The organism is Blautia sp. HCP3S3_H10_2, from assembly GCF_052122375.1.
GTDB lineage: Bacteria > Bacillota > Clostridia > Lachnospirales > Lachnospiraceae > Blautia_A.
In genome coordinates this window covers 57,672-115,342 of record NZ_JBQKCL010000012.1, presented here as the reverse complement: position 1 = coordinate 115,342, position 57,671 = coordinate 57,672, and the positions used below count along the sequence as shown (strand labels likewise).

Annotated in this window: 45 protein-coding genes, 3 pseudogenes and 1 riboswitch (1 of these 49 only partly in view); of the genes and pseudogenes, 6 read left to right on the top strand and 42 right to left on the bottom strand. The window is 43.4% G+C overall.

The features are described from left to right. Window positions 1-93: 93 nt before the first annotated feature. Window positions 94-540 (bottom strand): annotated as a pseudogene (locus ACTQWB_RS13675) (sugar transferase). Between the two features lie 412 nt (window positions 541-952). After that, a riboswitch (glycine riboswitch) is annotated at window positions 953-1,060 on the top strand. Between the two features lie 2 nt (window positions 1,061-1,062). On the opposite strand from ACTQWB_RS13675, the gene ACTQWB_RS13670 reads away from it, so the two are divergent. Beyond that, window positions 1,063-2,472 carry an alanine/glycine:cation symporter family protein gene (locus ACTQWB_RS13670; RefSeq protein WP_441502118.1) on the top strand — a complete coding sequence of 470 codons (1,410 nt, stop codon included), beginning with the start codon at window positions 1,063-1,065 and terminating at the stop codon, window positions 2,470-2,472. A gap of 251 nt (window positions 2,473-2,723) precedes the next feature. On the opposite strand, the gene phoU is transcribed toward ACTQWB_RS13670, so the two are convergent. The 8 genes from phoU to ACTQWB_RS13630 form a co-directional block, all read right to left on the bottom strand. Beyond that, window positions 2,724-3,404: a phosphate signaling complex protein PhoU gene (gene phoU, locus ACTQWB_RS13665; protein ID WP_441502117.1), complete on the bottom strand. Its 681-nt coding sequence runs from the start codon at window positions 3,402-3,404 to the stop codon at window positions 2,724-2,726. A 1-nt stretch (window position 3,405) separates the two neighbouring features. Beyond that, entirely contained in the window at window positions 3,406-4,155 is a 750-nt protein-coding gene (gene pstB, locus ACTQWB_RS13660) for a phosphate ABC transporter ATP-binding protein PstB (protein ID WP_441502116.1), read from the bottom strand. Between the two features lie 188 nt (window positions 4,156-4,343). Further along, complete coding sequence (pstA, locus tag ACTQWB_RS13655) at window positions 4,344-5,201, bottom strand: phosphate ABC transporter permease PstA (RefSeq protein WP_441502115.1); 858 nt, start codon at window positions 5,199-5,201, stop codon at window positions 4,344-4,346. Beyond that, entirely contained in the window at window positions 5,194-6,048 is an 855-nt protein-coding gene (pstC, locus tag ACTQWB_RS13650; protein WP_441502114.1) for a phosphate ABC transporter permease subunit PstC, read from the bottom strand. Before pstC ends, pstA begins: the two co-directional genes overlap by 8 nt. A 176-nt stretch (window positions 6,049-6,224) precedes the next feature. Then, complete coding sequence (locus tag ACTQWB_RS13645) at window positions 6,225-7,085, bottom strand: substrate-binding domain-containing protein (protein WP_441502113.1); 861 nt, start codon at window positions 7,083-7,085, stop codon at window positions 6,225-6,227. Between the two features lie 182 nt (window positions 7,086-7,267). Next, a complete protein-coding gene (locus ACTQWB_RS13640; protein WP_441502112.1) occupies window positions 7,268-7,645 on the bottom strand; it encodes a hypothetical protein in 378 nt (125 codons plus the stop codon). Continuing rightward, window positions 7,627-8,220: a UbiX family flavin prenyltransferase gene (locus ACTQWB_RS13635; protein ID WP_441502111.1), complete on the bottom strand. Its 594-nt coding sequence runs from the start codon at window positions 8,218-8,220 to the stop codon at window positions 7,627-7,629. Before ACTQWB_RS13635 ends, ACTQWB_RS13640 begins: the two co-directional genes overlap by 19 nt. Before the next feature lie 108 nt (window positions 8,221-8,328). Next, window positions 8,329-9,579 (bottom strand): UbiD family decarboxylase, encoded by a 1,251-nt coding sequence (locus ACTQWB_RS13630; protein WP_441502127.1) that lies wholly within the window; start codon window positions 9,577-9,579, stop codon window positions 8,329-8,331. A gap of 451 nt (window positions 9,580-10,030) precedes the next feature. Here ACTQWB_RS13630 and ACTQWB_RS13625 point away from each other — a divergent pair, with 451 nt between their 5' ends. After that, window positions 10,031-10,711, top strand: a complete 681-nt coding sequence (locus ACTQWB_RS13625) for a GTP pyrophosphokinase (RefSeq protein ID WP_441502126.1) — start codon at window positions 10,031-10,033, stop codon at window positions 10,709-10,711. Window positions 10,712-10,872: 161 nt separating this feature from the next. On the opposite strand, the gene ACTQWB_RS13620 is transcribed toward ACTQWB_RS13625, so the two are convergent. The 20 genes from ACTQWB_RS13620 to ACTQWB_RS13525 all read right to left on the bottom strand — a co-directional run bounded on the left by ACTQWB_RS13620 (window position 10,873) and on the right by ACTQWB_RS13525 (window position 37,958). Then, window positions 10,873-11,202, bottom strand: coding sequence for a hypothetical protein (locus tag ACTQWB_RS13620; RefSeq protein ID WP_441502110.1), 330 nt, complete (start codon window positions 11,200-11,202; stop codon window positions 10,873-10,875). A 728-nt stretch (window positions 11,203-11,930) separates the two neighbouring features. Beyond that, on the bottom strand, window positions 11,931-12,938 hold the full coding sequence (locus ACTQWB_RS13615) for an ABC transporter ATP-binding protein (RefSeq protein ID WP_441502109.1): 1,008 nt from the start codon (window positions 12,936-12,938) through the stop codon (window positions 11,931-11,933). Beyond that, window positions 12,931-14,127 carry an ABC transporter ATP-binding protein gene (locus tag ACTQWB_RS13610; RefSeq protein WP_441502108.1) on the bottom strand — a complete coding sequence of 399 codons (1,197 nt, stop codon included), beginning with the start codon at window positions 14,125-14,127 and terminating at the stop codon, window positions 12,931-12,933. Before ACTQWB_RS13610 ends, ACTQWB_RS13615 begins: the two co-directional genes overlap by 8 nt. Before the next feature lie 8 nt (window positions 14,128-14,135). After that, complete coding sequence (locus tag ACTQWB_RS13605; RefSeq protein ID WP_441502107.1) at window positions 14,136-15,878, bottom strand: ABC transporter permease; 1,743 nt, start codon at window positions 15,876-15,878, stop codon at window positions 14,136-14,138. Between the two features lie 10 nt (window positions 15,879-15,888). Continuing rightward, window positions 15,889-16,875 carry an ABC transporter permease gene (locus ACTQWB_RS13600; RefSeq protein WP_441502106.1) on the bottom strand — a complete coding sequence of 329 codons (987 nt, stop codon included), beginning with the start codon at window positions 16,873-16,875 and terminating at the stop codon, window positions 15,889-15,891. A 215-nt stretch (window positions 16,876-17,090) separates the two neighbouring features. Further along, entirely contained in the window at window positions 17,091-19,391 is a 2,301-nt protein-coding gene (locus ACTQWB_RS13595; protein WP_441502105.1) for an ABC transporter substrate-binding protein, read from the bottom strand. Between the two features lie 298 nt (window positions 19,392-19,689). Beyond that, window positions 19,690-20,262, bottom strand: a complete 573-nt coding sequence (locus tag ACTQWB_RS13590; RefSeq protein WP_441502104.1) for a hypothetical protein — start codon at window positions 20,260-20,262, stop codon at window positions 19,690-19,692. Window positions 20,263-20,281: 19 nt separating this feature from the next. Next, complete coding sequence (locus ACTQWB_RS13585; RefSeq protein ID WP_441502103.1) at window positions 20,282-21,958, bottom strand: M3 family oligoendopeptidase; 1,677 nt, start codon at window positions 21,956-21,958, stop codon at window positions 20,282-20,284. 210 nt (window positions 21,959-22,168) lie between these two features. Beyond that, window positions 22,169-23,485 carry a trigger factor gene (locus tag ACTQWB_RS13580; protein ID WP_441502102.1) on the bottom strand — a complete coding sequence of 439 codons (1,317 nt, stop codon included), beginning with the start codon at window positions 23,483-23,485 and terminating at the stop codon, window positions 22,169-22,171. A 171-nt stretch (window positions 23,486-23,656) separates the two neighbouring features. Then, entirely contained in the window at window positions 23,657-24,649 is a 993-nt protein-coding gene (locus ACTQWB_RS13575; protein ID WP_441502101.1) for an ABC transporter permease, read from the bottom strand. After that, the gene (locus tag ACTQWB_RS13570) at window positions 24,650-25,747 is read right to left on the bottom strand and encodes an ABC transporter permease (RefSeq protein ID WP_441502100.1); all 1,098 of its coding nucleotides are present in this window, start codon (window positions 25,745-25,747) and stop codon (window positions 24,650-24,652) included. It abuts the gene before it with no gap. Beyond that, window positions 25,748-27,280: an ABC transporter ATP-binding protein gene (locus ACTQWB_RS13565; protein ID WP_441502099.1), complete on the bottom strand. Its 1,533-nt coding sequence runs from the start codon at window positions 27,278-27,280 to the stop codon at window positions 25,748-25,750. It lies immediately after the preceding gene. A 160-nt stretch (window positions 27,281-27,440) separates the two neighbouring features. Continuing rightward, the gene (locus ACTQWB_RS13560; RefSeq protein ID WP_441502098.1) at window positions 27,441-28,745 is read right to left on the bottom strand and encodes a BMP family ABC transporter substrate-binding protein; all 1,305 of its coding nucleotides are present in this window, start codon (window positions 28,743-28,745) and stop codon (window positions 27,441-27,443) included. Between the two features lie 261 nt (window positions 28,746-29,006). Continuing rightward, window positions 29,007-29,990, bottom strand: a complete 984-nt coding sequence (locus ACTQWB_RS13555; protein WP_441502097.1) for an AraC family transcriptional regulator — start codon at window positions 29,988-29,990, stop codon at window positions 29,007-29,009. A 147-nt stretch (window positions 29,991-30,137) separates the two neighbouring features. After that, window positions 30,138-32,165 (bottom strand): beta-galactosidase, encoded by a 2,028-nt coding sequence (locus ACTQWB_RS13550; RefSeq protein ID WP_441502096.1) that lies wholly within the window; start codon window positions 32,163-32,165, stop codon window positions 30,138-30,140. 34 nt (window positions 32,166-32,199) lie between these two features. Beyond that, window positions 32,200-32,970: a TraX family protein gene (locus ACTQWB_RS13545; RefSeq protein ID WP_441502095.1), complete on the bottom strand. Its 771-nt coding sequence runs from the start codon at window positions 32,968-32,970 to the stop codon at window positions 32,200-32,202. Between the two features lie 6 nt (window positions 32,971-32,976). After that, window positions 32,977-33,831, bottom strand: coding sequence for a sugar ABC transporter permease (locus ACTQWB_RS13540; RefSeq protein WP_294664995.1), 855 nt, complete (start codon window positions 33,829-33,831; stop codon window positions 32,977-32,979). Then, window positions 33,831-35,288 carry a carbohydrate ABC transporter permease gene (locus ACTQWB_RS13535; protein WP_441502094.1) on the bottom strand — a complete coding sequence of 486 codons (1,458 nt, stop codon included), beginning with the start codon at window positions 35,286-35,288 and terminating at the stop codon, window positions 33,831-33,833. Before ACTQWB_RS13535 ends, ACTQWB_RS13540 begins: the two co-directional genes overlap by 1 nt. A 127-nt stretch (window positions 35,289-35,415) precedes the next feature. After that, on the bottom strand, window positions 35,416-36,681 hold the full coding sequence (locus tag ACTQWB_RS13530) for an extracellular solute-binding protein (RefSeq protein WP_441502093.1): 1,266 nt from the start codon (window positions 36,679-36,681) through the stop codon (window positions 35,416-35,418). A 272-nt stretch (window positions 36,682-36,953) separates the two neighbouring features. Then, a complete protein-coding gene (locus ACTQWB_RS13525) occupies window positions 36,954-37,958 on the bottom strand; it encodes a LacI family DNA-binding transcriptional regulator (RefSeq protein ID WP_441502092.1) in 1,005 nt (334 codons plus the stop codon). A gap of 220 nt (window positions 37,959-38,178) precedes the next feature. On the opposite strand from ACTQWB_RS13525, the gene ACTQWB_RS13520 reads away from it, so the two are divergent. Continuing rightward, complete coding sequence (locus ACTQWB_RS13520; protein WP_441502091.1) at window positions 38,179-38,559, top strand: DUF3783 domain-containing protein; 381 nt, start codon at window positions 38,179-38,181, stop codon at window positions 38,557-38,559. Between the two features lie 88 nt (window positions 38,560-38,647). On the opposite strand, the gene ACTQWB_RS13515 is transcribed toward ACTQWB_RS13520, so the two are convergent. From ACTQWB_RS13515 to ACTQWB_RS13500, 4 genes are all read right to left on the bottom strand, one after another. Then, window positions 38,648-39,670 (bottom strand): substrate-binding domain-containing protein, encoded by a 1,023-nt coding sequence (locus ACTQWB_RS13515; RefSeq protein WP_441502090.1) that lies wholly within the window; start codon window positions 39,668-39,670, stop codon window positions 38,648-38,650. A gap of 110 nt (window positions 39,671-39,780) precedes the next feature. Beyond that, complete coding sequence (locus ACTQWB_RS13510) at window positions 39,781-40,785, bottom strand: ABC transporter permease (RefSeq protein ID WP_441502089.1); 1,005 nt, start codon at window positions 40,783-40,785, stop codon at window positions 39,781-39,783. A 2-nt stretch (window positions 40,786-40,787) separates the two neighbouring features. Further along, entirely contained in the window at window positions 40,788-41,783 is a 996-nt protein-coding gene (locus tag ACTQWB_RS13505; RefSeq protein ID WP_441502088.1) for an ABC transporter permease, read from the bottom strand. Next, window positions 41,783-43,294, bottom strand: a complete 1,512-nt coding sequence (locus ACTQWB_RS13500; RefSeq protein ID WP_441502087.1) for a sugar ABC transporter ATP-binding protein — start codon at window positions 43,292-43,294, stop codon at window positions 41,783-41,785. Before ACTQWB_RS13500 ends, ACTQWB_RS13505 begins: the two co-directional genes overlap by 1 nt. A gap of 304 nt (window positions 43,295-43,598) precedes the next feature. On the opposite strand from ACTQWB_RS13500, the gene ACTQWB_RS13495 reads away from it, so the two are divergent. Next, entirely contained in the window at window positions 43,599-45,146 is a 1,548-nt protein-coding gene (locus tag ACTQWB_RS13495) for a response regulator transcription factor (RefSeq protein WP_441502086.1), read from the top strand. A 96-nt stretch (window positions 45,147-45,242) separates the two neighbouring features. Further along, window positions 45,243-47,096 carry a sensor histidine kinase gene (locus ACTQWB_RS13490; protein ID WP_441502085.1) on the top strand — a complete coding sequence of 618 codons (1,854 nt, stop codon included), beginning with the start codon at window positions 45,243-45,245 and terminating at the stop codon, window positions 47,094-47,096. 133 nt (window positions 47,097-47,229) lie between these two features. Here the strand turns inward: ACTQWB_RS13490 and ACTQWB_RS13485 are convergent, their stop codons facing one another. The 7 genes and pseudogenes from ACTQWB_RS13485 to ACTQWB_RS13455 all read right to left on the bottom strand — a co-directional run. Continuing rightward, on the bottom strand, window positions 47,230-48,648 hold the full coding sequence (locus ACTQWB_RS13485; RefSeq protein ID WP_441502084.1) for an arabinose isomerase: 1,419 nt from the start codon (window positions 48,646-48,648) through the stop codon (window positions 47,230-47,232). Between the two features lie 191 nt (window positions 48,649-48,839). Next, window positions 48,840-50,243, bottom strand: coding sequence for a rhamnulokinase (gene rhaB, locus ACTQWB_RS13480; RefSeq protein WP_441502083.1), 1,404 nt, complete (start codon window positions 50,241-50,243; stop codon window positions 48,840-48,842). Window positions 50,244-50,652: 409 nt separating this feature from the next. Beyond that, the gene (locus ACTQWB_RS13475) at window positions 50,653-51,765 is read right to left on the bottom strand and encodes a substrate-binding domain-containing protein (protein WP_441502082.1); all 1,113 of its coding nucleotides are present in this window, start codon (window positions 51,763-51,765) and stop codon (window positions 50,653-50,655) included. Window positions 51,766-51,944: 179 nt separating this feature from the next. Further along, window positions 51,945-52,922 carry an ABC transporter permease gene (locus ACTQWB_RS13470; protein WP_441502081.1) on the bottom strand — a complete coding sequence of 326 codons (978 nt, stop codon included), beginning with the start codon at window positions 52,920-52,922 and terminating at the stop codon, window positions 51,945-51,947. Window positions 52,923-52,932: 10 nt separating this feature from the next. Further along, complete coding sequence (locus ACTQWB_RS13465) at window positions 52,933-54,444, bottom strand: sugar ABC transporter ATP-binding protein (protein WP_441502080.1); 1,512 nt, start codon at window positions 54,442-54,444, stop codon at window positions 52,933-52,935. A gap of 20 nt (window positions 54,445-54,464) precedes the next feature. Further along, entirely contained in the window at window positions 54,465-55,442 is a 978-nt protein-coding gene (locus ACTQWB_RS13460; RefSeq protein ID WP_441502079.1) for an ABC transporter permease, read from the bottom strand. A 262-nt stretch (window positions 55,443-55,704) separates the two neighbouring features. After that, window positions 55,705-55,782 (bottom strand): annotated as a pseudogene (locus ACTQWB_RS13455) (DUF6783 domain-containing protein); the annotation flags it as partial. On the opposite strand from ACTQWB_RS13455, the gene ACTQWB_RS13450 reads away from it, so the two are divergent. Further along, the gene (locus ACTQWB_RS13450; protein WP_441502125.1) at window positions 55,765-55,881 is read left to right on the top strand and encodes a hypothetical protein; all 117 of its coding nucleotides are present in this window, start codon (window positions 55,765-55,767) and stop codon (window positions 55,879-55,881) included. The pseudogene ACTQWB_RS13455 and the gene ACTQWB_RS13450 overlap by 18 nt on opposite strands. 33 nt (window positions 55,882-55,914) lie before the next feature. On the opposite strand, the pseudogene ACTQWB_RS13445 reads toward ACTQWB_RS13450, so the two are convergent. Beyond that, window positions 55,915-56,760: pseudogene (locus ACTQWB_RS13445) on the bottom strand (substrate-binding domain-containing protein); the annotation flags it as partial. A gap of 10 nt (window positions 56,761-56,770) precedes the next feature. Further along, a protein-coding gene (locus ACTQWB_RS13440) for a sensor histidine kinase (protein ID WP_441502078.1) crosses the window boundary here: on the bottom strand, window positions 56,771-57,671 show its 3' portion. Its footprint extends 899 nt past the window's final position; the window shows 901 of its 1,800 coding nt (coding positions 900-1,800); its start codon lies off the right edge, out of view — the gene reads right to left on this strand; the stop codon is at window positions 56,771-56,773.

Sequence of the window (57,671 nt, the reverse complement as noted above, 5' to 3'; positions counted from 1 at the left end):
ACCTTTTTTCTTTCTTCTTAAGTATACACAAAAAAAAGGAATGTCTCAACCGTAAACTGCATCTTCCCATAAACATTCTTTAGGTTTTCATTATCAGATAAAACCAAGCATCCATTCCTCAAAACTAATTTCATTCCGATGTGGTGCTATCTGCCAATAACAACTTAATCCAGGAGTGACATATAAACGCTGTCGCTCATATTCTCCATATTTTTCAACTTCCCTAGGCAATGCTGGTCGCGGTCCCACAATGCTCATATCACCTTTTAATACATTCCACAACTGAGGTAACTCGTCTATGCTGGTTTTCCTAATGAATCTGCCAACTCTTGTGATTCTAGGATCATCTTTTATTTAAAAAACCGGTCCGTCCATTTCATTCTTTCCAATTAATTCCTCCAATTTTTCTTCCGCATTCGGGCACATTGAACGAAATTTGTAAAATTTAAATATTTTCCCATTTCTTCCAACGCGTTCTTGCGAAAAAAAAGGCCCCGCTGAGGGATCATCCAAAACTATTGCTCCTGCAACAATAAACATTAATGGTGACAATACCACAAGAGCTATAGATGAAAAAATAATATCTTGAACTCTCCTTACGCACCAATAGCCTCTATGATTTTTTAGATTTTCCTTACGGTCAACCACTACATCTTTTGTAATCGCAAATTGTTCAACTTCCATACTCTTCTCCTTCGTGTTTTATAGCCCATTTTGTTCTTTTTCATAATTATAACATTTACTCATAATAATACAATTAAAATTTAGAGTAATTTTGACATGTTTAATTGGTACAAAATGCCAAATACTAAATTTTTTTCTTTTCAGAATAAAATCTTTTTTCTGAAAATATATTGAAATTTCTCATAAATTGTGCTACTCTTTCTTTCAGTGTATTTCTACACAATACGAATGACCGTCATGCTCGCACATTTTATTTGTAGGCAGCGCCTTTCGTAACTCAGGAGAGTCTCTTCAAAAAAATAAATGGAAGAGCGCCGAAGGTGTACGCAGCATTTTATGCTGTTAATCTCTCAGGCAAAAGGATGGAGGAAAGAAAACATGTTTACACAAATCAACAACTTTATCACCTGGTTTGACGGAGTCGTTTGGGGACTTCCGCTAATCATTCTGATCCTGATCACAGGACTTCTTTTAACCGTTCGGTTAGGCTTTTTACAGGTAAGACATCTTGGAAAAGCATTAAAATTCATGGTACGAAATGAAGAAGGCGGGGAAGGTGAAGTGACAAGTTTCGGTGCCCTTTGCACAGCTTTGTCAGCTACCATCGGAACCGGTAATATCGTCGGTGTTGCAACTGCTATCGCAGCTGGCGGACCTGGAGCCCTATTCTGGATGATCGTTGCCGCATTTTTCGGAATGGCAACCAAATACGCAGAAGGACTTCTGGCGATCAAATACCGTACTATTGACAAGGACGGACACGTTCTTGGCGGACCATTTTATTACATTGAAAACGGTATGGGAAAACAGTGGAGATGGCTTGCGAAGATTTTCGCATTCTTCGGAGCTGGCGTAGGTCTTTTCGGAATCGGTACTTTTACACAGGTAAATGGTATTGCTTCTGCAGTAAAGAACTTCTTTGACCCGGATACTGTACACACTGTTTCCCTTTTTGGAAATACATATTCCTGGGCTACCGTAATTGCCTGCCTGATCCTTACTTTATGTGTAGGACTTGTAGTACTTGGCGGCATCCAGCGTATTGCTAAGGTTTCCCAGATTGTTGTACCATTTATGGCAATTCTTTATGTAGCACTTGCACTGATCATTGTGATCACCAATATCACAGCTGTTCCTGGCGCTATCGTAACCATCGTAAAAACAGCATTCAGCGGAAGTGCCCTGGCAGGTGGTGCTATGGGAACCATGATCGTGGCTATGCAAAAAGGTATCGCGCGTGGTATTTTCTCTAACGAATCCGGTCTTGGTAGTGCTCCGATCGCAGCTGCTGCCGCACAGACAAAAGAGCCTGTTCGCCAGGGACTTGTTTCCATGACTGGTACTTTTATTGATACTATCGTAATCTGTACCATGACTGGTCTTTCCATTGTCATTACAGATACCTGGAATACAGGACTGGAAGGTGTAGCTATTACTACAGCAGCCTTCCAGAAGGGACTTCCGTTCCCTCCACAGTTCGCATCATTTGCACTTATGCTGTGTCTGGTATTCTTCGCATTCACCACGATCCTTGGATGGGATTATTACGGTGAGAGATGCCTGGAGTACCTTTTCAACCGCAACATGACCGCAGTAAAGACTTACCGCTGGTTATATATCATCTGCGTATTCTTCGGACCGTACATGACAGTTGCAGCTGTATGGAATATCGCAGATATCTTCAACGCCCTGATGGCATTTCCGAACCTGATTGCATTACTGGCATTAAGTGGTGTAGTAGTGCGGGAAACAAAGGATTTCTTTAAGAGACATAAGAATTATGAATGAGCCCGATATTATTAAGGCTTGTTTGAATATAGCTTTAGTATATAAGTAAGAATTCCTCTCCTGAAAACAACTATGATTCTTTAAATGCACAAATAAATAAGTGAATATTTTAGACCCCTCCCTTAGACAGATGCTTTTAGCCTGGCCTTGGGAGGGGTCTTCTATCTGCTATTTGCTCATACAAAAAACTGACTACACCACTTACTCAGAATGATATCTTTTCTGTGGTATAGTCAGTTATCATCAAAGCTTTACAGTGATTCCGGATTAAACAGATCACTGATGCTGTCACCGTTTCTGTGGATTCCATCTACTGTAAATTCTGCCCACTCGCCAATGTTGGTTGCATGGTCACCGATTCGCTCATAGTATTTGGAGATCATAAGAAGATCAAGCACTTCATCACTGGAATAGCCCATACGGTTCATATCCAGTGCTTTTCTTACCTGATTGAAAAGATTGTCCAGAATATCATCGCTGTCGATCACTTTTTTTGCCAGATCGCTTTTTTCCTCTACATAAGCAGTAACACTGTCGTTTACCATATGCATGGCGTGATCTGCCATCTCCTGAAGGGGAATAGCAGTTACAGGTACATGGACACTTCCTGTGTTCATAATCTCTGCAATGTCTGTAGCCTGATCACCGATACGCTCCATATCCGTAACCATCTTAAGTGCTGCAGAAATCTTACGGAGATCTGCTCCTACAGGCTGCTGTTTCAGAAGAAGCTGCATACAGAGAGCTTCGATATTATGCTCTTTGTCATCAATCTCCTTCTCAATTTTTGCGATTTCTTTTGTGGCAGCTTCTCTGACTTCCACACTTGCCAGAAGCTGACAGGTCTTCATGATTGCCTGACCGCACAGATTTCCCATCTCCAGGATCTCATCTGAAAGCCTGGAAAGCTTCGCGGTATACACGTCTCTCATATCAACCAAACCTCCCTGTAATATACTCTTCTGTTTTCTTATTCTGTGGTCTTGAAAACAGTTCTGTAGTATCGTTATATTCGATGATCTCGCCCAACAGGAAAAATGCTGTCTTATCGGAAATACGTGCTGCCTGCTGCATATTGTGGGTTACGATCACAATGGTATAACGGTCTTTTAATTCCAGAGCCAGATCCTCAATATGGGAAGTAGAAATCGGGTCAAGTGCTGAAGTCGGCTCATCCATAAGAAGTACTTCCGGTTCTACCGCAAGTGCCCTTGCAATGCAAAGTCTCTGCTGCTGTCCACCGGACATTCCAAGTGCACTCTTTTTCAGACGGTCTTTTACTTCATCCCAGATAGATGCATTCCGAAGGGCACGCTCTACGATATCATCTAGCTTTTCCTTGGAATGGATTCCATGTGTACGGGGGCCATATGCAATATTATCATAAATACTCATTGGAAATGGATTTGGTTTCTGGAAAACCATTCCCACACGTTTTCTCAACAGGTTTACATCGATATCCCCATAGATATCCTCTCCATCCAGGCGGATATCCCCTGTGATCCTGCATCCTTCCACCAGGTCGTTCATACGGTTTAAAGATTTCAGTAAAGTGGATTTTCCGCAGCCACTGGGACCGATAAAAGCGGTAATTTTTTTCTCCGGAATATCCAGATTGATATTTTTTAAGGCATGGAAACTGCCGTAATACAGATCCATGTTTTTTACATCTATTTTACCCATATTCTCCTTTTTTGAAAGCTTTGACAGCTATAAGCTTTATGCCTGCTTATCTGCCAGCTGCTTTCCTGCCTTTCTTGATGATCTGCAACTGTTTGCACCTAGTTTTTTCTATTAATAATCTCTGCAGAATATATGTAATAGCTTTCCCAAAATCATTCTGCAATCCTGACAAATACACTGTGTCTATCCTACTTCTCTCCGCCTGCTTTACTTAATCTCTTCGCACATACTCCTGAGATCCAGTTCAGTACCAGCACAAATACCAACAGAATAACCGCTGTTGCATACGCCTGATCCATATAAAGACCTTCACTGGAAAGCACATACATATGTACGGCAAGAGTTCGTCCGGAGCCCATCAGACTTTCCGGAACCTTAGCAACAGATCCTGCGGTATAGATAAGAGCTGCTGTCTCACCTACAATACGTCCTGTAGCAAGAACCACACCGGAGAGGATTCCGGGAATGGCACTTGGAAGTACCACTTTAAATACTGTACGCAGTTTTCCTGCACCCAGTCCTAAGGAAGCTTCCCTGTAAGCATCTGGCACACCGAGAAGTGCTTCTTCTGTGGTACGAATGATCAGCGGTAATATCATGATTACTAATGTCATAGAGCCAGACAGAAGGGAATATCCCCAATGAAGGGCTGTACTGAAAAACAGAAGACCAAACAGACCGAAAATAATAGACGGGATTCCCTGAAGGGTTTCTGTTGTCACGCGGATGATTTTTACCAGCTTACTTCCCTTTTTTGCATATTCTACAAGATAGATCGCAGCAAAAATACCAAATGGTACCGCGATCACCAGTGTCAGCAAGGTGATGATCAGGGTATTGATCAGTGCCGGCATAAGGGAAGCGTTGTCAGAATTATATTCCAGTGCAAACAGATCCGGTGTCAGATTGCCTACACCTTTTATCAGGATAAAACCTACCAGGAATGTCATAACTGCAACTGTGATAATCGCAGCCAGCCACACCAAAAGCCTCAGGATGGCAGAACCCGGATGATTTTTCCAGTAAGATAATTTGCTTTTACTCATCTTCGGCTCTCCTCTTCAGGGCTGATACACAAAGGTTGATAATCAGGATAAATACGAATAATACAACACCTGTTGCAATCAGTGCTTCTCTGTGAAGATCTGTTGCATAGCCCATTTCGATAACAATATTTGCAGTCATGGTACGAAGTCCTTTGAAAAGTCCCTGCGGCATCCAGGTCTGGTTACCTGCTACCATGATCACTGCCATGGTCTCACCGATGGCACGTCCGATTCCAAGAACCACACCAGCTAACACACCAGACTTTGCAGCCGGGAAAACAGTACCAAACACACTTTTTTCGTGGGTTGCACCAAGAGCAAGTGCTCCTTCATAATAGCTTGTGGGAACACTTTTTAACGCTGGTTCTGCAACACCGGTTACCGTTGGAAGAATCATGATTCCAAGAAGTACAGAAGCTGTCAGCATAGTACTTCCATCATGGCCGGTAAGCTGACGGAGCAGCGGTACGAATACCGTTAATCCAAAGAAACCATATACAACGGATGGAATGCCTGCCAGAAGGTTTACCATTGCTTTTAGTGGAGCATACAGTTTCTTCGGACAGTAAAATGCAAGGAAGATAGCAAGCAGAAGGGCGGTCGGAACTCCTACCACAATTGCGCCTGCTGTTACATAAATACTTCCAAGGATAAATGGGAAAATTCCATATAAACCATTGGATGGTTTCCATTTCATTCCAAACAGGAAATCAGGCAGGCCAATCTTCGCCATCGCCGGGATTCCGTTTGCAAAAAGGAAAATACATATTAATGCAACGGCCAGCACCGAAGTGCAGGCCGCTACAAGGAACACGATTTTCATTACCTTTTCATTAATTGATTTCATAAAGTCCGTTCCTTTTTTATTCGGGAAGTTTGATTTGTTGTGAAAGTACTTTAGGTCTTTCTTTTTTCTTTTTCGTTCGCTTTACATTATGTCTTCTCTGACATTAAAACTTAACAGCATGTTACTGTCCACATCGTGAACAGTAACAGCTTCATATTTGTAACTATTTTTCTTAATTACTTGGTCAGGTCTTCCCAAGTTGTGATATTGCCAGTATAGATGTCTTTTACCTGCTCGCTTGTGAGCTCTTCTACACCGCTGTCATTGTTTACGATAACTGCGATACCATCCTGTGCGATAACAGTTGCGGTAAGACCAGCTTCTGTCTCGCTGTCTTTCAGTTCACGGGAAGCCATACCGATGTCGCAAAGACCGTCGATTGCAGATGTCATACCTGTTGTGGAATCACTCTGCTGAACCTCGATGTCAACTTTATCGTTTACAGCTTTGTAGCCTTCTGCAAGTTTCTCCATAACTGGTGTTACAGAAGAAGAACCAGCTACTACAACTTTACCTTCTACGTCAGCACCTGCATACTCTGGTTTATCACCAACTGCGATGTATCCGTTCTCCTCGATAATTGCCTGTCCGTCAGCACTCATGATATAGTTGATGAAATCCTGTGCTGCTTCGCTTACATCATCTTTTGTTGCAATGTTGAATGGACGAACTACTTTGTAGTCACCAGACTCAATATTTTCTGCGGTAGCTTCTGCTCCGTCGATTTTTACTGCTGTTACGCTGTCATCCAGGGAGCCAAGGGAAACATATCCGATTGCGTTCTCATCCTGTGCAACTGTGCTTAACATAACGGATGTGCTGTTTGTGATCTTAGCTGCCTCTGTTGTATTGTCTACTTTATTTCCATCTGCGTCTTTTTCTTCAATTCCAAACAGTTCGATAAATGCGCCTCTTGTACCGGATCCGTCTTCTCTGGAGCAGATTGTGATATCGCCGGAAGCTGCTGCCATAACTGTTGTTCCCATTGTTGCTACTCCTAATAATGCCGCCATTGCTACTGCTAAACCTTTTTTCATGATTTATTTTCTCCTTTTCTTCGCGGTCCTTTTTGTTTTTCTCTCTCTCGCGATTACATGTGTATCTTACTGTCCGGATGTAAAATACACTATCGTAGAAAAGTAAAATAAATGTAAAAAAACAGACCTCTTTGAGATCTGTTTTTTTACATTTTGTTATTTGATTTCTATTTCAAGAATTTTCATCTAAGTTCTTCCAATAATAATTTTTCCAGCTTTTCTTTTGCAACCAATACCTCTTTTATCTGCTGCGGCGTAATGTTTTCCAAATGAAATCCTCCTGTACATACCACAGTTTTTCCACAAGCCTGACACATCCTTTCGGCAAATGTACGGCATATGCTCTCGTCTTTATGCCCGGTAAGATTCACCACAGAAGATGTGACACTTCTCTCCCCATTTCCGGAAAGAGAAAGTCTTGGCACTGCCATAACCGTACAGCCAATATGAGGTTTATCGCCGCCTTGTATGTATAACAAAATGTCTTCTCCGATTTTTGCAGCTCCGGCTTCTATATCAAAATCTGACGTGCTGATTTTTTTTACGACAGTCCATTCCATCGTTTGTACTCCTTTGCTTCTATTCCAAATGGTTCCAGAAGCTTCGCGGCAATGTGATATACCATTTCATCTATGTTCTCTGGCTTCTGGTAAAAAGTCAACATCGGCGGGATTATGTGGACACCCGGAATCATGGATAATTCATAAAGATTTCGCAAATGTATCGCACTCATGGGCGTTTCCCTTGCAGCAAGAACCAGAGGGCGTTGTTCCTTCAGGGTTACGTCTGCTGCCCTCAGAAGAAGGTTGTCTGCATATCCGCTGTGAATTCCGGCTACTGTTTTCATAGAGCAGGGAACAACCAACATCCCACAGGTTTTAAAAGAACCGCTTGCAGGCTCTGCTCCGATCTGCTCTGGTTCCAGGCTGCAGTCAGCAAGATTTTGCACCATCTCTGCAGGCAGGTTTATTTCATGCTCACAGGTGACCTTTGCACTTTTGGTCATGATCAGCCAAGACTCAAAATCCTCTTCTTCTCTGATCAGTTCCAGACATTTTAACAAAAGAGGGATTCCGCTTGCACCGGTTGCACCCACGATCAGTCTTTTTTTCTCTTTTGGAATCTTCTTAATCATTTTATTTTCTATTATTCTCATTTCCAATATTGTTTTTCGCCATTACAATTCTGATATTTTTTATCAGGAATCTTCTCAATTGTTACTTATCATTATTATTTTCTCATTCTATAACCAACGCGAAGGATCCACTTCCATAAATTCAGCCCGCATAAACCTGCCCTTTTCCTTATACGGTACTGTACAGTCAAAAATAGTTTTACATGCAATTCCATGGTCTTTTATACTTGGGGAACAGGAAGGATCGTTGGATGGATCCGGTGGATGACATCTGACACCCGGAATGGTAATAATATCTGCATCCCCCTGGAATCTGGTATTCATTGCCCACAGCACATCATTCATATCAAAGCAGTCCACATCTTCATCTACAAGAAACACATGCTTCAGCTCACTAAATGCAGAAAATGCCAGCAAAGCAGCCTGTCGCTGCCTTCCCTCATCACTTGCAGACAACTTTTTGAATTGGAGTACAGCCATATATTTTCCACCGCCAGCTGAACAACAGTATACATTTTGAAGTCTTCCTGGCATTGCCTTTTCCACCATTCCATAAATGCTTGCCTCTGTAGGAATTCCTGCCATTGACACATGCTCCTCACTGGGGGCAATACAGATCTGCATGATAGGATTCTTCCGATGTGTTACTGCCTTTACCTTGATCAGCCAGCATTCTTCACTTGCCGGTCCGGTATACCCGGGAAATTCCGGCATAGCATATCCGGTATGACTGTTCTGATCTTCTTTGACCCGCACATGAGGAATCACTTCTCCTTCAATCACATATTCCGCATTTGCAATTGCCATTTCCTTTATGGAAACGCATTTGCAAAGCTGTACCGGCTCTTTGCGGATTGCCCCGGCTACTGAAAGTTCGTCATAGCCAAGTGGTGTTGTAGGTGGCTCAAAACAGGAACCGATTTCTATAGCTGGATCCACACCAATGCTGATAGAAATAGGTAAAGTCTGATTTAATTCTTCTGCCCGTTCTGCCATTGCCCCAATATGTCTCGCACCTGGGGTAAAGAATATAGACAATTCATCTTTTCCCTGTATGCAAAGCCGGTGAATCGTCACATCATGAACGCCTGTATCCGGATGGGTTGCATAACACATTCCCAGAGTAATGTAAGGTCCCGCATCCACAGGAGTATTAGTCGGAGCCGGAATCAGTTTATACAGATCAAACTCCGGTTCATCTGCCTTATGAATCACTTCCTGGCAAGGAGCTGGCGTGAAGATTTCCACTGGCGGTATGGGTTCTGCCACGCTTTGGTACAGTATTTTTCCAAGATTCTCCGATTCACATCCAAGCAATGCCGCTACTCTTTTTCTGCTTGCTTCCCCTTTCCCATCCATTGGCACACAGGGACGAAATCTCTATTCATGAGATTTCCAGGTAAAATTTTATTCTCATGCATCCCTACACTTCCATTCATCAACTGTGCCTCCGGCTTTTCGAAGAAGCAGGTATATGCCCACACATCCTTCGCACAGTACGCCTGGAGTCTATTATCAGCGCCGTTGAGGCTGGAGAAGGCATCAGCCTTTTTGCGCAAAAAAATTTTGAATTGTTTCAGCACACCAGTATTATTTCTGTTCCGTTGAAAGAAGCACCACCTTTGATAACCGGTGCTGTTTTTCATGGTTCCAAAAGTAATGCTTCAAAAAGTGCCATTCCTTCAAACACTGACCATTTACAGCCAATAGAAATGTTGCGTCTTTCCTGCTCTTCTTATATAATATGAGAAGAATTGACAAACAAGTGAAATACCAAATGGATTTTGAAATAAAAAAGAAAGGACTTACTATGACCAAAGAAGAAAAGAAAGTCACCTGGCTGGATACTCCGGATCCCCAGCGTTTTATCAATAATGCCGCCAAATTTAACGATCTGATGATGATGTACCGCTGTGCCATCCGTGAGGTACAGACAAAGCTGGAAGTTCTGGATGATGAATTTTCCGTAGAATATAAGAGAAACCCTATTTCTTTTATTAAAACAAGGGTCAAAAAACCGGAAAGTATTTACCGGAAGCTGCAGAAGCTGGGCTATGATTTTACAGCTGAGAATATTCAGGAGCAGTTAAATGACGTGGCAGGAGTCCGTGTGGTCTGTGCATTTATTGATGATATTTACACGGTTGCAGATCTCATTGCCGTACAGGATGATATTAAAGTTATTAAAATCAAGGATTATATCAAGAATCCAAAGCCAAATGGTTATCGTAGTTATCATATGATTGTGGAGATTCCTGTATTTTTCTCTAAGGGAAAAACGCCTATGCGTGTAGAACTCCAGATTCGTACCAACGGCATGGATTTCTGGGCAACCCTGGAGCATCAGCTCCGCTATAAAAAAGGAATTGAAGATCTGCCTGGATACGAGGATATCAGTGAGGAACTGCTCCGCTCTGCTCAGGCAGTAATCGAAACAGATAATGAGATGCAGAGAATTAAGAATAAGATTGGAATGTTTCATGATATCTAAAATTTAGTCATTTTATCTTTTTAAGACCAGATTGCTTTTTTAATGACATCATTAAATAAAAAAATACAACCCTGGGAAGAATCTTAAATATCAGTCAGCGCATATTAGAAACAATATCTAATGTAATAGCTTTCTTGATATTCTTCATCAGGGTTGTATTTTTATTTCAGCCAGATAAACACGCAGAATAAAATAAACAAAAACGCTGCTCCACCAAATATCAGTCCAACGGTAAGAGATGCCTTCAAAGAGAGCCAGATCATGCTTCTTCTTTCTTCCTTTGTCATTGGCGGGTTTTGAAATGCTGCCACATTATCTGGTACCTCATTCTCCATTCCTGGCTCTGGCACTTTCACGTCAAATTCTTTTCTGCGTCTGGATAGGTCTCCCGGAAGAATCTGCCACGGGCGCCTGGAATTCCAGGGCATACCATCCACATCCATATTGGCTACTGTGTAATCCGGTAACTCTTCTTTTTTTCGTTTTCCCATGATAGAACCTCCTGTGTTGCTATTTAATGTGCTGATTCATGTTTCCCGTACGCGGTTTCGCAATGTATATTCACCGCCGTGCGGAGCAACGTTCCGGTGAGCTAAGACCTAACTGCGACTAAGCCGCTCGGGAAAGCCCTCTCGGCTAAGTCTCCGTAAGGCCTGGATCTCACCTTCACTAAACCCGCTCCTGAAATGCACGGCTACGTGAATATACATTGTGAAACCGCTGGTTATTGACAACTGCAACTGACCGGGCAAGAGTTTATTGGCAGAAATTGACTGCTCAATATAAAAATTATTGTTATTTTATATAGTAATCAATCGGCGAATAGTGGATATTTAGCTGTTTTTAGAAGTAGTAAAATAACCACTACGATGAACAACAGGAGCACAGTCCTCACGCCCCATTAATCGTGGTGGGTGTGAGTTCTCTCGTTACCAATCACCAGCGGGTTCGCAGGGTATGTTCCTAAGCAAGTCATTTCAGGCGCGTTTTTAATGGAGGCGAGATCCAGGTCTTACGGAGACTTGACGCGAAGGCTCTCCTGAGCGTCTTAGTCGCAGTTAGACCTTAGCTCACCGGAATGTTGCGCCGACTTGCGTGGAATATACCCTACGAACCCGCGTACGGGTAACGACACCCAGCACATTAAATAGCAAAATATCCAAATATTACTCCGAATTAAAAAAGCACATCAGGCCAGGGAAGTCCTGGCCTGCATTTTTTAGTCGTATAAATGGCAACGCACCTTATGTCCGTTCCCCATATCCTTCACTTCCGGAACCTGAGTCTTACAGATTTCCATGCACTTGCGGCATCTGGTATGGAATTTACATCCCTGCGGCGGATTCGCCGGGGACGGAATATTTCCCTCCAGAATAATGCGGTTTCTCTTCAGATCCGGATCTGGCATAGGAATTGCAGAAAACAATGCTTCTGTATACGGATGAAGCGGATTTGCAAAAATATCCTCTGTAGTACCAGTCTCTACAAGACCGCCCAGATACATAACACCGATGGTATCGGAAATATGCTCTACAACGGAAAGGTCATGAGAGATAAACAGATAAGTCAGATTTCTCTTCTCCTGAAGCTCCTTTAACAGGTTTATGATCTGCGCCTGCACGGAAACATCCAGTGCGGAAACCGGTTCATCACATACTACAAACTCCGGATTCAGGGCAAGCGCTCTTGCAATACAGATACGCTGTCTCTGTCCACCGGAAAACTCATGTGGATAGCGGTCCTTATGATAGGACTGAAGTCCACAGTCATCCATGATCTTTGTCACATAATCTGCATATTCAGACTTGGGAACAAGATTATGCTCTTTTACTGCCTCTCCAATGATCTCCCCAACTGGAAGTCTTGGAGACAGGGAAGAATAAGGATCCTGGAAAATGATCTGCATCTTGGTACGCATATCGCGCATTTCTTTCCTGGAAAGACCGTACACATCTTTTCCATTAAACAGAACCTGTCCGTCTGTTTTCTCGATCAGTCGTAAAATGGTACGTCCTGTGGTGGATTTACCACAGCCGGACTCTCCTACAAGCCCCATTGTGGTTCCTCTTTTTAGGGTAAAGGAAACATCATCTACTGCCTTTACAGCACCGACCTGTTTACCGAACATTCCACCCTTGATCGGGAAATATTTCTTGAGATGGGATACCTCCAGAATGTTCTCGGACTGCTGATTCTTTTTATTTTCCGCTGTCTTATTTTCACTCATGGGCTTTTCCCTCCTCTCCTGGATGAACATTTGTCAGCCATCCGGCTTCCGGACGGTCTACATAACGGTAACAGCTGACTTCATGGGTAGGACTTAATTTCACAACTCCCGGATAACTTCCCTGACACTTGTCGCAGCTCAGCTCGCAACGGTCACGGAAATAGCAGTAATCCGGCATGTCGATCGGGTTCGGAACTTTACCTGGAATGCTGTAAAGTTTGTCTACCTTCTTTCCTACAACCGGCTTGGAACGCATAAGTCCAATGGTGTATGGATGAGAAGGATGATTGAAGATTTCTCTTGCAGTTCCTTTCTCAACCACACGGCCGGCATACATAACTACTACATAATCTGCCATCTCTGCAATAACACCAAGGTCATGGGTGATCAGCATGATGGAGGAATTGATCTTATCCTTCAGGTTACGCATCAGGTCAAGGATCTGCGCCTGAATGGTAACATCAAGAGCTGTGGTAGGCTCATCTGCAATGATCAGCCTTGGATTACATGCAAGTCCAATGGCGATACATACACGCTGACGCATACCACCGGAAAGCTCATGAGGATACATTTTATAAACACCCTCACTGTTGGCAATTCCAACCAGCTCCAGCATTTCAATGGTTCTTGCCTTTACCTGCTCTTTGCTCATATCCGGATTATGAAGCATGGTGATCTCATCTACCTGCTCCCCAATACGGAATACTGGATTCAGTGCAGTCATAGGCTCCTGGAAAATCATGGAAAGTTCATTTCCACGAAGCTTCTGCATCACACTTGTAGGTGTATTTACAATATTATAAACCTTATCTCCTGTATTAAAACGGATTTCGCCTTCTACAGTCTGTCCCTGTGGACGCTGCACCAGCTGCATAAGGGAAAGGCTTGTTACAGACTTTCCACAGCCGGATTCTCCAACCACACCAACTGTTTTTCCCTGAGGAATCTCAAAGCTTACACCGTCAACAGCCTTTACTGTTCCGATGTCTGTAAAGAAATAAGTATGGACATTGTCAAATTCTACTACATTCTCCGGATTCTTCATAGTACTTAAATACTCAGACTCCGGAATATTTTTTCTGTTTCTCTTCTTCTCTATCTCATTGGTAATTCTCCGGTTCTCTTTGGAGATTCTCTTTGTTTCCTTAGCTGAGATATAGTTTGCGTTTTTCTTACCAAATAATGCCATATTCGCACCTACCGTTTCATTTTCGGGTCAAAAGCGTCACGAAGACCATCACCCACAAAGTTAAATCCAAGAACGGTCAGCAGGATCAAAAATCCGGCCGGGATCCATACGAACCAGAAGTTGGTCAGTACATATACATCATTTACCGCATTTACAATATTACCCCAGGAAGCGTATGGGAACTTAACACCGATTCCAAGGAAGCTAAGTGTTGCCTCCATCAGAATAACATCACCAAGTCCCATTGTTGCAATAACGATCAGCTGTGGAATAACATTGGGGATCAGATGACGGAAAATCCTTCTTGAAACACGGACACCGGTAGCCTCTGTAGCAACCATGAACTCCTGCTCACGAAGGGACAAAATCTGACCGCGGACCATTCTGGCAATACCCGGCCATCCTACGATACCAAGGATTGCACAAAGTGCATAAATACGGATACGCGGATCAATCTTGTAATAGTCCATAACTGAACCAATGATAATGTACAACGGCATCGCCGGAATACAGATAACTACGTCAACCACACGCATGAGAATGGTGTCTACCCATCCTCCGAAATATCCGGAAATACCACCGATCAGAATACCGATGATACCTTCGATAATGATAACAACGAAACCGATCATCAGTGAGATACGTCCACCATACATCAGTCTGGTCAGCATATCCATACCGTTTCCATCCGTTCCTACCCAGTGCTTCTTGCTAGGAGAAGCATACGTATCATTGACTGTAGTCTCTTTCTGGCTGCGGACTACATACTGTGTATTCTTAGTCTGAAGCTGATAAGTTTCCTCCTCGCCAGTCTCATTAAGAGCTGTAAAGGTGGATGCTTTCTCAGTAATTGCCTGTTCTACTGCTTCTTTAAAGGAAAGAGAAAGGAATACCCCTTTTGTCTGTGGAGATACCAGAAGTCCGGAAACAGTGGCGTAAACCTCACCATCTTTCACAATTTCCGTGGAAGTCTCTCCCTCAACGGTATTCAACTCATATTTGATTCCATCACATTCGAAGGAATCCTCTCCTGCTTCCAGTGCGTCCAGAGCTGCCTGCTGCAGATCAAAGTCAAGCTTTGCATCCTCCGCTGCCGCGCTGAAAACCATTTTGGTAGCAAACGCAACTTCACCTGAAATAGTAATCTGGTTCTCACGGCCGGCTTTTTCAATGCTGTAGGTAACGCCATCTACCTCAAAGGTATTTTCATCATTGGATACAGCCTCTTCATAGCCTTCCTTGATCGCATCTGTTACTTCTGCCTCACCAGCTGCCTTATAAGTGGATTTGCCTTTCAGGGTAAGAACTGTGGCAACAGGCTCTGCCGAATAAATCGCCCAGTATTCTTCTCCCTTCTGCTCAAGTCCATAAGTCACACCGTCTGCCTCAAAGCTTTCATCTCCCTTGTTTGTCGCAAGGATAAATTTCTGCTGTCCGGCTGCCGGAAATTCTGTTCCGTCTGCTGTTTCAAAAATATATGATTTATTATAGGTAGCTCCTGCATAATCCTTCCAGACATGATCTGTCTTACGGAATACCTGGCTCTCACTGTAAGGGCTTATCATACCGCCTACAAATGAGAAAATAAACATCGCTACCAGAATTACAAGTCCTGCCACGGCCAGCTTATTACGGAAAAAGCGCTTGGCAACAAGCATACCCGGTGAAAGGACTTTTACACGCTGCTCATCATCCAGTGCCTGGGAGGTACTGACATGATCATCTTTTTTCTTTGTTGTATCTGTACTCATGTTTTTCCTCCTAATTTACTCGTACCCTTGGATCTGCCACAGCATACAGGATATCTGCGATCAGATTGCCGGTTAATGTAAGAAATGCCAGGAATACCATATAGAACATGGTAAACGGAATATCTCCCTGGGTCAGTGCCTGATAGGATGTATAACCGATTCCCGGAATCTGGAACAGGGTCTCTGTGATCATAGCTCCACCAAACAGGTTTGGAAGTGTACTTCCAAGGATGGTAATGATCGGAATCAGAGTATTGCGGAAAGCATGATGGTAAACAACCTTTTTCTCTGGAACACCTTTGGCCCTTGCAGTACGGATGTAATCTGCGTTCAATACCTCCAGCATATTGGTTCTGGTATAACGCATCAGGGAACCTACACTGACAATGGTAAGTGTGATCACCGGAAGGATCAAGTGCTGTGCCATATCCAGTATTTTTCCAACGCTTCCGTATGACTCATGCATACGGCTTACAATACCATACAAGTCAACCCATTTCAGATTGATGGAAAAGATCCATTTCAGAATCGTGGCAAAGAAGAAAGACGGCAGGGAAATACCAATCAGTGCAAACACTGTCACCGCATAATCCACCTTGCTGTACTGCTTGGTAGCCGATATGATACCCAGAGGTATGGCGATTATGATTTCCAATAGGAACGAGGCCAGAGCCAGCACAAAGGAATACCAGATAACACTGGAAAATTTCTTGGTTACCGGCTGATGGAAGATCCAGGATTCCCCAAACTCACCGTGAAGTGCTTTTCCAAGCCATACAAAATAACCTTCCAGAACCGGTTTATCCAGTCCGTAGGAAGCATTCAGCTCAGCGACCAGCTCATCATATGGCTTGGCGCCCTGCTTCATTGACATATCACGTGCCCTTCCTTCTACATAAGAGGTAGGAAGTGCTCTTTCAATTGAATAAATGATCATGGAAACGAAGAACAGAATCATCGCTCCCAGAAGTACACGACGTACAATAAATTTCTTCATTATTTAATCTGTCCTTTCCAGTACCAGTTAAGAAGACTGACCTTTTGTTCTTACTGGCAGTGTGTCCTGCCGGCTTAAGTCCGCCTGGCCCCTTATATGAAGCATTTTACCGGGCACGGCATCCACCGTAACCCAAGGCATACTGCCAGTAAGGCAGTGAGCCCACTTCTTACGGTGGGCCCACTGCACTAACCAGTCATTCTTCTTTTATACCTTTAGTTCATCTCGATATCTTTGATATCTGCATACCAGTTATAGAATGTGGTAATGTCTTTTGTAAAGGTATCTGCTTTGATACGTTCAGGACTGTAGATAATGCAGTTCTGTCTCTGATATATCGGGATCTCAACTGCCCAGTCAAGAATGATATCCAGACACTGTTTGTAAACAGATTTTCTGTATTCCTGATCTGCAGAAGTACGTGCGTCGATAATATCCTGATCCAGTGTAGCGTCATTGATGTGGTAATAATTGCTCTTTACGCTCTCGCTGTGGTAAACCTGATACATATCAGGATCAATAGTAGCCTGCCATGCAGCTGCCCACATTTCTGCTGTACCTGCATTTAAAGCATCCCACATGATATTGGAATCTGTAACATCATTGATCTCAAGTGTAAATCCGATGGACTCAAGAGCTGCCTTCGCATCAGTAAGGATTGCAAAGCTTGGGTGATCTCCACTTCCGTCAGCACCGATAATGATCTCATAGGACATCTTAGCGCCTTCCGGAGCTGCAGTTACTTTGCCATTTTCTACTGTATAACCAGCAGCTTCCAGATAACCAAGAGCGGCCTGTGTTGCTGCTGCAAATTTCTCATCATCAGACATATCATCTGTATAAATCGGATTTCCGTCAACATCAACAGAGTAAGCAACCTGATAATCTGCGTCAGATTTCTGAGGAGCTGCCCAGGATGTATTGGAGATCGGGTAGTTGATTACAGAAGCAGCGTCTCCATAATAGGAGTCGATTGCTACATCACGGTATACGGACATAACAGTTGCGATTGCTTTTCTTAAATCCTTGGAAGCGTCAGATCCCGGATCGCCACCAACATTTATGGTATTTGCATTCATACCAATGTATCCGTATCCAAGGTTATCAATTGCGTTCACCATGATCTTATCGCCATTCAGATCATCGTTGCCGTTGATACTCTTGATCTGGTCAAATGCAGATTTACTTCCGGATGGATCGGAAAGGTCGATAGTACCCTGCTCAACACCGGCAATCTTATCTGCGTCAGAAGTCTCACGCCACTGCAGATTCTTGGTCTTCGGTGCGCCAAGATAATAATTCTCATTTGCTTCCATATAAACAGTTTTGTTCTCATATTTCACAAATTTGTACGGACCTGCGCCAAGAGGCTGGTTTGCTTTGTCACGTACAGAGGAAAGGTCTCCTCTTGTGAATCCAAACTGATTATTGTCATAATCATACAGAGAAGCATCTCCATAATAATGCATTGGCTCAACGATTACGCCAAGATTGTAGATTGTGCTTGCCTCGAAGCCATCTGTTGTGATCTCAACCTCATAATCACCAAGCTTCTTGATTCCTTCGATATTGGCAACTTCCTCGCCCTCACCAGCTGCAGTTTTCTGCTCTACCAGATATTCCTGGGCGATTGTAGCTGCATCTTCGTCGAAGTATTCCTCATCACCATATGCAGCTGCAAGAGTTGCATAATCTGTGCCATACATATCAGCAATTTCATTGATAATGGTATCCTGGTCTTTGCCCTCTACGCTGTAACCATCCTCGGTAGCATAAAGCATAGCAAAGAACTCATCACCATTTGTAACGCCATAAGCATCTGCATAATCTTCCCATGCAGACTGTGCCCACTCATACTCAGAGGTAAGAAGCGGAACGATCAGGTCGGATTTTACCTTTTCTGCTACTTCATCCGGCATCTCAGCCAGTGTATTTGCAACATCTTCGTCTGTGATGGAATCTGCTGCTGTGGAATTCAGACGGTAATTCTTCATACCTTTGATATTGGTGGAATACAGAGTTGCGTTTCCATCATAATCATTATCTGCAAAAACATAATATGTGAAAATCAGGTCGTCTGCAGTAAGAGGTTCTCCATCTGAGAAGGTTACATCATCACGAAGTTTGAAATTGTAAACAGTCTCATCCTCACCCTGTGTAACAGTTACATCGGAAAGACCATAGTAAGTATACTCTGTACCATTGTACTCATGGGTCTCACCTTCAATACCATTGTAGATAATTGCACCAGAACGGTCATTTCCGAACAGATACTCACCTACAACGTCTGCGATCTGCTGATCCGGAACTGCTTCTGCAAACAATCCTGCAAATTTCTCGGAGAAGTTGGTCTGTCCAACAACCAGCGGTGTATCGGAAGAACCTCCCTCAGTTTCTTCTGCTGCATCAGCTGTGTCTTCTGCAGCGTCTGCATCCTCAGCAAAAACAGGAACACTCACTGTTGTTGCTGTCATGACGCCTGATAATAACAGGGCCATTAACTTCTTCTTGCTCATATCATATCCTCCTTTTTATGAGATTTATTGTAACGATCCACACTGCCTGTTTTGAGTAAGCCTGCCCATTACTGTCCATATTGTTCACAGCAACTCTTGTCTCACACAAAATGTCTGGCGGAGTATTACCATTATTGCGCGGCAATCTTACATTGCCTTATTTATAACTGCTCCTCTGCCCTTCAATATTGAAGTGGAACAATTACATTTATTTTAACATGTTTTCACACTTAAGCAATAGATAACTGGCGAAATATGTCTGGAATTTTGTCCATTTTTGCCAAAAACTGAGCGATTTTCAGCTAAAAATTGTAAATTTTGCTTTAACATGCCAATTTTGTACAGCTGTAACGCTTCCCAGTATTAAAATCATCACAGCAGCTGCCAGAAATAACAGTTCGCTGTTTATGAGAAAATTCCCGGAACCTCTGACCAGAAAAATCAGGTCTGTCACACTGGCAATCAGTGCAAGTATCACAACTGCCATGCTGCATCTTGCCGGACGGCGGATTCCCTTCTCATACTCAGCACGTGTCATATGCCCGGCATGCTCCTGTGGAACTATGACCTGGGATCTGACTCCCCTGCCCTCCTGCCTTCTGCAAAAGGACACAAGGGATACACCACCCATAATACCGTAGGCGGCTGGGAAAACTATCACCATATAGGGAAGCAGAATCCAGAAAATCCTGCTGCCTGCATTGTTCACCATAAGACTGGCAAAATAGACCAGAAGTGCCACCGTCATAAGCACTGTATTGAGAATTCCATGCTTTTTCAGTTCTTCCTGTGACAGTCCTGTACCATACCATTTCCCGGTATATTCGAATTGTTTCCCGCTCTGGCGGTAATCATTCCCATATTTTTTCACTTATCTGCCTCTTTATCAATTAATCCAGCTTCTTATCAAGCTCATCTACAATTTTCTGGATACAGCCATCCTCAAATGGAACGGTAAGTCCCACCTGCTTCAGCATGGAAGGATAAAAATCACTTGCGGAAAGCTCACAAAGCTTCATATAATCAGCCCATGCTCCATCATGGTCTTTCTCCATACGGATCTTGAACTGGAATGCACAAAGCTGTGCAAGTACATAGTCAATATAATAGAAAGGCAGCTCAAAAATATGATGCTGTCTCTGCCAGTATCCACCATCTTCCATAAATTTACAGCCAGTAGCATCCAGATATGGACGGTACTCTTTCTCCAGCTGATTCCATGCCTCGCGGCGCTGTGCAGGTGTCATCTCCGGATTTCCATATACAATGTGCTGGAATTCATCCACCATAGTTCCATAAGGGATAAAGTCGATTGCATCCTCAAGGTGCATCTTGCGATAATCATCGCCTCTTTCCCCAAAGAAAAGCTCGATCCATGGCTCTGCGAAAAATTCCATGGACATGGAATGGATCTCGGCAGTCTCCATAGTCAGATATCTGGAGTGATCCGCAATGGGATCCTTGCCGGATACATAGCTCTGGAAAGCATGTCCGCACTCATGTGTGATAACATCTACATCACCGCTGGTGCCGTTAAAGTTTGCGAAAATAAATGGTACACCATAATCCGGAAGCTCTGTCATATAACCACCAGTAGCCTTATTCTTACGTCCAAATACATCAAACAGCTCATTTTCCATCATCATATTAAAGAAATCCCTGGTCTGGGCAGACATCTCGGTATACATCTTGCGTCCGCTCTCCAGGATCTCCTTGGGAGTACCAATCGGTGCCGGATCTCCCTGTGGGAAATAAACACCCATATCATAGTAATGAAGGGCATCCACTCCAAGACGTGCCTGACGGTTCTTATGCATCTTGGCAGCAAGCGGTACAAATACTGTCTTGATCTGCTTACGAAGGTTCTGTATCTCTTCCTTGGTGTAGGAATTACGGTTCATGCGGCAGTATCCCATATCGATAAAGTTCTCAAAGCCAAGCATTCTTGCCTGCTTGGTACGGTTCTTTACCATCAGGTCATAAATCTCGTCAATCTCAGCCTGGTTCTTCTCAAAGAATCCGGAAAAAGCATCCCATGCTCTCTTACGGGTATCGCGGTCAGCAGAACGCATATACTTGCGCATAAGAGAAAGATTCAGTTCCTCTCCTTCCCACATGATCTTCGCAGAAGCGATCAGCTTGCTGTAACGGGTGGAAAGTGCATTCTCCTCCTGCATAAGTGGTATGAGACTGTCATCAAAGCACTTCATCTCCAGCTCCATGGACTTAAACGCTACCGGTCCGATCTTCTCTTCCATGTATGCACGGTATGGAGTGGCAAAAAGGACTTTCTGATATTCATTTCCAAGAGCAGTCAGCTCAGGAAGCTTCTCATCATAGTAGGTATTCTCATCTTCGTAAAACTTATCTGTCACATCGCCATCTCTGCGGATGTGTGCAATGGTATAAAGAGTCTTCACATGATCCACCAATTTGTTAAATTCCTGATGGATCTCGAACTGCTCTTCCCCACTCTTCGCCTGGGAAGCCCGGCTGATGATCTCTTTCCCCTGCGCGATTACTGCTGGAAAATCCACACGACTGTAAGGCATTTCTGAAAATTTCATCTTGTTCCTCCTTTATTCCCTGTTACTATAAGAATACTGGACGGCCACCATGAAGGCGCCATACACAGTGACAGGTATTTATAATAAATGGGCGGGCAACCTTCCTGATTCTCTCATCTCAGAATGCTGTCCGTCCATTGTCGCGTACCAATTACTATATCATAGCTGATACAAAATGAAAAGGCATAAATTTATTAAAAAAGAGTAAATTTATTCTTCTCCTGTTCCTTCCTCGCCCTCTTCTACAATTTCCATGTCATCCAGAGTTTCACCATCTTCATAATCTTCCTCTTCAGAGTCCTCTTCTGTATATGGTGTCTCTGTCACGTTTGCTTTTTCCAGAAGGAGGTCTGTTACCTTGCTCTCATAAAGGGCATTCACCAGCGTCTCGCGGGTGTACAGTGTCTCAAAATCCTTTGCACTTTCCCCATAATAATCCGCATACTCGGTTACATAATCCACATATTCCTCTTCTGTCACTTCTATATTATTCGCCTGTGCAAAAGCGCTGATGAAAAGCCGACGGTTTACAAGGTTTTTGGCTTCTTCTTCGATATCTTCCTCTGTGACACCGAACATATCCAGTACCTCGTTCACATCCCCGCCCTCATCAACGAACATAGCGTAACCAGAAAGCGCTTCTTCCTTACAGGAATCAAACAATTCCTCCGGATATTCTCCGGTAAACTCTGTTTTTGCAAGGCATGCACTGATCAGCTCTTCTGCTTCATCATAAGTACTCTGTTCTGTATAGGACTGCTCCAGATATTCTCTTACGGAAGCTTCGTATTCTTCCTTTGTATCGTATCCGGTATAGTCTTTCACATAGTCATCATTATATTCTGGTGTATTGGAAGTAGTTACGTCCGTGACTTCAACAGAGAAATCAACGGTTTTGCCCTGCCAGTCCTCCTGCCAGGTATCATCTCCATAAGTGATGGAAAAATCAAGGGTATCACCTGTGGAAACACCAGTCAGCTTCTGGTCAAATTCCTGGCCAAATTCCTCCTGGCCAAGAGTGATAAATGTTTCATCCGGATCAGAAGCCTCTTCCCCCTCTACTGTAGCAGTAAGATTCATATACACAACGTTTCCTTCAGCAGATGGAGCATTTGTAGACTCTTCCTCACTGGCATCTGCCAGCTCTTCCTGGATTTCCTCCTGCACCATATCATCCGTAATCTCGTAAGTGTATTTGGTTACTTCCACTCCGTCATAATCCCCTAAAGTCACATAATCAGAAGCATTCTGAACCAGAAACTCTGATGGTGTGATCGGGTCAAGGCTGGCATCTGCCTCCTCAGCATCCTCGGCGTCAATTACTTCGTTATTCTCTACATCCTGTGAAAATTCCGGATCAATTTCTTCCCCATCATCCGATGCCATAGAATCATCCACCTGTTCTCCACCATCTGTGGCACTTTCAGATGCAGTATTTTCGGATGTCTCCTGTTTGGAAGAATTGTCACCACAGCCTGCAAGTACAGTCATCGCTGCCAGCGCAGCAAGAACATATCTTTTTTTCATATTTTACATTGTCCTTTCTTTTGTTCGCGTGTGTCAGTTAAAACTAATATAACATTTTTGAAATATTTTGTAAACTTTCTTTTCCAAAGACACTGTTTTTTCACAAACAAAAAATCCCCTGCCATACTGCACAAGGCAGCAATAGCAAAGGATTTTTATATAATAACTATTTTATCTCTCTTCACGGAAATAAGACAGTCCCAGGCTTTCCGGAGGCTGATTCTCTTTTTTCTTACGGAAGCTTACCACAACCAGTACTACGATAGTAACCACATAAGGAACCATCTGGATCAGGTCTGTGACATAACTTGCAACCTTGATTCCAAGAATGCTTGGAAGGAACTGGTACAGCCAATAAAGCATACCAAAAAGATAAGCTCCCCAGATTGCATTCAAAGGCTTCCAGGTGGTGAAAATTACAAGGGCAACAGCCAGCCATCCAAGTGCTTCGATCTGCTCTGTGGTAGCCCAGATTCCCTGGTTGTAATCCAGTACATAATACAGGCCGCCGATTCCGGAAAGACCTGCGCCGATACAGGTTGCCAGATATTTGTATCTGGTTACATTAATTCCGGCAGCATCTGCAGTTCCAGGATTTTCTCCAACAGCACGCAGGTTTAATCCCACTCTTGTCTTATTCAGTACATAATGCAGCACAATGGCAATGATGATTGCTGCATATACCAGGAATCCGTAGGAGAAAACAGTCTTACTTAAAATTCCAAGCTTACTTGATAAAAACGGGATCTTCTTTGAAAAAGAAGCATATGCCAGAGGTGCAGCTGTATAGCTGGCACCATTCAGGATAAATACACCAAAGAAATTGGCAACACCCATACCAAAGGTGGTAAGTGCAAGACCGGTTACATTCTGGTTCGCACGAAGCGTGATGGTCAAGAAGCTGAAGATCAGTCCTCCTAACATGGACGCTGCAATGGCAGCCACAAGCGCCAGTATCACGCATATCCAACCCTTAGGATCTGCGGAATTTTTCTCATAGAAATAGGAACTTGCAAATCCGGCAAAACCGCCAAGATACATAATTCCAGGAACACCTAAGTTCAGGTTGCCTGACTTCTCCGTTGTAATTTCACCCATGGAACCAAACATGATAATCGTTCCAAATGGAATTGCTCTGATGATCCACGCAATCAGATTACTCATTTAGTGCACCTCCTTTTTGGAACCACGGAAAATCATCTTATAATTGATGAAAAATTCACTTCCAAGGATAAAGAACAGAATCACACCTTCAATAATACTTGCCGCATAATCGTTCAGGCTGTATGCAGAAGCGATCTCTGCTGCGCCCTTTGAAAGGAAAATCAGCAGGAAGGAAATCAGTGCCATATAAAAGGTATTAAATTTGGCAAGCCATGCAACAATAATAGCAGTAAATCCGTTTCCACCAGCTGAAGTAGTGGAAATGGTCTGGTCTCTTCCGGCTACGATCAAAAAGCCAACCAGACCGCAGATTGCACCGGAAATGATCATGGTACGGATGGTTACCCATTTTACATTGATTCCGGCATATCTTGCTGTATTCTCAGATTCTCCCACTACTGTGATCTCATAACCCTGTTTGGAATATTTCAGATAAAAGAACATTACAAACATCAGGATCACAACAATGAGAATGTTGATATTATATCTCTGGCCGAGGAACTGTGGAAACCATCCAACCTGTGTAGACATGTTCAGCTTACCAAGACTGGAAGCTTTTCCACGTAAAATGTTCGTCATACAGGCAACAATGCTGGTTGCCACATAGTTCATCATAAGAGTAAACAATGTCTCGTTTGTATTCCAGTATGCTTTAAATACTGCCGGGATAAATCCCCAAAGACCTCCGGCAATAACGCTGGTAAGGAACATTACCAGGAAAAGCACCGGGGTAGGAAGGCTGGCGCCGCATTTTACCATGACCAGTGCCGTAGCAAGACCTCCCATCAGTACCTGTCCCTCTGCACCAATGTTCCAGAAACGCATTTTAAACGCAGGGGCAAGGGCAATACCGATACAGAGCAGAGTTACCAGATCACGCATGGCCCAGGAAAAACGGATACTTGTCATAAAAGTACCGTTAAACATAACTCCATATACAGCTAATGGATTCAGTCCGGTTACGCTGTAAATGAAAACCGCATCCACGATAAGTGCCAGAATAATGGCAGCTGCGCGAACCCATACCTTATAGCCGAAGCTTGCCCGGTCACGCTTAATGATTCGGATCAAGGGTTCTTTTGTTTTTATGTCACTCATTTATTTCCCCTCCTTCCGAAGATTCGTCATAAGAAGTCCCACTTCTTCTTTGGTGGTAGTTCTGGCATCCAGTACTCCGTTCTCCTTGCCGCCGCAAAGCACCAGAATACGGTCGCACAGATCGATAAGCACATCCAGGTCCTCACCTACATATACAACTGCAACTCCCTGTTTTTTCTCTTCATCAAGAAGATTGTAAATTGTATAGGAAGTATTAATATCAAGTCCACGTACTGCATAAGCCGTCATCAGAACCGTAGGCGCTTCTGCGATCTCACGTCCTACCAGAACCTTCTGTACATTTCCGCCGGAAAGACGGGATACCGGTGTATTCAGGCTTGGTGTCACAACCTCGAGTTCTTCTTTTACCTTCTCTGCCATCTTTCTTGGGGTACGCATATCCGTGATCGGGGAAGCCCCCTTTCCATAGCTCTTCAGAAGCATATTTCCAGTCATACCCATGGAACCCACAAGTCCCATTCCAAGACGGTCCTCAGGAACAAACGCAAGATGGACTCCTGCATCACGGATCTTCTTAGGTGTCTTGCCAACCAGCTGAAGAGGCTGGTCTTCTTTTCCCTTTTCGTAAAATTCGATGCTGCTGCCCTCTGCTGTAAGCTGAAGTCCCGCAATGGCCTCCAGAAGCTCTTTTTGTCCATTTCCGGAGATTCCGGCAATTCCAAGGATCTCACCGCCATACACATCAAAGCTGATGTCGTCCAGAACCTTTACTTCCTCGCGGTTGTAAACAGTCAGATGGGAAATGGAAAGACGTTTCACCGGATTTACCGGAGTTGAACGTGCAATATTCAGCTCTACCTTCTTGCCTACCATCATCTCGGTAAGGGAATTTTCAGTGGCATCGCAGGTGTCTACAGTGTCTACATATTCCCCTTTCCGAAGGATCGCAACACGGTCTGAAATCTCCAGAACCTCGTGGAGCTTATGAGTAATGATGATCACGGATTTGTTATCTGCCTTCATATTACGGATAACTTCAAAAAGGCGGGCCGTCTCCTGTGGTGTCAGTACTGCGGTAGGCTCATCCAGGATCAGGATATTGGCGCCTCTGTAAAGAACCTTTACAATTTCCAGAGTCTGCTTCTGGGACACGCTCATCTCATATACCTTCTGGTTCAGATCCAGGTCAAAATGATATTTGTCACAGATGGCCTGTGCTTTCTTCCGTACCTCTTTCAGGTCAAATTTCTGCTTCTTGTCAAGACCAAGGGCAATGTTCTCAGTAGCGCTGAATACATCGATCAGCTTAAAGTGCTGATGGATCATACCGATTCCCAGGTCATAGGCATCTTTCGGAGAGCGGATCTCGACCTTTTTCCCATCTACCATGATCTCTCCTGAATCCGGAAAATAGATACCAGAGATCATGTTCATAAGAGTGGTCTTACCACTTCCGTTTTCTCCCAGAAGGGAGAGAATTTCACCTTTTTTCACATTAAGGTTTACATTTTTGTTGGCAACAACTTTTCCAAATGTTTTGGTTACGTTTTTCAGCTGAATCGCATATTCCAAAGTGTTGTGCCTCCCTTCCCGTTTTATTCGTGGATATTTCTTTCTTATTATAGCTATAATCATAGGAAAAGGGAAGCTTTTTTACAGCTCCCCTTTTGGATTTCATGTAATTCTGTATTACGGTTTCTCATCTGACCGATAACACATTTACAGTCTAAACTTATTCAACAGCGTCAGCATCCTCTGTGATTCCATCAATACGAAGTGTGAAATATGGAGCACTTCTGAATGTGGACTCTGCGAAATGTCCATCCTCGATTGCCTCAACAGTCTCACCCTGATATACAACAGTTGCAGGGTCTGTTGTGTAATCCATGAAGGAAAGGTCAACTGGTGCTGAAGTAACTTCCTCACCACCTACAGTAAATGTAGAGGTATCAAATACCTGAAGAGAACCATCTTTTAATTTGCTCTCAACGTCAGCAACGTAGTCTGCTGTTCCTTCTGCACAGGACTCACCAAGCTCTGTGATACCTACCGCATCATCGTTATATCCTGCGGACCAGTCCTGCTCAAGATCACCGCCGCCCATTACAGTAGCGATGGCATGTTTGTAATATACAGCCCAGTTATTAGTTGCGGAGGTAAGTGCTGCTGTAGGAGCAGTCTCAAGCATATCAATGTTATAACCTACAGAGTAGCAGATCTTGCCATCATCGTGAAGTTTCTGTGTAGCTGCAGGAGCACCTGTGGAGTCTGCATGCTGTCCGATGATCACACAGCCGTTAGCGATCAGAGCCTCAGCTGCTGCACCCTCTTTGTCAATATCAAACCAGGAGTTTGTGTACTTAACTTCCATTACTGTGTTCGGAACCACGCTCTTAACACCAAGGTAGAATGCGGTATAACCGGAAACAACCTCTGCGTAGCTGAATGCTCCAACATAACCAATCTTAACATTGCCGTCTGCATCAAAGCTGTCTGGCTGTGTATCTGCTGTAAGAGTACCATCATCCATGATCTCTTTCAGCTTCAGACCAGCTACAACACCGGATACATAACGGGATTCATAAATGTTTGTGAATGCATTCTTGAAATTCTCGCATCCGCTGATTGCTGCGAAATCGCCTGTCATGGAAACAAATGTGACGTCCGGGTATTCCTGTGCAACCTGTACCAGATATGTCTGATGACCATAGCTGTTACCGATTACCAGAGAACATCCCTGACCTACAAGGTCGATTGCTGCATCATAGCAGCTGGAATCTTCCGGAACTTTGTATTTCCAGATGATCTGGCTGTCGTCAAGACCCAGCTCGGAAGCTGCTTCTTTCACACCGGCAATATGAGCTGCAGAATATCCTTCTGTCTCATCGCCTACAAGAATAACACCCATCTTGAAATTTGGATCAACTTCTACGCTGTCCCCGTCAGCGGCATAAACAACAGAAGCAAAGGCAGTCATTGCGAGTACCATCACTGCTGCAAGAAGAAGGCTGACAACTTTTTTACACATTTTTTTCATTTTACTTCCTCCTTGATATTGGTATTTTGCCTGAGACCTCCTGCACTTTCCGGCAACATATGACTTCCGGTGTATAGATACCGGCTGGCATACATTACATATGTAGGAAAATCTTAAACGTTAGGCTCATTGTATTTTTTTTCTAATTGAATGTCAACCTTTTACCTATAATTCAAAAAATCTTTTTGAACAAATTATAAACTTTTTGAAAATTTATTCACAATCTTCCAGACAAATGGATAATTTTGATAATAAAAATTCTTACAGCCTTACGTGATCATTTTTCTTATTTGCTATACGGAATGCACGCGGAGTTATATTGTACCGTTCCTTGAATACCCTGTGAAAATAACTGTTGTTCTCATATCCTACTGCTGCAATAATATCGCTGATTGGCAGGTCTGTATCACACATCAGTTCTACCGCTTTACTGAGACGTTTCCGCTGAAGCAGCTCTTTAAAATTAAAGCCAGTAGTCTTCTTGATCATTTTGCTGAGCACATGCATGGGAAGATGAAGCATGTCACACAGCTCTGTAAGAGTAGCTGTCTTGTATTTCTGCTCAATGTAATCCAGAGTGGTCATGGAAATCATATTCTCATACTGATTAGGCAGGCGCATTTCCACATACTGGACAGAATCCAGCAGATAGAGAAAGATCAGTCCCATGGTAGTCTGGTTGATCCGGTTCTGGTTGCCACGCCCTGTTACCAGCGAGTAGATCATATTTTCCAGAAGATTCTGGATCTGAAGCACCTCGGATACCTTAAAATACAGATATTCCCCCTGTTGATTATCGCGCCGCAGCACATTTACCAGAAAATCCGCCAGCACATTATTATTTCCTGCCATGGAATAGGCTACATCAAAAAACTCCGGAAGGACCATAAAATTAATGGCAATATCATTTTTGCCTGCTGCCAGGATCTCATGATGGGTAAACTGATTCAGAAAAAGCAGTTCTCCTTTCCTTACCACTACCTGCTTGCCATCTATAATATTGGTAAGGGATCCTTCACAGACATACAACACCTCTACATAATTGTGCCGGTGAAGTGGGAAATGGACGAAACGTGTATGTGTACGAACTGCGATCAGTTTTCCCTCTTCCAGCATCTTCCTGCTGTCAACAGTAAAATCACTTCCTGACGTGTAAAGATCTTTATCAACCTCTGCCTCCCCATTTAAAATCCGCTTCTCTTCCTCTGTAATTTCACGAAGCTGTTCCAAAAGCTCTTTTTGCACAAAGCACCTCCTGAAATTTCGTCTTATCTAAAATGTATCATACACCATTTTCTCCTGGTTTTGTATTATGTTTTTGAACTTTTGCCTCTGATATCAATTATATGAAAAGAAGGATGCTGCAAAATCACATGCAGCACCCTTCCAATTTTATTTTTTCTTTTTGATCACTGCCAGTCCGTAGACCTTAAGCGTTTCTTTTGGATCACCAAAGATCCAGGTGATATCTCCTTCTGGCGCAGGAATTTTCACTGCTTCTGTTCCAAAGTTCTGATAAATATAATACTTGTCAGTTTCACTTTCTCTTACCGTGATTTCCAGATCATCCGGGATCTGTTCTGTGATTTCAAAAACGATATCACTTTCTTTTACGATTCTTCCAAGGAAATCTGCGTAAAAATCTTTCTCAGCGGTGGCAGCCACATACCATGCCTTTCCTTTTCCATATTCATGGTAAGTAACACATGGATAACCCTGGTAAAAGTCACTTCCATAACTCATTACCGGGATTGCTCCCTGAAGCCTGGCCAGTTCACACAGGTATTTGCAGGTATATGTCTGATCCAGGCCAAGTCTGTTTCCTTCCACCGGAACCATCTGGTTCTCCTCCCAGTCATAAAGGCCATCAATTTCCGTGCTTCTGATTCCCAGAACCTCCATAAGCCCGTGAGGTGTCCCGCCGAGATAACAGCGGTCCGTATCATCTGCGATTCCAGACCAGCAGCTGGTTATCAAAATACCACCCTCTTTTACAAACTGGCTTACTTTTTCGGCAAATCCTTCTTTAAACATATAAACCATAGGCAGTGCCAGGATTTTATAGGCCTCCAGGCTGCAGGTCATGTCAATCAGATCCACATTCAGCCCCTGTCTGCGGAAGCCTCGGTAGTAATTTAACATGGTCTCAAGATAATGAAGCCCTTTGTTTCTGGGCCCCTGACTGTCTTCCATTGCCCACTGGCTGTCCCAGTCATAAATCATTGCCACCTGGCTTTTTACGATTGTGCCTGTAAGCTCTTTCAGTTGTTTCAGGCTTTTTCCCACCTCTGACACTTCTTTAAATACTCTGGTGTTATTACCACCATAATGGTCGATCACTGCCCCGTGGAATTTCTCTGAAGCGCCACGGCTCTGGCGGATCTGGAAATAAAGTGCCCCGTCACAGCCATGGGCGATTGCCTGCATGGACTGGGCAAACAACATTCCCGGCTTTTTCAGTTTGCTTACCCCCTGCCAGTTGGTAGAAGTCGGACAGGACTCCATCTGTAAAAATGGTTTTCCTCTTTTCAGGGAACGGGTCAGATCATGACACATACCATTGTCATAAGCGGTATCGATCAACGCCTCTTTGTGCCAGGTAGGATACGTATCCCAGGAAACTACATCAATTTCTTTTGCAAGCTTAAAGTAATCCAGACCACCAAAATAGTGCATCAGATTGGCAGTTGTGGGAAGCTGGCTTCCTCCCTCTCTCACTGCCGTAATCTCATGGCGAAGAAAATCTGCAGTCTGATGTGTGACAAATCTTTTCCAGTCCAGGTTCAGGGCATGCAGCTGTGTCTCCCCACGCGTAGACGGGCTTTCAATCTGTTCAAAGCTCTGGTAGGTGTGACTCCAGAAAGTTGTGCACCAGCGATCGTTAAGATTTTCAATAGTTCCATACTTTTCCTTCAGCCATTTCCGGAATGCCTCCTGACACAGCGGACAATGACATTCTCCACCATATTCATTGGAAATATGCCACAGGATCACACCGGGATGGACTGCTACCTCCTGTGCCAGCTTTTTGTTAATGATATGAACCTTTTCACGATAAACAGGGGATGTATAACAATGGTTATGACGAAATCCAAATAGATTTCTGTGCCGTGTCTCATCCACCCTCAAAACTTCCGGATATTTCTGTGCCATCCAGATCGGTCTGGCTCCCGACGGAGTCGCCAGAATTGTAGAAATTCCATTTTTATACAGCCTGTCAATGATCTCCTTAAGCCATTCAAAATGAAACACACCTTCCTCTGGTTCCAGCGTAGACCAGGAAAAAATTCCCAGACTGACCACATTACAGCCAGATTCTTTCAGCATTTCCACATCTTTCTCCAGAATATCCGGTCTTTTCAACCATTGTTCCGGATTATAATCACCGCCATGAAGCAGCTTATCTGTCTTAAATTCCATATTGTTTCTCCTCATATTCCTCTTCAAACCAGCTCTAGAAATTCAGTACCTGCACCACGATAAACAGCACCAGCAGACTGACCGGATAAACAGCATAATATACATATTTATTAATACGGTCTTTTCTTTCCCCGTTGTAACACCATAATTCATAAAAAGCCAATGGTCCCGTCACATACATCAGACTGACCAGGCCTCCCAGAATCGTTTTCATCACATTTCTGGTATAAAGCAGGTAAAATATCGCGGTCAGAAGTACCATGCACAAACCATATTCTGACCGTAAGATATTGGTCCACAACACTGCTGCCAGAATTTCCAGAAGCTTCACAAGCCCTCCAGCGGCACCCTTTATATTCTCTGTCAGTTCCAGACATTTCAGCAATATCAGACAGATACTCATGGTAAACAATCCGTTTTGTGCGGAAAAATCCAAAACTTTACCACTCATGGCCAGATCATAGGGAATCTCACTAAAAAAAGCAGTGAACAGCATTGTGATAAGATATTTTTTGTAATCAGAAGTATTCCGGATTCCTTCAACCAGCAGAAAAGCAAATATGGGAAGTGCCATTCCACCCACCAGCTGGAATACCGAACCAAGTCCTGCAAGAGTCATAAGACGGGAATCCTGGGCCATTGCCTGGTTCAGACTCTCCTGGGTATAGGTATCCAGATGAATCATTCCTTTTTCAATTACAACAATCCCTATTGTCCGGATCAGCATGCAGACACAGGCAAACATTTTCAGGCCATCTGCCGTAATGTCCGGAGTTTTCCAGACAACGCCCCTTTTTCCCATCATAAAGCATCAACCTTTTACAGCACCACCTGTAATTCCTTCCACATAAAATTTCTGCATGATCATAAACAAAATTGATATCGGAACAGATACCAGCACACCACCAGCACAGAACTGGGTGAAATAATTGTTGATCAGACTCTTATCCAGCATCTTGTAAAGTCCGATGGCAACTGTGTATTTCGAAGAAATACCTGCATTCAGGATCATCTTCGCATATACGAAGTCCATCCATGGAACCAGAAAGCTGCTGATTACCGTATATACAACGATTGGACGGCTCATTGGAAGTACCATCTGGAAAAAGATTCTCGCCTCACTGCAGCCATCAATACGGGCAGCCTCGCAAAGTGCTCTTGGCACTGTATCAAAGAATCCTTTTGCGATCAGATAGCCAAGTCCTGATGAAGCAGAATAAACCATAATAAGACCAGCATAGCTGTTTGTCAGGTTAAAAGATTTCAAAGTGAAATATACTGCGATCATAGAAAGCATACCTGGAAACAGATTCAGGATAACTGCCATGTTCATAAGTGGTTTTCTCATCTTAAACCGCATAACAGAAGTGGCATATGCTACCATAAGTACGAACATAGTAGATATAGCACAGGTAAAGCATGCGATGATAAAGGTATTCAGAAACCACTGTGGGAACTGTGCCACGGAATCCGGATGGAACAGCTTCTGGTACGCTGTAAGGCTCCATTTCGCTGGAAAGAACGTACTTGTGTTCATTCCCGGATAGGAACTGAAGGAAGTACATAAAAGCCAGATAATCGGTATCAGCCAGATAAATGCCAGTACTGCGATCAAAAGATTATGCAGTACGATTGAAGAAGTTCTGCTGTCTTTCATCTTTTTCATTATTGATATGTTCCCTCCTTATCGCCTTTGATCATTCTGTTAAATGCAAACAGGGTAAATGCTGCACAGATAATAAATACAATGATACCAATGGCAGATGCCATTTTGTAGTTGTAATAATCCTGTGTCAGACGGAACAGCCACGTTACAAGAAGGTCAACTTCCTTTGCCTGGGAATTGGCCATTGCCTGATTTGTCGTGGTATATACATCCTGTGTCAGAAGATAGATTACATTAAAGTTGTTGATATTTTTTACAAAATCTGTTACAAGTGCCGGACCTGTTACGAAAAGCAGATAAGGCATTGTAATCTTACGGAAGATCTGGAAATTGGTAGCTCCATCCACTCTTGCACTTTCCAGCTGATCCGAAGGAAGATTCATCAGGACTCCGGTAGCGATCAGCATCTGATAAGGAACACCGATCCAGATATTGATAAGAATGATCATCACATGTGCCCAGCCCGGCGCAGAAAGGAACGGAATGTAGCTTGTGGATACAAGGCCGATGCTCCGTAAGAATCCTGTAAGACCGATATTGCTGCAGATCGTATTTACGATACCTCCATTTGAGAAGAAGTTTCTTACCAGCAGAAGGGATACGAACTGGGGAACTGCAATAGTTACAATAAATAAAGTTCTCCACATTTTCGGCAGTCTTGTTTTCTTATTGTTCAAAAGCAGGGAAAGCAGAATACCGCCAATATATGTAGTAAAGGTTGCAAAAAATGCCCATACAAGAGTCCAGCCAAGAACTCTTACAAACGCATATCCAAAGGTAGACGTAAGTCCGCCGCCTCCAAACAGGCTTACAAAGTTATTAAATCCTACCCAGGAAAATAATTCCGTAGGCGGCATATGCTGCTGGTCATAATTGGTAAATGCTACAAAGATCAGCAGAAGAATCGGAATCAGTGTAAAAACTACAACGCCAAGAACAGGAAGTGTAAGTAATGTAATATGAAATTTCTCTTCTGTAAGGGATCTCAGATCTTCCTTAAAGGTATTGATATGCTTCCCGGCCTCTTCCAATTTCTGAAGCTCATATACATTTACCACATTTTTGATCCATACTATCACTGCTGCAAACCATACGACGAAGCTGAACAGGGAAAACAAAAGAATGGTAAAGGAATTATCATAATCATTAAATTCACTTTTCATGGTCTTCATATTGAAGACTTTTTCCATTTTTATGGTTCCAAGGCTTCCGAATTTTGGTACATACTGCATGGCAAATTTAACGGTAAACAGAATAACTGCAATCTCAAGCAACGTCATGAGAACTGCTTTCACATACTGTTTCCGCTTCACATAGCCTGCACCCATCCAGACCAGTGACAGCTTGACAAAGGCATCGCCCTTTGCCACAGCAGTTCCAAAATCAGCAAAAAAAGCACCAATTGCTTTAAAAAATCCACCAATTACTGCTGCAGTCGTCTTTTCCTGTGCTGCCATATCTCTCCTCCTCATTTACGGCAATACCACCAAACGGTGGTAAATCCATTTAGTTTTGAAACGGCTCACATGCAGTATGCATATGAGCCGTCCGGTTTATTTCCTTTTAATCAGCTTTTATTCTGATTTATTCTAATGGTGCAGATACTCCATCAACCAGGTTGTCCAGTGCTTCCTGGATAGCTGCATCATCATCAACAGATAAGGTTCCCTGTGCGATCAGTTCGCCAAATGTCTGGGCTGGATCCCAGTATTTTCCGCCGACCTTCTGTGCCTGTGCAAATTCAGCCTGCTGTGCAAGTGCTCCAAGAGCTACATTCTCTTTTACAGAATCGGAAGCAGCTACGTTCTTATTGGAAGGACCGCTTTCTCTCTGATCAAAGAATGCCTGCTGGGATTCTTCATTTGTAAGATACTCAGCCAGAAGAACTGCCCATCCGGAGTTCTCAGAATATCCGTTTACACCGATAAATTTATAACCAGCTACAGAGCCCTGCTGAACCTGTGCATCACCAACAGTAAAGGTTGGAAGCTTGGTTGCTGCATATCCATCGCCGTAAACTTCCTGTGCGGTAGCGCCATCCCATGTACCAGATACGCATGCTACCAGATTTCCGGAAGCCAGCTGGTTGGAAATATCACCATCTGCGATTGCCATAAATGCCGGATTTCCAGTGATCTCAAGCATTCCCTTTACAACATCAACGCCTGTATAGCCGTCTGCGCTTGTTCCATTCCAATCTATGGAAGTAGTTCCGTCATCATTCAGTCCTGTAGTAAATCCTGCCCCGTAGAAGAAGGAAGCATTGTACCATCCGGATGCAAGAGTCATGCCGACTTTCTTGCCAGCCTTGTCAGCTGCTGCAAGAAGGCTGTCCCAGCTTGCTACGTCTTCCTCAGTAAGTACGGATGAATCATAGTAAAGGAAATATCCGTTATCAGCTGCTCTTGGGAATGCATAAAGGCTTCCGTCTAAGGACGCTGCCTCAACAGAACCATCCACATTTGCTGCTTTTACATCGTCCAGTGTCTTGCCTGCAAGCTGAAGAGCATCTGCATAATCATCAAGCTTCAGAAGTGCGCCAGCTTTAACAAGGTCTGCAAGCTGATCATCTGCAAATGAGAATACATCAGCTGCTGCTTCAACGTCTGTAAGAACGGTATCCTTCGCAGTGGATTCGGATTCAACACCAATCTGGATGTCAAATGTCTGATCCGGATAAGCTTCCTGGAATTTGTCTGTCAGCTCTTTTAATAAGTTCTGATCCTCTTCTGCACCCCATACAGTTAACTTAATTGTTTCGTCTGCTTCAGCATTTACGCATACTGTGCAGGATGCTGCCATAGCTACTGCTAATGCCGGTGCGATTACTTTCTTCACTACTTTTTTCATGATCTCTTCCTCCTGATCCTTTTTTACATGAGACTGCGCTTTCATTGGTCATTGCGCAACCGTTTGTTCATATGCTTAGTATAAGATACAGTGCCATTATTGTCAATTAGCTAATATTGTCTAATTTTCGTTCTTTTTTTATGGCATATTGCACAATTGTATTTTTGTTGATATTGCTTCTGCGCAATCGTTTGTTCTTTATTGTCAAGAGTGTGTCCACAAAAGGCTTTCTGTAAACAGAATCTCCTTTTGCATAAGAAAATCCACACCTCTCACTGCGTGGATTCTCTTAAGATCACCTGATAATTAAGGGGAACCAGATCTTCTTCCGGCTTCTCCCCAAGAAGCTTCAACAGCTTCACACAAGCCATTTTTCCAAGCCGTACGGTATCAAACCGCACGCTGGTAACAGGTGGATTATTAAATTCCAGATTAATGCTGTCGTAAAGACTGGCAACACGAATCTCCGTCGGAATGGTGATTTTCTTTTCCCGGAGGCTTCCAAGGCACATATTGCAGATCACATCATCCATGCAGATAAAACCCTCTGCTCCATATGACAATGCTTTCGTTACAGCCTCCGTTACCTTCAGCTGATTATCCGCATTCATAAATACCAGTTCATCCATAAAAGGTACCCCAAACTTTTTGTGGGCCTGTATAAAGCCCTGATATCTGCTTTTGGTAACACTATAAGCCTCATTTCCACCAAGAAGTGCCAGCTTTTTCATTCCCTTCATAAGAAGAACTCCTGTGATCTCTATGCTGGCTTCCTGATTCTGATTATCCACAGATGGAATTTCCCCATCTTTGCAGGGACCAATCACAACAAATGGTACATTACAGCTTTTCAGATATTTCTGTACCTTCGAATTTTCCCTGGTACGGCTCAGGATAATACCGTCTACTTTTTTGTTATATTCCAGACGTCTGACCTGTGACAAATCATGATCATCAACCATGGAAATAAGGATATCATAATCACATCTGGAAGCTACTTCACAGATTCCATTCATGCAATCCTTAAAAAACGGAAATTCCGTAGCAATATAGTCCTTTGGCAAAAGCAGCGCCAGATTATATGTTTTCCGCTTAGCAAGCCCCTTGGCCATTACGTTTGGCCGGTAATCATGCTCCTGGATAAAAGCAAGAACCCTCTCCCTGGTGGCCTGTCCGATCCTTCCCTTCCCGGAAATGGCTCTGGAAACCGTAGTTTTACTGACTCCTAATTCTCTGGCAATGTCGTCAATGGTATATATTTTCTTTTCCTCTTCCATAAAAATCCCCCATTTACGCAACCGTTTGTCCACTTTATTTCTATTAGGATAACAAATTCGTTCTATGATTGCAAGTACCTGATTTTTCTGTTATTCTTTTATTGTATGATGCCAGGATCAAAAAGCTGTTCGTGCTTGCATGATAAAGCATTTGACCTTGGAACCTGCCAAACATAAGGAAGTAGCGATTTACGCTGTAAAGTAAGAAAGGATCCTTTTTATGTCAAAAACACAGATTTTATTATACAACTTTAATGAAGAAGACCGTCTTCGTCCTATCCGGAGATATTTAAGCAGGCACCACATTCAGATCCGCATAGTCCAGTCCTCTGAATACCTGGAAAGCCTTGGGTTTCTATTTGAGCTTCCTGGCTTTTCCAAAAATCCGGTATTTAATCTTGGACAGAATTTCCAAGAAGAAATGATGGTATTAAAGGATTTTACCAACGAACAGCTGGATGAATTTCTGGCGTTCTTCAGGGAAAATCATCTTTCTCCTGTAAATCTGAAAGCAATGCTTACACCAGTGACGATACACTGGAACTCTATGAAGCTGCACGAAGAGCTTATGAAGGAACATGCGGTAATGCATTCCCACTAATAATCCCCAAATAAGTCAGCCATCAAAAAAGACCCTGCACACGGCAGGGCCTTTTCTTTACCATTTAATCTTATTTCAGACTGTCTGATTAGTACAGTTTAGCCATCTCTTCGATGTTGTCTGGGTTGAACTCAAGTGGAGCACCAAGAACAACTTCTGTACCGCCATCATCAGCTGTTGTGATTGTGTAGTCACCAAGGTCACCAGCTGTGAAGGTTTCGTCAACAGCACCTGTGATGTCGCCATTGATCAGAGCGATTGTTGTCAGAGCGGAAAGTTTTCCAAGGCCCTGCATATCCCACAGATAGAAGTATGGGCAGGAATGCTCATCATCAGCACCTGTGTACTCAAGCATCTCAGATGGAAGTCCAAGACCTGTCAGTTTGCAAGCAGATCCGTTGTCCTGAAGGTATTTAGCAGCTGCAGCGATACCAACTGTTGTAGGTGCGCAGATAACTTTCAGATCTGGATATTTCTCAAGAAGAGCTGCTGTCTGATCTGTAGATTTCTGTGGCTCGTCATCGCCATATGCAACTTCAACAAGCTCAAGGCTTGAATATTTGTCATCACTTTCCATGATGTTCTTCATAGCATCGATCCATGCGTTCTGGTTTGCAGCCTGGGATGTAGCAGAAAGGATTGCGAACTGTCCTTCGCCACCAGCGATATCAAGAACAGCGTCCAGAAGAGCCTGTCCTACAGCAACTGTACCAGCCTGGTTGATGAAGATCTGACGGCTGTCTGGGTTTGTAGCAGAGTCGAAGCAGGAGATCTTGATTCCTTCGTCCATTGCTTCCTGTAATTTAGCCTGAAGAGCGTTAACGTCGTTTGCGGAGATACAGATTGCATCATAATCCTGGGAAATCAGGTTATCAAGAACCTTGATCTGTGCATCTGCTGTAGCTGCCTCTGGATATACAGTATCAACTGTAGCACCCTCTGCCTCAGCTGTCTCTACGAAAGAAGAAGCTGCGATTTCGAAGAATGCGTTACCTGCTGATTTACCAACCAGTGCGATTTTCTTTCCGTCAGCTGAGCCAGCCATAGCCGGAACTGCGGATCCGAGGATCATTGCTCCACAAAGAACTGCGCTTACGATTTTTTTGTTCATGTTTTTTTCCTCCCATGGAATAATATAGTTTTTATTTGCAACCGCCCCGCCTTCTACGGGGCAGTTTACAAGCTTATAAAATAGGTATGAGTTAGTTGTTAAGGAATTTTTTATTTTACTGTTTTTGCTTTTTTCTGTACTTCTTTGATGATATTTGGAAGTGCAACTGCACCGATCAGAAGTACACCGATGATCAGCAGGATAACCTGCGGATGGATGTTTCTCTGTCCAAGACCAACACGAAGGCAGACGATGATAAATGCGGAGATCAGACCACCTGCGATATTTCCTTTACCACCTGTGGAGGAGATACCTCCGAATACTGCCATTGCGATAGCGTCCATTTCAAAACCGTTACCAGTTGTGGTGTTTGCACCGAATGATGAAGACATCAGGAACAGGGCACACAGACCGGAGATGGTTCCCATCAGAGTGTAGATGATGAAACGGATCTTCTGTACATGGATTCCGGAGTAGTAAGCTGCAAGACGGTTGGTACCGATTGCATATACTCTGCGTCCAAATGTACATTTGCCAAGGATGACTGCTGCAATGATTCCAAGGATCAGAACCAGGAACAGAATGTAAGGAACACGTCCTACTTTTCCGCCAAGTGCAGCGAAGCCTTCTGTATTTGTTACGGAAATACTTCCACCGCTTCCAAGAACGATCTCAGCGATACCTCTGAAGATGATCTGTGTTGCAAGTGTTACGATCATTGGAGGTAATTCTTCGAATTTGGTAAGAACAAGGGCATTTACAGCACCGCAGGCAGTTCCTACCAGAAGAGCTGCAAGGATTACCACGATAAATGGTGCTCCTGTATTAGCCACGATACAAGCCATTGTTGCGGAGAGACACACGATAGATCCAACGGAAATATCGATCTCGCCAAGTACCAGAATGTATGCCATCGGCAACATCAAGAAGATTTCTGCCAGATAAACAGGCATCTGACGGAGCAGGCTCTTCACATTATAGAATTCTGAAAAGCATGCACAGAAAATATTTGCTGCAATAAACAGGAGTACCAGAATGCCTTCCCAGCTGAAGATCATCTGTTTTACGGGGCTTTTCGGCACGTTGTTAATACTTCTTCCAGATTTTCCAGCCATGATTACATCTCCCTTCCCTTTAATGCATTTTTGTCAGCTGTACGCTGTAAAACAATGTTTACAACAACTACTACAAGAATGATAACACCCTTGATGGTATTCAGCCACAGCTGATCGAAGAACGGGATCAGCGGAAGTGCTTTTGCGATAGTTGCAAGGATCAGGGATCCAAGTAATGCACCAAGTACTGTACCACGTCCACCACTCATGCTTACACCACCGATAACGCAGGCTGCGATAACATCCATCTCACCGCCCTGCTGCATATCAGGCATTGCAGATGCATAAATGGAAACCTGAAGGGCTCCGCCAAGACCAGCGAGAAGACCCATGATAGTATAAACAAGAAGCTTGATGTTCTTAACATTGATACCGGAAACTTCCGCTGCACTTGGGTTACTTCCTACTGCATAGATTCTTCTTCCAAGTGTTGTCCATTTCATGAAGATGAAGAAGATTACATAGCAAAGGATGATCACCCAGATTACAAGGCTCATTCCCAGGAATTTTGTTGTTGCAAAATCTTTGAATTTACCAAGAGCTGCTGCACTTGCCCACTCACCATTGTTGGAAACAAGATATCCCATCGCACGGTAAATGTACATGAAGCCCATAGTTGCAATGATCGGAGGTACATCCGCTCTGGAGATTACAAGACCTACCAGGAAACCACATGCAGTTCCGATTAACAGTGCGATCACAAATGCCAGGAAAGTACTGGAAATGTGATCATATTTCAGAAGCATACCAATTGACATACCGGTAAGTGCCAGTGTAGACATAATGGAAATATCAATTCCACCTACCAGCATGACACACAGCATACCAAGTGACATTACCATTGTTACAGCGTTATTTTTCAGCATATCCGTCAGGGACTTAAATGTAAGGAATGACGGGCTGATGATTGTGATTACTACGAAAAGCAGAATCAGGATCACTGCAAGCAGTGCTTCACGGGAACCTGTCAGCTTTTTCATGAAAGATTTCTTTTCCATTATTTAGCTGCCCCCTTTCCTGATGTACCTTTCTCCATAGCCAGCTCAAGGATCATTTCCTGAGTTGCCTCGCCACGGCTAAGCTCACCAGTTTTACGTCCGTTGCACATAACTACGATTCTGTCAGCCATTCCGAGAATCTCAGGCATTTCAGAAGAAATCAGGATGATCGCATAACCTTTCTTTGCAAGGTCACCCATGATCGCATAAATCTCGGCCTTGGCACCGACGTCAACACCCTTGGTCGGCTCGTCCATGATAACGACCTTCATCTCCTGGCTAAGAGCCTTGGCAACTACAACCTTCTGCTGGTTTCCACCGGACAGAGAGCTTGCCGGCTGGAAAATATCCACGGCCTTGGTATCAACCTCTTCCAGAAGTCTCTTGGCAAGGTCTCTTTCTGTCTTCTCGTCATTGAAGCCTTTCTTCGCATATTTACTGATGGTCGGAAGAGTTACGTTTCTTCCAAGTCCCCAGCTCATGATCAGGCCCTCTTTCTGACGATCCTCAGGAAGAAGGATGATTCCTTTCTCCATTGCATCAGAAGGTTTCTTAATATGTACTTCCTTGCCTTCCAGATAAACCTTTCCTTCATCTGGATTCGTGATTCCACAGACGCTTTCTACAACCTCTGTACGTCCTGCACCAACCAGACCTGTAAGACCTACGATCTCGCCTGCATGTACATTGAAGGAAACATCCTTGAAATATCCGGTACGGGACAAATGCTCGATACGAAGCATCTCATCACCGATCTTAACCTCTGGTTTCGGGAACAGATCCTTGATCTCACGACCAACCATGGCTTTGATCAGGTCTGCATTTGTGATTCCGTCTACATCATAAGTACCGATGTACTGGGAGTCACGGAATACGGTAACTCTGCTTGCCAGACGGTACATATCCTCAAAACGGTGGGAAATGAAGATAATGGAAACTCCTTTTTCCCTTAACTGGTCTACGATTCTGTAAAGCTCCTCGGATTCTCTCTTTGTAAGAGAAGCAGTCGGCTCATCCAGAATAACGATTTTGGCATTTGTTGATAATGCCTTGGCGATCTCAACCATCTGCTGCTGGGCAACACTTAAGGTTCCCATTTCTGCAGTTGCATCAAAATCTGCATTTAACTGCTTCAGAAGCTTGTTGGCCTCCTCATTCATGGCTTTCCACTGGAGCATGCGATTTTTCTTGATCTCATGTCCCATGAAAATATTCTCTGCTACTGTTAAATGTGGATAGGATGTAGGGTGCTGGTAAACGGCTGCGATTCCTGCTGCCTGTGCATCCTTCGGTCCTTTGAAATCCACTTTTTCGCCAAACAGGTACATTTCGCCTTCTTCTGCTTTATGTACGCCGGTAATTACTTTAATGAAGGTAGATTTACCTGCACCGTTTTCGCCCATCAGTGCATGAACTTCACCTGGTTTCAACTGGAACTGTACATTGTTCAGTGCTTTCACGCCGGGGAAAATTTTCGTAATGCCTTTTAATTCAAGAACATATTCAGACACGGCTTTTTCTCCTCCCTTTCTTAATCTGGTTCTATTCTATCATTGGACATTTTGTTTGGAAATGGGAAAATATTTTGAAACAGGGTAAAATATTTTCCACTTTATGGGTAAAATTTTCCACAAAAGCGAAAAATTTTCACAAAGCCAGCTTCTTTTAGTCTCGTATTTTAGCAAATTTTGTGATATGATGGGGACAGTGCATTTTACAGCTACTGTGAACGGAGTAAACAGCAGCATTTTGCAACCCAAAATAATGAGGACAAAAGGTAGATTGTCCCCATCTGATCATGGAGTATATATAATTATGAAGTTATTAATCGTAGACGACGAGGAACTTACCCGCACCGGTGTAATTTCTTCTATCGACTGGCAATCCATCGGGATTGATGAAGTGCTGCAGGCCGATGACGGAGTAAACGGAATCGAAGTTGCCCGTGCACATAGGCCGGATATCGTCCTGTGTGACGTGCGTATGCCCCGCCTTGACGGAATTGCCATGCTGGAACGGCTGGAGGGAATCCTTCCTGACATCGTTCCTGTTTTTATGAGCGGCTATTCCGATAAGGAATATCTGAAAGCCGCCATCAAGCTAAAGGCTGTAAATTATATTGAGAAGCCTCTGGATCCTTCCGAAATCCGCGAGGCTATTATCGAGGCCCGGGATCTTTGCCTGGAGAAAAAGCGTACCAGACATAACGAATCCATGCATTCCCTGGAAACAGCTTCCCATCTGGCACTTTTGCTTACACAGCCATATGCCCAGGTAAAGGAGAGTATCTCACAGCTTACAGATGAGCTTGCCCTTACTCTTGGAACTACCACCACCTTTACCGCCATTGTCCTTAAGACCGATAATACCCAGGAGCTTCCACCATCTGAAGCCAATGCCATGTATCTTTCCATCCGTGATTTTCTGAAGCCTTTCCATATGGATTGTATTTTTGCGGAAAAGCATGTACAGTATATGGTTTATTTTCTGTTCGGGCCTGCTCCTGGTGCTTCTGCATGGAAAAGCATCGAGGATTTCTTCTGCAATCTTTATTCCCGCTTTGCCAGATTTTCCATTGCAGCCGGAGATACCCTTACTGGGATTTCAAAAGCCTATCAGTCCTATACTTCCGCTGTTATTCTGCTGCAGAACAGCTTCTTTTTCCCGGCCGGCACGTTCCTGTCTCCTAATAAAGAAGCTTCTTTACAGGAAAAGCTTTCAGAGCTTCCTGCCAATCCTGAGAATGAATTTCTTTCCCTTCTTACTGCTAAGAACGAGGAAAAAACCCGGGCTTTTCTGGAAACCCTTTTTCATTATTATGACCGGAACCAGAATACTCTGCCGAACCAGGCCAAGGATATGTATTATAAGCTTTTCCGTACCTTAGATGAGGCAGCCAGACAACTGAAGCTGACTCTTTCTGATAGGCAGGAGAATCTGATAGACGCACTGGAAAAAGTATTTTCATTTGACGAATTACACCAGAAGCTGCTTGCAAAAACAGAGAATTTTTTCCAGACAGCCACGAATACTGAGGAGGAAAATTCCACAATTTATCTGATCAAAGATTATATCAGCCAGAAATATATGAATGAAACCTTGTCGGTAAAAGATATCAGCGACCATGTATTTTTGTCCACCTCTTATGTCTGCACCTTTTTCAAAAATGAAACCGGGCAGACATTAAACCAGTATCTTACCGAATACAGAATGGAAAAAGCCAAGCAGTTGCTTTCCGATCCCCGGTACAAAATCGCGGATATCTCCTCCCGGGTTGGCTACAGTGATGGTAATTATTTTGGCAAAAGTTTTAAGAAGTATACAGGTTTTTCACCGTCTGAATACAGGGAAAAAATGAGCTAAAATCGTTTATAAAGATCCAAAAAACTTCCTACAAAATATAACGTAAAACGAGACTGGAAAATTTAGGATTTTTTAGAAAAAGGAGCGTGATATAATTTGCATGCATTAAAACAATGGTATCAGGATCTGAGCCTGCAGTCTAAGTTCACCCTGGTACTTCTTATGATCGTGGCAATTCCTGCTTTTGCCATTCTTTTCTTTTTCTATGGAAGAGCCTATGATATGGTGGTTTCCTATACCATCCGTCAGGAGCAGGATCGGTCTGCTGACACGGCTCCACTGATTGAAGATTCTATTCAGAAGATTCTGGATGTCAGTGAAGAGATTTCTTCCCTGGATTTTTATCAGACTCTTTTCAAAAATACCATAAACGATTCCTTCTCCAGTCTGGCGGCCTCCCCTGAGGCTGCTGCTTTTTCCGGTAAAATAAAGCAGCTGACTGCTGATACTCCTGTTACCAGCGTAAAGATTTACATGGAAGAGCCGCATGACCAGCCTTCTTCTGCTTCGTACATGAATACCTTCCTTGCTTCTGATAATCTGAAAGATACCTTTCTGCCGCTGAAGCAGGCACGTGGTACCTACTGGTATGGAATTTTCCGTGGAAGCCGTGTGGCAGATCTGTTCTGTCCTTCCTTTTATCTTGGTACCAAAGAACAGGAAGCCTATGGAAATCAGGCTTATATCACCCACGCTTCCGTTATTTACCGCAACAGCACCTACGATGCCTATATGGCGGTTTACTATTCCGGAGATGATTTTCACCAGATCTTATCGGACAGCCTGACTCTGGATGGAAGTGTTTCGTATATTATGAACGAGAGAAACAATCTGGTAGCTGCTTCCAGTGATTCCCTTGCCGGAATTTACTGGCTGGATTACGACAAGATCATGGATTCCTATATGTCTTCCAACAGTTTTGTACAACAGAACATCCTGGGCCAGAAGGTTTACGTGGGATTTTACAGAATCCGGCAGCCTGGCTGGTTTATGGTTACTGTACTTCCTTCCAATCCACTGATCACCCAAAGTAATATCCTGGTTCTCCAGTTTTTATCTATTTATGCTGCCGTTCTGGTGCTTGCATTTTTGCTTGCCAGCACTCTCTCCAAGTCGATCACAGGCAGAATTTCTTCGGTTATCAGCCAGATGCGGACCGTCCGCCATGGGCCACCTGTTCCTATGGACAGTCCAAGTGCCCACGATGAGATCGGAGATCTGATTGACACTTATAACTATATGACCCGTAAAATGAACCAGCTGATGGAAAAGCAGGCGCAGGCCGCTGAGGATCTGCGCATCGCAGAATTTAATTCCCTGCAGGCACAGATCAATCCTCATTTTCTCTACAATACCATGGATATGATCAACTGGATGGCCCAGCAGGGACGTACCTCGGAAGTCTGCAATGCGGTGCAGAATCTTTCCCGTTTCTATAAGCTTACCTTGAGCCGCAAAAAGGGAATCAGCACCATTGCCAAGGAAGAAGAACATGTTTCTATTTATGTCCATCTGCAGAATATGCGCTACCATGACAGCATTTCCTTTATTTCCGATATTCCGGACGAGTTGATGGAATACCAGATTCCCAAGCTCACCCTGCAGCCCGTTGTAGAAAATTCCGTGCTTCACGGCATTCTGGAAAAGCCATCCAAATCCGGAACCATTGTTCTTACCGGCTGGATGGAGGATGGGGATATCGTGCTTCTGATTTCTGATGATGGCGTGGGAATTGCGCCGGATAAGCTTCCTGTGATTCTTTCCGGTGAAGGAACCAGTATTTCCGGCGGAACGAATATTGCCATTTACAATACTCATCGCCGGCTCCAGGTGCTTTACGGACCAAAATATGGGCTGTCTTATTCCAGTAATATCGGAAAGGGAACAGAGGTGCAGATCCGGATTCCAGCAAAGAAAGATCCTGTAAAGGAGACGGATCGGCAGGTGTGATTTTTTATAACAAAAGAGAGAGTCCAAGGGCTCTCTCTTTTGTTGAATATGAATATGTGCACAAAACCATATAGATGGTCTTATTATTGCTGTTAGTTTTGTCTGTTTCCAGTTTCTCGTTACCTGATTTCTACTATCTGGTTACAATATCAACCGGAACATTGAAGATCTTTGCAACCTTCAGGATTGTATCAATATGTCTTCCTGTTGCAGCAGCCATGTGATGAGTCGGGCCAGCTTCGCTCCAGCGGTTTACAAACTCTCTTGCACCGCATGTGAAACGGGTTCTCATATTGGTATCACCGAAGGAAAGGATCGGTCCTTCCTCGTTAATCCCCTCAGCAACAACAAATTTGAAGCGTCCGTCAGCATCCTGTGTAATTGCAAGATAGGTAACCGGACCTGTGTATGGATAGAACTGGGTCAGATATCCGCCGCCTGTTTTACCGTGGAATACCGGTACGATCTTCATGGTAGGTTTCTTATCGGAAATATCAGCATCACCACTTCCAGAGTGACCGATGATGCAGATGTCATCATTGAAATCAATGGAGTACATCTCAGAAAGCTGGCCGGTACCGGAAATTGTCTTCAGAATACTCATTGCCATGGCAACTTTCATGTCACCCTCAACAGCACAAGCAGTACCCTGTTTGATCAGCATAGAGAATGCCGGAATCAGCATACTGTCAAGGACACCAGCCTTGCCCTGTGCAAATCCGTCATAATGGGAAGCGATCATTCCAAGATGCTCGTCTTTTACCCATTTCTCAAATGCTACAACATATTTTGCCATATCCCATACTTTTTCGATTGTTCCGCCGCCTTCGATATCAAAGGTATCCAGGATATCCTGTGCTTTTGCACGGATTGCGTCCTCGTCTGTAATATCATCAGCGATTGCCCACATCTTCTCCCAGTCGAACTGTTTGGTATAGAGGAACATTCTGTTGTACAGGTTGGTCTCATCAATGTAAAGATCCATCATACCCGGATATGGTCTTCCGATCTGTGCGATGTTTGTATCACGGAATCTTCTTCTTACCTGTGCAGCTTTACACCAGTCTTCGATCTCAGCCTGAACACCTGGATCTCCACCTTCTACAACACCTGTGATAACAGCATGTCTCTTGCCGGCTCTCTCAAGATCGGCAACTGCTTCCCCAACAGCACCGCATGCATAGCCTTCGCCAAGCCATGTAGCAATATCTGTATGATCATAATCCAGTGCTTTCAGCTTCTGGACATTTACCAGAACAACCGGAACATCAAGGTCACGGATTGCCGGAAGCATATTGTAGGATGTAGCATAGGTCAGCATCTGAAGGAAAACAAGGTCAACGTCTGCTGCACGGAATTTATCTCCTGCTACCATTGACTGTTCTTTGGTTGTTACCATTCCTCCGTCGATGATCTCAACAGTATCCGGAATTGTTTTCTTAAATGCCTCGTACTGAGCCTCAAACTCTGGCACCAGTGACGGGAACTGAGGCAGATATGCGCCTAAAGCAATAGAAAATACACCAACTTTTGCTTTTGTGTTTACTAACATTGTAGTACCTCCTGTTTTATTAAGCTATCTTAATATTAAGCTATCATTCACCTGCAATTTCATATCCTGCTCCAAACAACTGTATTCAAAAATAGTTTTTTGAACACAACACCTCAAAATGGACGTGCAGTCTTTTGAAATCACAGATAATATCTAATTAACAATCTGGTATCTTCTGGTTTCTGATCAAATCAGGCCTTATATACCTTAATTCCGAAAGACTCATGAATTGTAGTACGAGCCTCTTCAATTGAGCCGAACTCTCCGGCTTTCAGCATCTGAGCCGTAATATTTCCGATTGCAGTTGCCTCTCCTGGACCAGCGTGAACCTCTTTGCCAGTAGCCTTGGCAGTCAGCTCATTGAGATATCCTGCATTGGAGCCACCGCCCACTACATGGATACGGCTGTAGGTTCTGCCTGTCATTTCTTCCAGCTCTTTTGCTGTCTTAGCATAGCACTCAGCAAGGCTGGTGTAGATAACAGTCGCGATCTCACCTAAAGTCTCAGGAACCTTCTGTCCGGTTCTGCGGCAGTAATCTTTTACTTCCTCAGTCATATTGTCAGGGGAAAGGAAACACTCATCATTTGCATCTACTCGTGATGGGAAATCCTTTGCTTCCTCTGCCATCTGACAGATTTCTGCAAATCCGTATTTATCATCAAATTCATGACGGACAGACTGGATCATCCAAAGTCCCATAATATTCTTCAGATAACGGAATCTTCCTGCATAACCGCCCTCATTGGTAAGGTTCATCTCACAGCTCTTCTTGGAGCAGTCTGCTTTTTCTCTCTCAAGTCCCATCAGAGACCAGGTTCCGGAACTGATGTAAATGAAATCGTCGTCATTTGCAGGAACTGCAAGAACTGCTGATCCGGTATCATGTGTAGCCGGTGCTACAACTTCTACATCAAATCCAACTTCTTCTTTCACTTCATCAGTGAAATGTCCGATACTTGTACCAGGCATGATCAGTTTCTGGAACATTTTTCTCGGATATCCCAGCATATCGATCAGTTCGTAATCCCAGTCCTTTGTCTCAGGGCTTACAAGCTGGCCTGTAGTAGCTTCTGTATATTCACACGTTTTCTTACCTGTAAGCAGATAATGGAAGTAGTCCGGTACATGAAGCATTGTTTCAGCCTGCTCAAGATATTCCGGATGTTTCTTCTTTACAGCCATCAGCTGGTAAACGGTATTAAAGATTGCTTTCTGAATACCGGTACGTGCATAAAGATCTTCCAGGGAAATGGTCTTATAAACTTCCTCATCCATTCCCTCTGTTCTATGATCACGATAGCCAACTGTATTTCCCAGAACCTTGTCGTCCTTGTCCATCAGTACAAAGTCAACGCCCCAGGTATCTACGCCCATGCTTACCGGAATCTTGCCGATCTCTTTACATTTCTTAAGACCATTCTTGATTTCCTGGAAAAGTCTGTCGAATTCCCAGCAAAGCTCGCCGTCCTTCTTAACCATTCCATTTTCAAAACGATGTACCTCTTCAAGCTCCATCTTTCCATTCTCAAGATGTCCAAGGATCAGTCGTCCGCTTGAAGCACCGATATCTACTGCAAGATAATATTTCGCCATTTTTATAAAACCTCCTCAATCGTAAAATTACGCTGTATGAATTAGGTTACTGCCCACTGATTACATTTTTCAACAGAATCTCATTCTTCAATAGGTTTAAATGAGTCACTTCGTTCCCATACATCCGCCTTCATAATTGATGATATCATAGTACTATAATATCAATCAATAGATAAGACCCTTGTTTGTCAAAAAAAGTGTCCTTATTTGCAAATAAAATTTTCTGTTCTGTCCATTTTCCAGGAGTCACCCTCTTAGAATGTCTCATTAATAATAAAAATAATTTTCCTGTATTTCAATATCTTCTTTTTCACCAGAAAACCCCCGGGGCAATGCCCCAGGGGTCTGTTTTATTCACAGTTTATAAACCTGCAAACATTGGACGTTGTGTCGTCTCTTTACTTTTTAATTAGTCATAAAGGTTTGGAGCGATGTCTTCAGCGTCGATGTTTGTAGAATCATACCAGTAACCAGCTGTAGGAACATCCTCAAGCTCCTGTCCGTTAGCAGCTGCTGTCAGAGCGTAGATTGCATAATATCCCATCATCAGAGGAGACTGTGTAACTGCACCAAGGAATGTGCCATCTGTTACAGCTGCTTTAATGATAGAACCAGCGTCAAAACCAACACCGATAACGTCGCCGTTAGCTGCGTCAGAACCAAGAACGTTCAGGTTAGCGTTAGCTGCAAGAACACCCTCTGCTGAAACCTGGTTGGAACCGAAGATTGCGATACAGTTTTCCTGGGAAAGGATAGCCTGAGCCTCTGTGGAGCAAAGCTCTACAGTTGTCTGTGCCGGAACTGCAACCTGGATAACAACGTCAGCGTCAGCTTCTTCTGCGTCAGCACCTTCTGCTGCGTTTACATAGAACTCATTACCTTTAACTGCTACTGTTTTTCCATCAGCTTTAATCAGCTCGATCATCTTATTGATGAATCCTGTACCACGCTGCTGGATGTTAAGAGCTGTAGCATCCTGGTTAACCTCACCGATGATAACCTGTCCGTCAGCGTTAGCGATAACGTCTTTGATTGCCGGATACATGTTCTCAGCTGCTACAGAACCAGCCTGATTGTTGTCTGTGCAGACTTCGCAAACTACAGATCCTTCCGGAGCATCAGCGATACCTGTATCAAATGTAACAACCGGGATTCCTTTGTCAACACATGTCTGAAGAGCTTCCTGAACAGAAGATGTATCACAAGCTGCAAGTCCTAATCCAACAGGATTAGCTGCGATAGCTGTATTGATCATGTTAACCTGGTCAGCGATATCGGACTCACTGTTTGGTCCCTGTGCTGTATAGGTAACACCTAATTCTTCCGCTGCTTTGTCCATACCTTTCATAGCTGCTTCCCAGTATGTAGACTGGAAGGATTTAACCATCATTGGGAACTCATAAGCTTCGTTAGCTGTAAGTCCATCAAACTGATCTTCTGGAGCTGCCATAACAGTTGTTGCTGCTAAACCGGATACCATTGCCGCACAGAGTACTAATGCCATAACTTTCTTTGCTTTCATTTACTACTTCCTCCTTGAAATAAAATTATATATTTTTTTTATGATGATACGTCGCTACACTCTCCGACGCTTCACATCCGTTATGAAATTGTTGCTGTTTACCAGCTGTTCGGCTTATAAACAGAATTTTGCTTTTCTTCAGGCTGACTGTCTGTAAGCCAGCCTGTATGTTTCAGTTGTTAGTGTGCACTTTTTTTCTCTTTCAGGATATCAATCAATACTGCAACGATCAATACAACACCTGTGATGATCTGCTGCCAGTTTGCCTGCAGACCGACATATGGAAGACCGGTCTTTAACAGCATGATTACGAAAATACCTACCAGAGTTCCTACTACAGATCCATAACCACCGGAAGCTGCAACACCACCAACGAATACACCGCCGATCGCATCCATCTCAAGTCCGGCACCAGTACCAGGCTGTACAGTAGGAGTTACTGCTGCATATGCGATAGCTGCAAGTCCTGTAAACAGACCGCAAACTACATATACCATTACATGATAGAACTTAACATTGATTCCGGAAAGAGCTGCTGCTTCTTTGTTGGAACCAATTGCGATGGTGTAACGTCCGAATTTGGTATGATTCAGAACAAACTCCATCAGGATTACCAGAATGATCATCCACAGGAAACCGATCGGGTAACGGGAAGCACTTCTTCCAGTACCGATTGTCAGCTTAAAGATAGAATGGAACCATCCACCTGGCTGATTTAAGGTTGGCCACGGTGTAGCACTGCAAAGAGAACCAGCACCACGGGTAATCATACAGGTACAAAGGGTTGCAAGGAATGGCGGCAGGTTCATGATACCGATAAGAACACCGTTCAACGCGCCGATTGCAATTCCAAGCACTACACAGATCAGCATTGCAACTACTACCGGAATATTATTATTTCTGATAAGAGTTCCACCGATCAGTGCATAACATACCATACCAGTTCCGATTGACAGGTCTACACCGGCTGTGATAAGTGGGAATGTAACACCAATTGCCATCAGAAGATCATAGTATGAGAAATCCAGCATACTCAGGATTGTTGTGTACTGTCTGAATTCCTTACTCATAAAGGAAAATATAGCAGACAGTGCAATGATAACCAGCAAAACAATAAATCTCTGATCACTTAAAATACTTTTTTTCTTCTTAGTCATGACGTCCTCCTTAATCGATATTCCGTGTAGCCTTATCCATGATGTGTTCCTGTGTTGCTTCGGAAATATCAATATCTCCTGTCACTTTACCTTCGCACATGATGATGATACGGTCACTCATTCGGAGAATTTCTGTCATCTCAGAAGAAATCATGATGATTGATTTTCCTTCTGCTGCAAGTTTACTCATTAATTTGTAGATCTCATTCTTCGCACCAACGTCGATACCTCTTGTTGGCTCATCGAAGATCAGGATCTCACTGTCACGGGTAAGCCATTTTGCAATAACTACCTTCTGCTGGTTACCACCGGAAAGGTTTACTACCAGCTGGTCTGTGGAAGGAGTCTTGGTTGCAAGCTCTTTGACATACTTTTCAGTAATTTTTTTCTCTTTGGCTTTGTTGATGAACAAGCCGTTGCAATATTCTTCCATTGTAGCCAGTGTCGTATTCTCTGTTACAGATTTCTGAACAACAACACCATATCTTCTTCTGTCCTCTGACAGATAACCGATACCATATTTAACAGCATCCTGAGGGCTATTGATAGTTACTTCGTGAAGTTGTCCATCTTTACCCATAATGGAAATCTTACCACTCTGTTTCGGGTCTGCACCAAACAGTGCTCTGGCTGTCTCAGTACGTCCAGCACCCATAAGTCCGGAGAAACCAAGAATTTCACCTTTTCGCAATTCAAAACTTACATCCTGAACCATCTTACCAGCATTCAGATGTTCTACCTTAAGAACTACCGGTGCATCTGGTGCAACCATGCTGTGTTCCTTCGGATCCTCGTAAATAACACGACCAACCATCATGTTGATAATGTCTTCTTTTGTACTTTCTGCTGTGATCAGTGTACCTACATAACCACCATCTCGCATGACAGTTACACGATCTGTGATGACCTTAATCTCATCCATACGGTGTGAGATATATACAATACCAAGATTCTTCTTACGAAGGTCTTTGATGATTTCAAATAAATCCGCAATCTCCTTCTCAGTAAGAGCTGCTGACGGCTCATCAAAAATGATCACCTCAGCTTTGTGGGAAATAGCCTTTGCAATCTCACACATCTGCTGCTTACCAACAGTAAGATTACTCATTTTTTCTCTCGGATCGATCTCAATATTCAGATCCTGAAATAATTTCTTGGAATCTTCGATCATCTTCTTGTCGTCTACACGGATTCCCTTCTTCGGTTCACGTCCGATAAAGATGTTCTGTGCAACAGTCAGATCTCCGATCATATTTAATTCCTGATGTACGATTACCACTCCGGCATCCTGAGCTTCACGGGTATTGTGAAATTCTGTCTCTTTGCCTTTATATGTAATTGTTCCGGAATCCTTCTGGTAAATACCGGTAAGCACCTTCATCAGTGTGGACTTTCCGGCTCCGTTCTCTCCCATAAGTGCATGTACTTCACCGCGTTTCACTTCGAAATTAACATGATCCAGGGCATGAACTCCAGGAAAGGACTTATCAATATCCTTCATAGTTAAAATAACTTCACCCATTGTCGAATCCTCCCTTATGATCAGTTCTTTCTGCGTCTTGCAGAAACGTCAGCGTAAACTGCTACAATAACAATGATACCTGTAATAATCATCTGCTGTCCTTTACCAAGACCAAATGCCATGATTCCCTGCTGAAGAAGAGAGATGATAAATACACCGATTACAGTACCGCCGATGGAAGCAAGTCCACCAACCATGGATGTACCACCCATTACACAGCCTGCAATTGCTTCGTTGTTATACTGATCGCCATATCCTGGCTGAACGGTTGTATAAGTAGCTACAAAGAACAGCGCTCCAATTCCTACCAGAAATCCACAGATCACATATGCAAGCATTCTCCATTTTCTGGTATTGACACCGGAAAGACGAACTGCCTCGCTGTTAGATCCAAGACAAAGGATATAACGTCCTGGCTTTGTATTGTAAAGAACAATACCGCAAACCACTGCCATTGCCAGGAAGATCACAAGACCTACCGGGAATCCGTTATAAGAAGCAATGTTACGGAACCATCCATTTACAGGATCTGTACTCTGTGGCCAGCTGACTGACTGTGTCTTAGTAAATACAGATGCAATACCTTTTGCAATGTTCATGGATGCCATGGAAACAATGAACGATGGAACTGACATGTAAGAAACCAGCCATCCATTGAATACACCAAATGCAAGACCGATAAGTACGCACAGTACCATGGCAGCTGCACAAGGAACTCCATAAGAAGTCATGCAGTAACCGGAAACCAGTGCACAACAGAACATAACCGGTCCGATGGAGAAATCAATTCCTCCTGTAGCAATTACAAATGTTACTCCAAGTGACAAAAAGCCCAGGAAGTATACATAGTTCAAAGTAGATTTGATACTGTCGCCAACTGGGAATTTACTTCCGAGCACTACCTTAAAAACTACGAACATGAGAACCAGAATACAGACAAGCAGGATTCTGTTCAGGCCGAGCTTTTTCACAATTGGATTTTGTTTTAACTTTTCCAACTTTTCACCCTCCTTAATTTTTTATTACTGTCCAGGATTCCTAATAAATCAGTTTCTCACCTTGCCTTGGACAATAACTTTTGCACTCTCTGCGTTTTCTATATAATACCTTGAATCCTGCACAATTGTAATAGAATATTTTCCAGAAAAAGGTTAAATATTTACTGTATGGTCATAAATTTTTAACTATTTCTGGAAAATATGTACAAACACCTTATTTCACTCTATTAATCTTTACTTCACTATGTATTGCTCTTTGCTTTTATGTATTAGAATGTGTTTGAAAAATCATTCCTGCAAACTGCACGCCCCACTTTGCGGTATATTTCGCCTGAATTCGGTTGTCGTATCTCGTTTACTTCAATGTATTAAACGGAAAGATCAGTTTCTCAATCTCACTGGAATACATATTATCCGGAGTTACCAGCTGACAGCCTGAGTTTACATTTTCATCATATGGTTTTCCCCAGAGCATACGCACGGTCTCCGTTACTCCAAGATACCCCATTTTAAAGGCTTTCTGTACAACAATTCCCTTAAACACTCCTTTTTCCATAAGCTGTACCGCCTCCTGGGAACTGTCCACCCCTACTACCTGGATTTTTCCTTCCATATTGTGCTTCTGGACGGCACGTGCTGCACCAACAGAAGAATACTCATTCATACCTGCGATCATTTCCAGATCCGGATATTTTTCCATAAGCTCCTCTGTGAGCTGGGAAGCTTTGTCAAATTGTGAATTACAGTATACAACATCTACCACATTTTTATTATAATCACCAAGTCCTTCCCGAAAGCCCTGCTCTCTTTCGATTGCAGTAGACACTCCTTTGACATGGCTTACAATGGCGATCTTCGAATTCTCATTTAACAGAGTCCGTGCATATTCTCCCAGCTGCTTGCCAGCCTCCAGGTTATCTGTAGCAACAGTCATATCCTGAATGTTATTCTCTGTATAGGAATCTATAAAGGTAATCTTGATTCCATTTTCCTTCGCTTTCTGCAGAAGCTCATCTGAAGCGTCGAAGCTTGAAGGGGAAAATAAAATCGCATCCGGATTCTTCTCAATCGCTTCTGCCAGAAGTTCGTTCTGTACCGCTACATCCTGTTCCCGTTCCGGTGCCAGCACTTCCAGAGATGCCCCGCATTCCTGGGCAGCCATTCTCGTGCCGGATATCAAAGATGTCCAGAAATCATTAGTGCCATCTTCTGTTTTGGGGATATAGATCAGAGACCATTTTTTATTGTAATTTTTCTGGCGTACATGAAGAATTCCTGCTGAAACCAGACATACCGCCAGCGCTATACCAACCAGCATCAGCCATTGTTTACGCTTTTTCATGATGTTCCTCCTGCTCCATTGGAATTACGACTGTAACCGTGGTGCCCTTTCCCTTCTCGCTCTTATAGCAGAGGCCATAATCCTTTCCATAATACATTACAAGACGTCTCTGGACATTATATACTCCAACACCATTGGAACGATAATTGACCTTATGCTTCTCAAAAATACGCCCCAGAGTTTCTTCATCCATTCCAACACCATCATCGGCGATCTCAATCACTGCATTTCCATTTTTCTGGTATCCGGTTACAGTAAGCATTCCCTTTGACTCTTTATATTTTAAGCCATGATAAATTGCATTTTCCACAATCGGCTGAAGCACAAGCTTCACAATATGCACACTGTTTATGGACGGATCCACCTTAATCTCGAATTCCAGCTTGTCCTTATAGCGCATTTTCTGAATGGTTAGATAACTTTTTACATACTGGATTTCCTGTCCGATCAGCACAGTTTCGTCTTCATTGCTGATACTCTGGCGTAAAAGACGTGCCAAAGAAGCAGTCATCACTACCACATCCTCATACTTCTTCCCCTCTGCCATCCAGATAATGGAATCCAGTGTATTATAGAGAAAATGAGGATTGATCTGTGACTGAAGTGCTTTCAGTTCACTTTTACGCTTTAGTTCCTGCTCATGTACATTCTGTGCCATCAGATCTTCAATCTTGTGGGTCATTACATTAAATGACGTAGTAAGACTTCCAATCTCATTCTGGGAAGGAACAATCAGATCATCTGCTGCCTTAAAATCTCCCTCCTGCACTCTCTCCATAGAGTCCCGAAGCTTCTGGATCGGAAGGGTAATGCTGCGGGCAATAAAACTGGAAATAAGCATGGCGATCGCAACCAGCACAATCGCAGTCATCACATAGATGTTATTT

What these genes read in the sequence shown, in the direction of transcription:
- ACTQWB_RS13670 (WP_441502118.1), top strand. Translation starts at nt 1,063, where the DNA reads ATGTTTACACAAATCAACAACTTTATCACCTGGTTTGACGGAGTCGTT.
- phoU (WP_441502117.1), bottom strand. Translation starts at nt 3,404, where the DNA reads ATGAGAGACGTGTATACCGCGAAGCTTTCCAGGCTTTCAGATGAGATC.
- pstB (WP_441502116.1), bottom strand. Translation starts at nt 4,155, where the DNA reads ATGGGTAAAATAGATGTAAAAAACATGGATCTGTATTACGGCAGTTTC.
- pstA (WP_441502115.1), bottom strand. Translation starts at nt 5,201, where the DNA reads ATGAGTAAAAGCAAATTATCTTACTGGAAAAATCATCCGGGTTCTGCC.
- pstC (WP_441502114.1), bottom strand. Translation starts at nt 6,048, where the DNA reads ATGAAATCAATTAATGAAAAGGTAATGAAAATCGTGTTCCTTGTAGCG.
- ACTQWB_RS13645 (WP_441502113.1), bottom strand. Translation starts at nt 7,085, where the DNA reads ATGAAAAAAGGTTTAGCAGTAGCAATGGCGGCATTATTAGGAGTAGCA.
- ACTQWB_RS13640 (WP_441502112.1), bottom strand. Translation starts at nt 7,645, where the DNA reads ATGGAATGGACTGTCGTAAAAAAAATCAGCACGTCAGATTTTGATATA.
- ACTQWB_RS13635 (WP_441502111.1), bottom strand. Translation starts at nt 8,220, where the DNA reads ATGATTAAGAAGATTCCAAAAGAGAAAAAAAGACTGATCGTGGGTGCA.
- ACTQWB_RS13630 (WP_441502127.1), bottom strand. Translation starts at nt 9,579, where the DNA reads ATGGATGGGAAAGGGGAAGCAAGCAGAAAAAGAGTAGCGGCATTGCTT.
- ACTQWB_RS13625 (WP_441502126.1), top strand. Translation starts at nt 10,031, where the DNA reads ATGACCAAAGAAGAAAAGAAAGTCACCTGGCTGGATACTCCGGATCCC.
- ACTQWB_RS13620 (WP_441502110.1), bottom strand. Translation starts at nt 11,202, where the DNA reads ATGGGAAAACGAAAAAAAGAAGAGTTACCGGATTACACAGTAGCCAAT.
- ACTQWB_RS13615 (WP_441502109.1), bottom strand. Translation starts at nt 12,938, where the DNA reads ATGAGTGAAAATAAGACAGCGGAAAATAAAAAGAATCAGCAGTCCGAG.
- ACTQWB_RS13610 (WP_441502108.1), bottom strand. Translation starts at nt 14,127, where the DNA reads ATGGCATTATTTGGTAAGAAAAACGCAAACTATATCTCAGCTAAGGAA.
- ACTQWB_RS13605 (WP_441502107.1), bottom strand. Translation starts at nt 15,878, where the DNA reads ATGAGTACAGATACAACAAAGAAAAAAGATGATCATGTCAGTACCTCC.
- ACTQWB_RS13600 (WP_441502106.1), bottom strand. Translation starts at nt 16,875, where the DNA reads ATGAAGAAATTTATTGTACGTCGTGTACTTCTGGGAGCGATGATTCTG.
- ACTQWB_RS13595 (WP_441502105.1), bottom strand. Translation starts at nt 19,391, where the DNA reads ATGAGCAAGAAGAAGTTAATGGCCCTGTTATTATCAGGCGTCATGACA.
- ACTQWB_RS13585 (WP_441502103.1), bottom strand. Translation starts at nt 21,958, where the DNA reads ATGAAATTTTCAGAAATGCCTTACAGTCGTGTGGATTTTCCAGCAGTA.
- ACTQWB_RS13580 (WP_441502102.1), bottom strand. Translation starts at nt 23,485, where the DNA reads ATGAAAAAAAGATATGTTCTTGCTGCGCTGGCAGCGATGACTGTACTT.
- ACTQWB_RS13575 (WP_441502101.1), bottom strand. Translation starts at nt 24,649, where the DNA reads ATGAGTAATCTGATTGCGTGGATCATCAGAGCAATTCCATTTGGAACG.
- ACTQWB_RS13570 (WP_441502100.1), bottom strand. Translation starts at nt 25,747, where the DNA reads ATGAGTGACATAAAAACAAAAGAACCCTTGATCCGAATCATTAAGCGT.
- ACTQWB_RS13560 (WP_441502098.1), bottom strand. Translation starts at nt 28,745, where the DNA reads ATGAAAAAAATGTGTAAAAAAGTTGTCAGCCTTCTTCTTGCAGCAGTG.
- ACTQWB_RS13550 (WP_441502096.1), bottom strand. Translation starts at nt 32,165, where the DNA reads ATGGAATTTAAGACAGATAAGCTGCTTCATGGCGGTGATTATAATCCG.
- ACTQWB_RS13545 (WP_441502095.1), bottom strand. Translation starts at nt 32,970, where the DNA reads ATGATGGGAAAAAGGGGCGTTGTCTGGAAAACTCCGGACATTACGGCA.
- ACTQWB_RS13540 (WP_294664995.1), bottom strand. Translation starts at nt 33,831, where the DNA reads ATGAAAAAGATGAAAGACAGCAGAACTTCTTCAATCGTACTGCATAAT.
- ACTQWB_RS13535 (WP_441502094.1), bottom strand. Translation starts at nt 35,288, where the DNA reads ATGGCAGCACAGGAAAAGACGACTGCAGCAGTAATTGGTGGATTTTTT.
- ACTQWB_RS13530 (WP_441502093.1), bottom strand. Translation starts at nt 36,681, where the DNA reads ATGAAAAAAGTAGTGAAGAAAGTAATCGCACCGGCATTAGCAGTAGCT.
- ACTQWB_RS13525 (WP_441502092.1), bottom strand. Translation starts at nt 37,958, where the DNA reads ATGGAAGAGGAAAAGAAAATATATACCATTGACGACATTGCCAGAGAA.
- ACTQWB_RS13520 (WP_441502091.1), top strand. Translation starts at nt 38,179, where the DNA reads ATGTCAAAAACACAGATTTTATTATACAACTTTAATGAAGAAGACCGT.
- ACTQWB_RS13515 (WP_441502090.1), bottom strand. Translation starts at nt 39,670, where the DNA reads ATGAACAAAAAAATCGTAAGCGCAGTTCTTTGTGGAGCAATGATCCTC.
- ACTQWB_RS13510 (WP_441502089.1), bottom strand. Translation starts at nt 40,785, where the DNA reads ATGGCTGGAAAATCTGGAAGAAGTATTAACAACGTGCCGAAAAGCCCC.
- ACTQWB_RS13505 (WP_441502088.1), bottom strand. Translation starts at nt 41,783, where the DNA reads ATGGAAAAGAAATCTTTCATGAAAAAGCTGACAGGTTCCCGTGAAGCA.
- ACTQWB_RS13495 (WP_441502086.1), top strand. Translation starts at nt 43,599, where the DNA reads ATGAAGTTATTAATCGTAGACGACGAGGAACTTACCCGCACCGGTGTA.
- ACTQWB_RS13485 (WP_441502084.1), bottom strand. Translation starts at nt 48,648, where the DNA reads ATGTTAGTAAACACAAAAGCAAAAGTTGGTGTATTTTCTATTGCTTTA.
- rhaB (WP_441502083.1), bottom strand. Translation starts at nt 50,243, where the DNA reads ATGGCGAAATATTATCTTGCAGTAGATATCGGTGCTTCAAGCGGACGA.
- ACTQWB_RS13475 (WP_441502082.1), bottom strand. Translation starts at nt 51,765, where the DNA reads ATGAAAGCAAAGAAAGTTATGGCATTAGTACTCTGTGCGGCAATGGTA.
- ACTQWB_RS13470 (WP_441502081.1), bottom strand. Translation starts at nt 52,922, where the DNA reads ATGACTAAGAAGAAAAAAAGTATTTTAAGTGATCAGAGATTTATTGTT.
- ACTQWB_RS13465 (WP_441502080.1), bottom strand. Translation starts at nt 54,444, where the DNA reads ATGGGTGAAGTTATTTTAACTATGAAGGATATTGATAAGTCCTTTCCT.